This window comes from Coleofasciculus sp. FACHB-1120, assembly GCF_014698845.1.
Lineage (GTDB): Bacteria > Cyanobacteriota > Cyanobacteriia > Cyanobacteriales > FACHB-T130 > FACHB-T130.
This window is the reverse complement of the sequence record NZ_JACJTV010000011.1, coordinates 115,343-173,013: the sequence shown is the minus strand read 5'-3', so window position 1 is coordinate 173,013 and position 57,671 is coordinate 115,343. Positions and strand designations below refer to the sequence as shown.

The window sequence follows — 57,671 nt, the reverse complement described above, 5'->3', positions numbered from 1 at the left end:
TTTGAATCTTTGTAAGTATTAGCAACAGAAATTGCTTGACCGTTGGTATTCAACCGCGCCAGGATGTACATCGGCACTGGCTGCTTGTTCTTGGTTTGCCCCAAGGTCATAAAGTAAGGCATAGGGGATAGGATATGTGCCCCATCAATCCCACCAGCGTTACCGGCTGTCCCTAGCTCCAAGTTATCGCGGGTGACGGGCCAAGAAGCTTGCTTGACAACCTCAACATCTGTCATGCCGTATTTGGCAAACAACCCTTTTTCCTGGGCGACAATCAGGGGCGCGGAATCTGTCAGAGCAATAAATCCTAGCTTGGCGGTGGTTGTTTCTACTTTCGGCGCATTGGCTGCTGTGCTAGTGGCAACGGGGGAGGAATTTGAAGCGGATTTGGCGCTCTTAGTGGGGCCGGAACTACAGCCATGAGCCAGCAAGCTTCCTGCTGTGGCTGCTCCTGCTGTGATGATGAATTGCCGTCTAGAAAGTCTGCTCATATTTCTCATGCAAGTGGTAACTCAGTGGTAGGTAGTCGGTAAAAGCTTGTGCGCTAGCCGCTACCCTATAAGCGAGGTGTAGCCCCAAACTGTTCGATCAATAAATTCCGCAATACGGGTTTGAGGTCTTCGCAGGGAATGCTTTTCTGCACGCAGGTACCCAGATGGGCTTCTTTCCCGACTGTGCCGCCCATGTAAAGATCGACACCTTCTAAGGTTTTGCCGTTTTTGCGAACTTTTGTCCCCATCAAACCGATGTCGGCGACTTGAGGCTGACCGCAGGAGTTGGGGCAGCCCGTCCAGTGAATCCGCACAGGTTTGGTTAGAGATAATTCTGCTCCCAGTTCCTCAATCGTTGCCAGGGCGCGGTTTTTGGTTTCAATCAAGGCAAAGTTGCAGAACTGCGATCCGGTGCAGGAGACAAGCGATCGCGCTAAGGGATCGGGATTGATGGAGAATCGCTCTAGCAGGGGTTCGGCTAAGCAGGCATCTAAGCGCGAGTCGGGAATATTCGGGATGATGACATTTTGCTCAACGGTGAACCGCATTTCCCCGTTGCCGTAGACTTCAGCCATCCGAGCCAGGTCAAACATATCCTGGGCATAGAGACGCCCTACAGGAACGTGTAAGCCGACGTAGTTTAAGCCGGGTTGCTTCTGCGGGTAGACGCCGATGTGGTCGCGCTTTTCCCAGTCAATTTCGTCTTTTTCGGCAGATGGTTGGAGAGGCTTCTCCAGATATTCTTCGACCAAGGCTCGAAATTGTCCTAACCCCAATTCATCGATCAGCCACATCAGCCGTGCTTTGTGCCGATTCGAGCGGGGACCGCGATCGCGAAAAACTTCTAAAACCGCTCGGCATACCTCTACAACATCGTCGGGATGCACCCAAGCATTCAGGGGAATGGCAGCATCGCACCGTTTGGCAGAGAACAAGCCACCGACGAGGACATTAAACCCGAACACGCCATCTTTGTAGGCAGGGACGAAGGCGAGGTCGTTGATTTCAGCGTGAACCGAGTTGTCGCGACAACCCGCGATCGCAATATTGAATTTCCGGGGCAGATTGCTGAAAGCTTTGTTGCCTTCCCCATGATTCGTAATCATGTCTTGGACTTGCTGCACAAGACTTCGCGTATCAAATAATTCATCCGCATCAATCCCCGCGACTGGCGAACCCGTGATGTTGCGGACGTTGTCCATCCCCGACTGAACGCTGGTCATCTCCACTCGTTCTAACCGTCGGAAGATTTCTGGCACATCCTCGATCCGGACTCCCCGCAGTTGGATATTTTGCCGGGTGGTAATGTCGCCACAGCCATCTTCGCCGTAGCGCTGCACAATCTCGGCGAGCATTCGCATTTGATCGCTGGTGAGGATACCGCTGGGCATCCGCATCCGCATCATAAATTTTCCGGGCGTAACAGGTCTGAAGAAAATCCCTACCCACTTGAGCCGGTGGTCGCGGTCTGTTTCGTCCATCGCCTCCCAGCCAACCTGGGCAAAATGTTCGAGTTCTGCCTTTACCGCCAGACCATCTTTCTCTGCTTTGAATTTTTCAAATTTATTAAGACTTGCTGTAGGCGTGGCTGTGCTTGTCATGGGTGTGTCCTCATTACGTGGCGCTCGAATGCCCGCAAACGGATAATATGCGTGTTTGTCAATTGCTCGTTGATGATAAGTTATGCAAACTGAACTGTGAAATTCGTATAAGAAATTACAAAATGTTAATAGACATGAAGTTTTTGCATCGATCGGATGCCATTTAGGCATGGCATCCCCCTTAAGGAAGATTAATGATTAACATTAGAAATTCTTGTGGCGAGGGGTTTTGAGGAAGCGATCGCTTCCTCAAAACCCCTATCAATGCAATCATTGAGTTTCCCTTAACTTACAGCCATCCCATCGCCGAACTCACAGAAACGTGATTTGCCTCCCCTTAAACGTGGCATTCAGCAATTTTGTGAGAATTTACGTTCGGTAAAACCCGATCGCACGCAAATATTCAAAACATTCGGAGGGAGCGCTGTTTTGTACGATAGGCATAGAACGGGTAAGAAACTCGGCAAATTATTAAATGATCATCCCGACTTCTGTGCTGGCAGATTTGCTGCAAGTCCTGCCTCAGCTGCGACCTCAAATGTATTTCAAGTCTTCCTTAATCGCCTTATCTCATGCGATGGAAGACCAGGTTCTGGCATCTTTAGAGCCGCATCTGGTGATTGCCAGCTTCCAGCGAGAGCGCTTCTACCGTCAGGAGGCTCACCGTTACCGACGGATTGCAGAACGGACAGAGCAGTTATATGTGCTGGCAGCACCAGAAACCGACTTTACCAACAGTTCGGAAGCTTACGAAACGATTGCGTTTGAGCCGACAGATGGTTTAAGTCAAGAGTGGCACTTAGTGGTGATCGGGCAGAATTATGCCACCTGTTTAGTTTGTCGAGAACGAAACCTAACCGATGATGGGCGATCGCTTCAGGGTACAAAAGGAAAGATAGCTGGGAGAAAAGGCACATCCGCGATTTCCTCCAGCCGCCGCACTTCCGACTCCCCTCGAACGACTTCCCGATTGCGGATTTCATCGTTTGAAGGGATAGACCCCGCCCGCCGGTTTGAGGGGATCTGGACATTCGATCGCCAAGTCAGTTGCATTGTTGCGGAATTATTACTCAATCGGATTTCGCAGTACCGTCCAGAATTGGCTCCAAAGCTGGCTCAAGCACGAAATATTTACGGCATCCCTTCGACGAGTCAGTTTTTAGAAACTTCCTTTGGAACCAATCCGGAAGCAGCGAATCGGCAGAATTTTTCAGTTCAATCGATACAGTCGCAGGCGGCGAAAGAACCCTCCGTCCAAACTCCAGAGTCTCTTACCGACAATCCCGATCCCTTTGTTCAGTGCCTAGTCACTTACTTGCAAGCAGGGCAGTACAAGCTACTCAAAGCTTATCGCTCGATTTCTGCCCAAGAACGGAAAGAGCGCCTAGTGAACTCGATTACCGCTGCCATCCGGCGGGGCAGTCACACGGGACAACCCTTGCACCCGGATGAAATTCTATCCGTTGCCGTGCAGGAATTAGGACAAGCACTGTTTGCTTGCCGGTGTCTGATTTATCGTGCCGGGGCAGCCGATACCTCGACCACGATTCACCATGAATTCTTGAGGGTGACGGATAACGGCAATTCTCGGCTTGTCTCTGCACTCGGTCACAATTGGCCTTTACAAGAAAATCCTCTATTTCAGGAAGTTGTGCAGAAACGAGAGCGAGTTTATGTTGCCGATACTCATCTCGACCCTCGGATTCTTGACCCTCGTACTGTAGAAACATCGACAGGAGTGTCAGAACCTGCTTCCAATCACTCACTCCAGCCTCTAGTAAGCCGCTTTTCGATTCAGTCTTGGCTAATGATGCCAGTGCTGTATCAGGATCGGCTCCTGGGGATAGTAGAGCTGCATCATTGCGGTGCTACCCCCTATGAGTGGCAGGACGACGAATTGGAACTCGTAGAAGCCATTTCTATTCAAATCGGCGGGGCACTGATTCAAGCCGAAGCCTACGTCAACCTGGAAGACCTCAACCAACAGCTAGAAGCTCTCGACCGCACCCGCAGCAACTTAGTCGCGATCACAGGTCACGAACTCCGCACCCCCCTCTCCACGATTCAAGTCTGCCTGGAAAGTCTGGCAAGCGAACCTGATATGCCCCCGGAGATGCGGCAAGTGATGCTCAGCACCGCTCTCACCGACGCCGAGCGGATGCGTAAACTGGTGCAAGACTTCCTCACCCTTTCTCGCTTGGAAAGTGGTCGGGTGCAATGGCATCCAGAACCCCTAGCGCTGCCAGAGTGCATCGATCTTGCCCTCAGCAGTATCCGCGCCCGCAATTCGGATGGTCAGCTGCCAAAGATTGTCACCAAAGTGCCTGATTCGCTGCCTTTAGTACGAGCGGATGGGGAGTGGTTGGTCGAGGTGCTTGCGAAACTGCTGGACAACGCTTGCAAATTTACAACGTCTAAAGGAAAAATTAGTATCCTCGCTGAGTGTAACGACAGCTCAATGCTGGAAGTTACGGTTGCCGATACAGGTCGCGGGATTGAACCCAGCGGGCTTGAGGTTGTCTTCGATCGGTTCTATCAGGAAGAAGGCGCTCTGCGGCGAACTACTGGCGGTACTGGTCTAGGACTGGCGATTTGTCGCCAAGTTGTTACAGGCTGGGGCGGTGAAATTTGGGCGGAATCTGCTGGTAAAGATCAAGGCAGTCAGTTTCACTTTACAGTGCCTATCGTGGCAAGACAGTCAGCAGTCACGAGTCAGTAGTCCTTGATAAAATCAGTTCGCAATGATTCGTCAGCAATCCCTTGACTAATGACCCATGACTCATGACGAAATGACCAGCGACCCATGACTAATGACAAACTGTAACAGTTCTTGACAGACTCGCAAGACAGGCGTTGCCTCGGTGATAGGATGCCCTAAAACGTTGGGAGAAAAATCTATGCCAGAAACTCTTACTGGACAAACCCCCATATTTGGCGGCGGTACCGGCGGTTTGCTCACCAAAGCTGAACTAGAAGAAAAGTACGCCATCACTTGGACAAGCCCGAAACAGCAAGTATTTGAATTGCCTACTGGTGGCTCTGCCATCATGAACCAAGGTGATAACTTGCTATACCTAGCACGGAAAGAATACTGCATCATGTTAGGCGGTCAGGTACTCCGAGCCAAGTTCAAAATCAACAACTACAAGATTTACCGTGTCTTCCCGAACGGTGAAATGGAGTATCTGCATCCTAAGGATGGCGTCTTCCCAGAGAAAGTCAATCAAGGTCGTCCTTATGTGAATAAGAAAGACCGGAACATTGGCAGCAACCCGGAACCACCAACTGTTAAGTTTAGCGGTCGTCCGACTTACGAGGTTTAGCACCTTTTAAATTTTTTAGTAAAAGTAGGGTGGGCACTGTCCACCCTACTTTGTTTGTTAAATACTTTCTTCGTTAAAACTTTATTCGTTAAAGATAATGCGAGAAATGGGTGGATAAAAGGCAATCCTGTTGGGTTAACGGTTTGAATCCAGATATCGTAATTCTCGTTTGGGTGCGACATATCTGTAAGGGCATTGCATTGCTATGCCCCTACCAAACATTGGAACCGCCAGAGATTCCACCTCGCTGAGAACCGCTATATTTTCTCCCCAAGACTTCTCTCTCACGAATTCTCCCCACGACTTCCCGATAAATTGGGCGAACTACCTAAGACAAAAATACGATAATCCAAATGAGCTAAATGAGAAGGATGAAGGATGAACTGAAGCGTCTGGTTCTTCCCTTTTCCCTTTTGCGCCCGTTTCTGTTTTACCCTGGATGAATAATGGCGTCGCTAGGGCGAATCGCCTCGATCCAGAACGCAAGAAAATTATGATTTTTCCTGATTTTTCCCAATTTTCCGATCTGGCTAAACAGGGTAATTTTGTGCCGGTGTATCAGGAATGGGTGGCAGACCTAGATACACCCGTGTCTGCTTGGTACAAAGTCTGTGCTGGACAGCCTTATAGCTTTTTACTGGAATCCGTGGAAGGTGGGGAAAAAGTAGGACGCTACAGTTTTGTCGGCTGCGATCCTTTGTGGGTGTTGGAGGCGAGAGGAAATAAAACGACGCAAACCCACCGTGACGGGAGGGCGATCGCGTTTGAAGGCGATCCGTTTCAGGCATTAGCTTACTGTCTAAAGCCGTTTCACCCGGTAACGTTGCCCCAATTGCCGCCCGGAATCGGCGGATTATTTGGCTTCTGGGGTTATGAACTAATTAACTGGATAGAGCCGCGCGTGCCGATTTATCCCGCCTCAGAGGACGATTTGCCGGATGGATTGTGGATGCAGGTCGATAACCTGATTATTTTCGATCAGGTGAAGCGCAAGATTTGGGCGATCGCGTATGCGGATTTGCGCGACCCAGATGTGGATTTGGCTCAGGCATATCAACAAGCTTGCGATCGCGTTACTCAATTGGTGAGCAAACTCCAGCTACCTCTGTCGGGAAAAGATACTTTGTTGCAATGGACGCCCCCTGAAAATCGGGAGAAGCAACTCACCTACACCAGCAACACTGGACGCGAACAATTCTGCGCCAATGTGGAAAAGGCAAAAGATTATATTCGTGCGGGGGATATTTTCCAAGTCGTCCTGTCTCAACAACTCTGTGCCGAATATAGTGGCGATCCTTTTGCCTTATATCGCTCTTTGCGCCTGATTAATCCCTCGCCTTATATGGCTTATTTCAACTTCGGCGATTGGCAGATTATTGGTTCTAGCCCGGAAGTGATGGTGAAGGCGGTGCTGAGTTCCTACGGAGGCGATGCGGCGCTAACAGAGGAGGGGATGAGCGCGACCGTGCGCCCGATTGCCGGGACGCGCCCGCGAGGGAAGACGCCCAAAGAAGATGACGCCTTTGCCGAGGACTTACTTCAAGACCCGAAGGAAATTGCCGAACACGTGATGCTGGTTGACTTAGGGCGCAATGATTTGGGGCGCGTCTGCACCAGCGGTACGGTGAGAGTCGATGAATTGATGCTAATCGAGCGTTACTCTCATGTGATGCACATCGTCAGTAACGTACTGGGAGAACTTGCGCCCGATAAAACCGCCTGGGATTTACTCAAAGCCTGCTTCCCCGCCGGAACCGTCAGCGGTGCCCCCAAAATTCGAGCGATGGAGATTATTCACGAACTCGAACCCTGCCGTCGTGGCCCTTATTCGGGGGCATATGGCTGGTATGACTTTGAGGGGCAATTAAATACAGCGATCGCGATTCGCACGATGGTTGTTCGTTCTCAAGCCAATGGGAAACATCAGGTGTCAGTCCAAGCGGGTGCGGGTCTGGTTGCCGATTCTCGCCCCGAAACTGAGTACCAAGAAACCCTCAACAAAGCTAAAGGATTGCTAGAGGCTATTCGCTGTCTTGAATAGAGCCTAAGCCGTTAAGGGAGTGTAGAGACGCGATGATTAATCGCGTCTCTTTTTCAAGAACTTGATTGAGGTTAGAGCGGTTTCATTACGACGGCTTCATAGGGAATCACGCCCACCTCTTCGCTCTTAACGCAGCGAGCAGCTCCCCGCGACAAATCGAGCGTTCTCGGCGCAATGTAGGGGCCACGGTCAGTCACCCGCACGATGACAGCATCCCCATTTTTCAAGTTGGTCACTTTCAGAAAGGTATTAAAAGGCAGAGAAGGATGAGCCGCCGTGAGTGCATCCTGGTTGTAGATTTCGCCGTTTGCTGTTTGGCGTCCGTGAAAATAGCCCCCATACCAAGAGGCTAAACCATCGATTTTGGTATCTGTGTGGGTTAATCTGTGCATTTGGGCTTGAGCTTCGACCAAGCTTAAAGGCTTTTCCCCCAAAGCGATGCGGAGATTATTTACCCATTCGATGGCTAAGAGTTGGCGATCGCGTTTGAAGTTGGTAGCGATCGCTTTATCAATGACGAACAACTGGTCGTTGCCTAGCTTACCCCCTGGCTTCCCATCCACCAGCGTTGGTCTCAGTTGCGATGCGTCTAGATTGGAGTTTTGCAGGAGTTGCGCGACTCGCTTGGCAAATCGCTCTGCTTGGTTTTTTTCAGGGATTTGAGCAACTAAATGTCCCTTGACCCAGACTTGAAATTGCTCCTGTTCTCCGCTGGATGTGGCGACGCTCTTACTTTTACGCCCAGCCAAGGACATCCAAAAACCTTGCTGTTTCCCGATTTTTTCACCGATTACGCGATCGCCCGATTCGCTCTTGCCACCCGTCTTAACCACTGCAACCGGCGCAGGCGTTGTCTTGTCGCGAGAGTCACTCCAAGCAGGGAATTTCAACAAATTCTGCATCACCTGCATAATTCTGGTCGGAAAACTAGGTTTTGGCGCTCGATTGGCAGGAACTTCAACCCATGAAGCCGACTGAGATAGGATAGTTGGCGCTACTGGCGCTTCCTTCGGGGGTGCTGATCCGGGACGGCAAAGCACATTATTCACCGTCTCTAGCTTCCGACTAGCTTGTGCGGGTGCTTTAGCATTGCTTGATGAAGATTGGCTCTGATTTCCTCCTAGCTGGAAACCCCAGGAAGGCAAGAACGCGCTGAATTTCTGAGAATGTAAACCACTTAAATAAGAGTAAGGTTTCTCCTTTCCTACAGCGTGAACTAACAGAGATTTATCGCTTTCGAGAGGATTATTGACAGATGAAAAAACCTTGGCTGGAAGTGTTATCGAGAGGTAATCAGGTATACTCGACAACGCCTGGTTAGAGAAAAAACAGCTGACCCAAGAAGTTACCCAAACAAGTCCGAAAAATGGCATTGGCAAAAATATCTTTAATTACAATGCACTCTGGATTTGCAAACGTTCTCTAGTATACCAACCTCCTTCTTTGGTATATCTTCCCTCCGGCTGAGTTGTGCATTTTGACGCGATCCCAGCCTTTGTTAATAAACCACACAGTAGCGATTTTGACAAGTATGAAGCCCCTCAACTTTTACATTGTTGATGTTTTTGCCGTAGGAAAATACACGGGTAATCAGCTAGCCGTCTTTACGGATGTCGGTGATATTACTGATGCTCAGATGCAAAGAATTGCTAAAGAAACGAACTATTCAGAAACCACTTTTGTAACCTCTCTTGTGGTTCGAGATGGGGGTTATGATGTGCGAATTTTCACGCCGGAGCAAGAATTACCATTCGCGGGTCATCCTACTTTAGGAACTGCCTATATTTTGCAAAACGAAATTATTAAGCAGCCGGTTGAAAACTTAATTTTAAATCTGAAGGTTGGGCAAATCCCCGTATCGCTGCATTATGCAGAGCAAGCAGTAGAATGGTTGTGGATGCAGCAAAAACCACCTATTTTTACCCAAACCTTCGAGAGAGAGGCACTCGCCCAAGTTTTGAATTTAGAACCCAGCGAGATAGATTCTCGATTCCCAATTCAAGAAGTTTCTACGGGAGTTCCCTTTATTATCGTTCCCTTAAAAACGCACCAATCTTTAAAGCGAATCAAGATAAATAAGGATAAATATTTTGATTTGGTTCGTGATACTCAAGGTAAATGTATATTAGTTTTCTGCCCTGAAACTCATAAGTCAGAGAATGACTTAAGCGTGCGCGTGTTTGCCGAGTATGCCGGAATTTCCGAAGATCCTGCTACAGGAAGTGCGAATGGTTGTTTAGCGGGTTATTTGGTTCAGCATTCCTATTTTGGAGCAGAGACGATTGATCTCAAAGTTGAGCAAGGATATGAAATTGGCAGACCTTCTTTGTTATTGTTAAAAGCTCAAAAAAATGCTGAGTCTATTGAAGTAGCGGTGGGTGGTAAGGTGATTTTAGTTGCCAAAGGGGAATTCGTCTAACCGACGAGATTTGCTTTGGCTCAATCCGGTTTAGTTAAGCAGACTTGTAGATTGGGTTTGGCTTAGCAAAATCCATCAAATGTTTTAATCTATTGGGTTTCGGGTCTCAGCCCAATCTACACAGGCTAAAACTTTTAGCCTGAAGGAAACCGGACTTTGCATCTATTCTTAGACGTAAATAGGGGTCTATCTCTTACGAATTGGATTTTAAAATTAATAATTTTAGGAACAGTTTATGAGTATTATTTTGCACATCACGAAGCGCGAACAGTGGGAAGAAGCAAAATCAACTAAAAAATATTGCGGCGATACCTTGGAGTCGGAGGGTTTTATCCACTGCTCAACTCCAGCGCAAGTTATCAAAGTCGCGAATCGCTTTTTTCCTTCCCAAACGGGCTTAGTCCTCCTGTGCCTTGAATCGGAAGCAGTTGAGGCAGAAATCCGATATGAGGGATTCGACGAAGGAGAATGTTTTCCTCATATCTATGGGGCGTTAAATATCAATGCTGTGCTGCAAGTGCTAGACTTCCCGCCGGGGGAAGATGGCTGCTTTGAATTACCGCCAGAGATTGCTGATGGTGCTGACAAGGCTTGAAGAACGAGAGCGATCGCATTCTCTTCTAACCACATATGTTACCGATTAGAGGCAACCTGAGCCGCATTCTGGGTTGATTTTAGGCTGTCAAAGGATTGAATAGGAGCAAGTCCGTTTATCGATTGCTCAATAAACGGACTTGAAATCGGGAATGGCTAATCCCAAAAACATAGGGTTTACAGACGTGAGTTGATTTTCCTCTGGTTGTTGCTAGTGGTACAAGTCACCAGCGGCACAGTCGTCAGTGCCACAGAGTTATAGAACCTGCGCCCTCAACCAAGCCGCTGGTAAACTCAGCAGCTTCCGGGAAGTCGGAACGTAAGCTCTAGTGCTAAATACATCGTACTGATTGCGTTCAATCCGATCGAGAATTTGGCTATAGAGGATTAAAGCCGCCGCAACCGGCCAACGAGCGTCGGGGCTAAGGGCACCAATCCCCTGTTCGGCTTCAACGTAGAATTTACGTGCCCGTTGAATTTGGAAACGCATCAATTCGCGCCATCGCTCATCGACTACGCCATTCATTAGATCCTGTTCGGTGTAGTTAAATAACGCTAATTCTTCGAGAGGCAAGTAAATGCGACCCCGACGGGCGTCTTCTCCGACATCTCGCAGAATATTGGTGAGTTGGTTGGCAATGCCAAGCGCGATCGCTTCTTGGGTCGGAACATAAATCTCTTGATGGCGCTTCCAAGGTGCTGTATACGGTTCCGTATCGACGCCCATCACCGCAGTAGACATCAACCCCACCGTACCGGCAACCCGATAGCAGTAAAGATTGAGTTCCTCAAACGTTTCGTATCGGCTGCGGTAGAGATCCATTCGCTGACCCGCAATCATATCCCGAAATGGCTCAATCTCCATCGGGAAGCGTTCCAGCGTATCAACCAAAGCCACATCCGGATCGTCTAGAGGTTCGCCAGCAAAAACAGATTCTAGCTGTTTTTCCCAACGATCCAAAGTTTCAGGAGTCGTAATCGCGGCTGAGGCACCGTCCACCAGTTCATCGGTGCGACGACACCAAGCATAAATTGCCCAGATGGCACGACGCTTGGCTGCTGGCATCAGCAGCGTACCCAGATAAAACGTCTTTGCGTACTTAGCCGTAATCTGGCGACAGAGTTGGTAAGCGTCCTCTATTGAAGCCAGCGTTCTCATGCGCGGGAAATTAGACAGTTGCAGCATTCAATACAAGGCTGAGAGATGTGTCAGTTGTCCGTTGTCAATTGTCGTGAGTCTATGGTTCTTCGGTAGCAGGTAATAGATAGTCAGATATTCGGGAGTAGACTCTTTCCCCCTAACCATTACCCACTAACGACTAACGGCTGATCGATGACCGTTGACGATTGATCGGTGATTGCTGACGACTGACTGCTCAAAATTGCCTGCGCTGTCAGCTTACCAGAAAGTACGGCACCTTCCATACTCGCTAGGTAACGCTGCATGGTGTAATCACCCGTTAAATAGAAATTCGCAATCGGTGATGCCTGCGAAGGACGGTATTGCTGACGCCCTGGAGTTGCCTTGTAGACTGAACGAGGGGTTTTGACAACGTGATATTTCAGCAACTTGGCAGGATCTTCTCCGCCAAAATGATCGGGGAAAAGTTTTTCTAATTCGGCGACGGTGGCGTCTACAATTTCGGCATCCGATTTGCCAATCCAATCTTTTGCTGGTGCTAGCACCAGTTCCAACATTGAGCGATTCGGGTTCGCATATTCGCGACAGGTGTTGCTCATGTCCGCGTAGACACTAAGCAAGGGCGATCGCGAAAACAGCAGATGGTCAATCTGAGTTAATTTTCGGTCAAACCACAGATGCACGTTAATGACCGGGACACCCTCTAAGCCGTCTAGCTTTTGGAAATACTCCATCTGACGCCAAGGTTGGGGCAACATCACCTTCAGGGGGTCAACGGGCATCGCCGAAACATATGCATCCGCCGTGATTGTTTCATCCGCAGCACCATTCAACCCGCGAATCAGGAATCCCCGCACCGTTCCATCGGCGTTGAGCAAAAATTCCTTAATGGGTGTCTTCAACCGCACTTCCCCACCACGCTCGGTGATGTAATCTACCATTGGCTGACACAACCGCTCAGTCGGAGAACCATCCAAGAATGCCATTTTTGAGCCATTTTTTTCTTGAAGGAACCGATTGAGAGCAGTCAGCAATATCGTGGCAGAAATTTCATCCGGGTTAATGAAGTTCAGTGCCTTGGACATGGCAATGAAAACTTCTTTTTCTACCCGTGGGGGGATGTTTTGCTTTTTCATCCATTCCGACCACGAGTATTTATCCATCTCCTCAACGTATTTTTGCCCCTGAACCATCGCCGGAATTAAACCAATCCCGAAACGAATTTTTTCAGGCCAAGTCAACATATCGTTGTTGCCCAGAATCGCTGTGACGCCATTAAATGGTGCCGGAATGTCCGGAAAGTCAAAGCGAGAATAAGTACCGGGGGCATCGGGTTGGTTGAAGATCATCGTGTGTTCTTTCCACTGCAACCGATCTTCAATGCCGAGTTCCTTGAATAGCTGCAACATATTGGGATAAGCCCCAAAAAAGATGTGCAGTCCGGTTTCGTACCAGTCGCCGTCTTCGTCTTTCCATGCTGCCACCTTACCGCCTAGAACGTCCTGACGTTCTAGAACGATGGGAGTGTGACCGGCATCTGTCAAATATTTGGCGCAGGAAAGTCCTGCTAACCCCGCCCCAGCGATCGCAACTCGCATCTGATGGTCTACCCTTATAGCTGCTTGCGTGTTTGGTCGCTCTCATTATACGTTGCATTTCGTTACAGAAGATAGCGCTACACCACTGCAAATCTCTACAAAGCTGCCACCCTCTTCCGATTGGTGAATACTCGCTGCGATCGGATCGGGGCAATAATGAGAAATCATTATGCTCAAGCTGAACCCCCAGGAAAGACCGATGAGCCACGATAACCCCGATGCACCTCAACCACTCAGCGAACGAGATAGGGCGCTGGCAAGGGAGCTTACAGCAGTACGCGCTCAAAGGCACCGCCTGTATGAAAAGCTAAATGGTTCTCTAAAAGCGTTGTTTAGCCATTGTGAGTGGAGAATCACTCAACACGATACTGGAACGACTGAATTAGTTGTTATCTGCCCCAGCTTAGTCATCTATCAGCGGCTATTAAAAAAAGTAATTTACATCCAAACTCGACTGGAAGATACTGTCGAAATTAAACAGACTAGATTTGTTCTCTGTTATCCTCCAAATTCTCAAGCTTTTTATGAGCATGAAGTAACCATACAGCAGGGGGTTAATCCTAATCCTTATTTAGATTTGGATGAAGGTGAAGAGTTTTAGGGGATTAGAAGGAGAACAAATTTAATCGCCAAGAATATAATTTTATCAATTACACTAAACACAGAATAAATAGTAATCGTCCGCCGTCGGACTCCGTTGTCAAACTTTGCTTGTTTAGCTCCAGCAGTCGATAGAGCGGACGATATTTTGTCTAGCGAGGCCAGGGAATTCTAGTATCGGCAGCAATTTGGCGACCGATAACAGCCGCACCATAGCGATTTAGATGGCTGGGGTCTGCAAAATAGCCATTTTGGTTTGTCCATTGTCTGGATAAGTCGAGAAAAATGAAGCCTTTCGCACTAGATTGGCGAACCATATAAGATCTAAATCGTTGCTCAGCTCTGAGGCGAGTTCGGTCTAAATAATCTCTACTTAAAGGCAGGTTGATGAAAAATACGGGAATCCGACGCTGCTTGGTAAACAGCATCAAATTATTTAACGCTACCTCCTGTTTACCTCCGAGTTGGAAGGCACTGTAATCACTGTCATAAGCGCCTGCAACTCGTGGCTTTTGCCGATAGTAAATAGCAGGATTGAATCGAATATTTACGGGGAGAAATCCATCGGGGTTGATTGCCGCTGCCGAGTAGTCGGGAGTCAAACCTCCTAGAGTATTTTGAATCAGGATTGTCTCGCTGGTCTCGCTGGAGGATGGAGTATTCAAAAGGGTGGAATTGACTTGGTTTCCGTCCTGGGGAATTTCGCCTAAGTTGGTATCAGCAACCCAGCTAGGGTTGGGAGAGGCAGTTGCCGTTTCTGGTGCCTCCGGACGCCTAGAGGGCGGAATATTACTATAAGGGCGATCGCCTCTTAATAAGCGCTTGTAGCCCGGAGAAGCCAAAATCAGATTATAAGTCCGATCCACACGCCCGCTGTTAAAGGCTCGCACTCCATCCGCCCACACAATGAGTTTTGGCAACTGATCTTCGGTTAAGATTCTCCGGAGCAACAAATCAATCACTTGGGCAGTCGCGCCATTCACCCCGAAGTTGAAAATTTTCAATCCTCTAAAGCCTTTAGCAGCTAAAGCTTGCTGCATCTGTTTGGGATCGACTCCCTGCAAAGAGCGGGAACTGCCTACAATTAAAATATCTGGTGGGCCAACGGCAGCGATGTAGGACAGATAAAGAACTAGCTGATTATCAAGCAACTGGTTGTTAAAGGTGGGGTATTTTAACTGAAAGCTGGTTGCATCAGTTCTTTGTTGGGCTACCTGTAACGAACCCATATACTCGATAATTTTCTTCTGGGCATAGACTCGTTGGGGACTGTCGGGTGGTACGGCTTGCAGGGATGCGATCGCGCTTATCCATGTTTGGGCAACTTCATCCCAGTCCGCCGCCGATTCAGCCGCTTGAGCCTGGTTAGCAGCGCTGTTAGCTTGGTTAATTGCCTGCGACAAGGAATCACTCTTAGTCGCTGCTGTTGTGGCAGATGAGGGCTGAACCAGCAGGCTCGTAGGGGGGGTTTGGGGTGCTGGCGTTGCCGAACAGCCAATGGATAGTAAACATCCTGCCACGACGGCAGTAAAGCGGGACAAGAAGCGATGATTCGCAGAAAAAATAATAAAGAGTCGATATATCATTGAGTTTCTCTCTTGCCTGCTACTGTGCATTCCTGACAGCAAGATAGAATAAATCCAGCAAATTGTTCTCAATATATTAACTTAGGTAAGGAGAACACGAATCGCATGGGCAAGGTAGTCGGCATTGACCTCGGAACAACCAACTCAGTCGTAGCTGTCATGGAAGGCGGCAAGCCCGTTGTCATTGCCAATGCGGAAGGCATGAGGACTACTCCCTCCGTGGTAGGCTTCAGCAAAGACGGGGAACGCCTAGTTGGACAAATGGCGCGGCGGCAAGCCGTTCTAAACCCACAAAATACGTTTTATGCGGTAAAACGGTACATCGGACGCAAGTATGCTGAACTCAGCCCCACCTCGAAGCAAGTTCCCTACACGATTCGGCGGGATGACGAGGGCAATATTAAAGTCAAGTGCCCCAGACTAAAGCGGGAATTTACTCCAGAAGAAATCTCGTCGATGGTGCTGAAAAAGTTGGCAGATGAGGCGAGTCGTTATCTGGGACAGCCAGTGACGGGCGCAGTGATTACAGTTCCCGCTTATTTCAATGATTCCCAGCGGCAAGCGACGCGAGATGCTGGGCGGATTGCGGGGTTAGAGGTATTGCGGATTCTCAATGAGCCAACGGCTGCATCGTTGGCTTATGGTTTGGATCGCCAGGATACTCAGACAATTCTGGTATTTGACTTGGGCGGCGGTACATTTGATGTTTCCATCCTGGAAGTGGGGGATGGAGTGTTTGAGGTGAAAGCCACCAGTGGTGACACGCAATTAGGCGGTAACGATTTTGACCGGAAAATTGTGGATTGGCTGGCAGAAGAGTTTATGGAAAAAGAAGGGGTGGATCTCAGACGCGATCGCCAAGCCTTACAACGCCTCACGGAAGCCGCCGAAAAAGCCAAAATTGAGCTATCTGGCGTCACAGTCACGGATATTAACTTACCTTTTCTCACTGCCACGGAAGAAGGCCCCGTCCACTTAGAAACCAGGCTAACGAGGGCGCAATTTGAAGGATTGTGTGGGGATTTGGTGAGCCGATTGAAGGTACCCGTCAAACGCGCTTTAGTAGATTCTGGTCTTAACCCCTCCAAGATTGACGAAGTGGTGTTAGTGGGCGGTTCGACTCGCATTCCCTTGGTGAAACAGCTAGTTCGCAGCTTAATTGACAGGGAACCGAACGAGAACGTTAACCCAGATGAAGTGGTGGCAGTGGGTGCCGCAATTCAAGCGGGAATCCTCGCCGGTGAGGTCAAAGACGTGCTGTTGTTGGATGTCACGCCTTTGTCCCTAGGACTGGAAACAATAGGCGGCGTGATGAAAAAACTCATCCCTCGCAACACGACGATACCCGTGCGGCGATCGGATATCTTCTCGACCGCTGAAAATAACCAAACTTTAGTGGAAGTTCACGTACTCCAAGGGGAACGGGAAATGGCGGCTGATAACAAGTCGCTAGGGCGGTTTAAGCTCACTGGCATTCCCCCAGCACCGCGAGGAGTGCCCCAAGTTCAGGTATCTTTTGATATTGATGCCAACGGCATTTTACAGGTGACGGCGTTAGACCGAACGACAGGGCGAGAGCAGAGCATCACCGTTCAAGGGGCTTCCACTTTAAGCGAATCGGAAGTTAACCGGATGATTCAGGAAGCCGAGCAATACGCCTCAACAGATCGGGAACGGCGCGAACGGGTAGAGAAGCGCAACCGCGCCGAAGCACTGGCTTTCAGTGCGGAACGGCAACTGAAAGAGGTGGCGCTGACCTTTGGAATGCAGTTTGCTGCTGGTCAGCGACGTCGCATTGAGAACATGGTGCAGGAACTGCGTCAGAGTATTGCCCGCGATGACGATCGGGCTGTAGATCGGGCACAAAGCGATCTCCAGGATGCTCTCTATGAGCTGAACCGAGAGGTGCGGATGGAATCAATGGAGGACGAGGACGACTTTTTCGGATCGATCCGTCGCACGTTTTCTGGCGAAGGCGATTCCTTGTTTGGCAACTCGGCACAAGATCGCTATGAGAATAACCGCTATCAAGATCGCTCGGAGGGTAGCCGTTATCAAGATCGCTCGGAGGGTAGCCGTTATCAAGATCGCTATGAGAATAACCGCTATCAAGATCGCTCGGAGGGTAGCCGTTATCAAGATCGCTCAGAAGGTAGCCGTTATCAAGATCGCTCAGAAGGTAGCCGTTATCAAGATCGCTATGACGATGACCGTCGCAATAGCGGTACAGGCAGTCAGCGGTATAGTCGGGATAGCGACATCGCTCCCCGCCGGACTTCGAGAACCGTTCAACCTGAGGATGATTGGGATGATGATGATGATTGGCTGTAAATTAGCTATAGCTGTTAGCGATTAGCGGTTAGCCATTGAAGCGGTCTCGCACGAATAGGAGAGGATTTCTCTGCTAAAACTGTGAATATCCAGCACTCAATCAGCTAATCGCTAAAAGCTAATTGCTAAAAGCTAATCGTTAATTAACTATGCAAAATTTTCGGGACTACTACCAGATGCTGGGCGTTGCTCGTGATGCCTCCGGCGACGAAATTAAGAAAGTTTATCGGCGGCTAGCTCGGCAGTATCACCCCGACCTAAATCCTGGCGACAAAGCAGCAGAAGAAAAGTTCAAGGATATCGGTGAGGCCTACGAAGTTCTTTCTGATGCGAGTAAGCGATCGCAATACGATCAGTTCAGCCGGTTCTGGAACCGGAGTGGATTCAAGGGCGCAAAAGGGACGAAGGGGACTAAAGCCTGGGGGACTCGCACCAACGGTCGCAATGGCACACAGGAATTAAAATACGACGATTACCCGGACTTTAACAGCTTTGTCGATACTCTGTTAGGGCGTCGGGAAACCCGTGTAGCTACCCAGGCACCCAGCCCCAGCAACCGAGTTGCCGCATCCGATACCTTCCGCCCTGGTAACACAAAAACATCCTACACCGTGAATTCGCGCCCCAGCCGCCGCGATGTCGAAGCCAGACTGACAATGCCCCTCGAAAAAGCTTATCAGGGAGGGCGCGAACGGATTCGCCTGGAAGATGGGCGATCGCTCGAAGTGGATATGCCGCCCGGAATGGTCAACGAGCAACGCATCCGGTTGAAGGGTCAGGGCATTGAAGGCGGCGACTTATACCTGAAAATTACCGTATCGCCCCACCCTTTCTTTCAAGTAGAAGGCTCAGATATTTTCTGCCAATTGCCAGTCACTCCCAGCGAGGCAGTGTTGGGGGGAGCCGTGGAAGTGCCAACCTTGGATGGTTTGGTGAAAATGACGCTTCCCAGCGGTGTCGGACACGGGAAGCGTCTCCGCCTTGCCGGGAAAGGCTACCCAACAGGTAGAGGGGACGCACGCGGCGATCAGTTAGTCGAAATTCAGGTTCTAGTTCCCAAAACAGTCACTTCCGAAGAACGGGAACTCTACGAAAAGCTGCGGCAAATCGAAACCTTTAAGCCCCGTCTTGATTTGCCAGTTCAACGATAAAAAATTAGCCCTGCTGGCGCGGGCTAATTTTTTGTATAGCCGCAGACTGAAGTCTGGCGGTATCGGGCGTCAATTAAAATACTGGCGTTTAAGCGCGATCGCGATAGCACAAACCCAACAGTGTTCCGCTAGCAATCAACTTCAACGCTTCTAATGTCCAGTAGCCCCCGTGCATTTGATTCATCCCGGCAGGAATCTCAGCAACGGGTTCAAAAAGATTGAGCTGTAACCCCAGTGCGCTCATGTGTGGGGTTAAGAAATAGGTATCAATAATGGCAATTGTCAGCAGGAACAGGGATAAGAAAATTACTTTGCGCCCTCCCAGATTAGAGCCTGTATGAGTGCGGTGAAGAACCAACAGCCCCGTTAATACTAAGGCTGCACATAATAATTCAATCCGATTAAAAATCCAGAAAATTGAATAACCAGCTGTTGCAAATCCAGGTTGAGTCATCATCCCTGTTGCAAACAAACTGGGCATAATTACCCAGTCCAAAAGCAAGCTTCCACTAAGCCAGAAAGCCAACGTAAAAGTGACGGTTGTTTGCCATGCTGGTTGCTTTAATCCAGCGCTAGAAAAAGCGGTCATATAATTTCCTCAACTTTCTGTCTTCTTTCAGCTTATCGAATTGTTTTTAGAAACGATATGAAGTATCTTTTCGATTTTTGGCAGTTTTGCTGTTACGAATTTACATTTAGTTAAATTCTCAGAATTATTAAGAATTTCAGTAAATTCGTAGCGAGTTAATTAAGTCAGGAGGGCACCATCGGCTTGGTAAAGCGCGATCGCTCAGAAACCAGGTGCGAGTCGCTGCATCGCCACCGACAAAGAATGCGCTCAAAGAATGCGATCGCCCTCCAGACCCGTTTAAAATGTGTAAAACCCTGAAACGAAGATTTCTATCCAGATGTTTTTTAGTTAAAAGTGCGCCGCCACAGAGCTTGTATGACGCTGCTTTACAAATTTTTTGTACTCAAGTTCGCAAAAAAGCTTAACCTTTGCCTCGGTTTTTCACTATCGGTTAACTTCGGCATATTAATAAAAATAAGAAAAACATCTACCTAAAGGATGATTTAAGCAAGGAAATATACCTTGAACACCAGAATGGGATCAGATTTATAGAGCCTTTTCTGGATGCCCCTGCCCAAGTAAGAGGCTGATCGCGAGAACCCTACAGGCTTTTCATCACTGATGCAAGAAATGGATGCGAGAAAGGCAATCAAGCTTCACATTCTAAGTCTAGAAGCTGCTACTTGTTATCGTTCACCCTAAACCCCTGCCCACCGAAACCCACCATGATGAAAGCGATGCTGCCTAAAAATGAAGCTGATCTAGTGTACGCAGCCACTGAGAGCAGCTCAGGGAAGCACTTCCATCGGAGATTCTTCTACAAAGTTGCGGGAGGGCTAGGAGTAGCAACCATCCTACTGATTACTATTGGTTGGATTTCGTACCGGAGTATCGCCCAACTGGTGCAAGCGAATAACTCAGTGGACGACACCTTTACCATCATTAATCAGCTTGATGATGTGCTTTCCCAAATCAAGGACGGTGAAACAGGGCAGCGAGGCTATCTGATCACTGGAGACGAGACTTATCTACAACCCTACTACAAAGCAACCGTCACCGTTAATCAACAAGTTAAATTTCTTAAAAACCTAACTAAAAATAACCTCAACCAACAGCAGAAGATCGACACCCTAGAGTCTCTGATTGCTAGTAAATTTGCTGAATTGAAGCAGTCAATCGAATTACGAAAAAATAAGGGATTTGAAGCCGCGCAGCAGTTGGTCAAGACGAATGAAGGCAAGGCGGTGATGGATAAGATCCGCCTGGTCATCAATGAGTTGGAAGATGGGCAAAAGCAGCTGTTGAAAGAGCAGTATCAACAAGCGAAAAACCAGGCTCGTGACTCGCTGATTACATTTTTAAGCGGAGTATTCCTAAATTTTATTATTGTTTTGTGGGTTTACAGGCTGATTTATGGGGAGATGAGCGATCGCTATCGCACAGAGAATGAACTTCAGAAAGAACGCGACTATACATCTTTTATTATTCAGACTACACCAGCACTGGTCGTCGGGCTAAAGCTGGATGGGGTGATTACATTTGTCAATCCTGCTGTTGAACAGGTGACTGGCTACAGTGCCGAAGACTTAATTGGACGGAACTGGTGGGAAATCTTTTATGCTGACGACGAGTACAAAGGCGTCGAGCAGTTATTATCCACCCTGAAACAGGGTGGTGTGCGCGACTATGAAACAGTTTTGACCGTTCAGAATCGAGAAAAACGGATTATTAATTGGAATGTTTTGAAGCGGTTTGACCGGCAAGGCAGATTGGTTGATTTAATTCAATTTGGCAATGATATCACCGAGCGTAAAGCCGCTGAGGAAATTCGCAAGGGTGCAGAGCTACTGCAACTGATTTTGGATAATATTCCCCAATATATCTTCTGGAAGGATAGAAACTCTGTCTACTTAGGCTGTAATAAGGTTTCGTGTCAAATCACTGGAATTAGCAATCCAGAGAACATTATTGGCAAGACAGACTATGACTTGTGGTCGCAAGGATTGGCAGAAAAATACCGAAAAGACGACCGCCGCGTGATGGCAACGGATACGCCGGAACTGCATATTATCGAACGATTGATTCAACCAAACAATGAAGAACTCTGGGTAGACATTAACAAAGTTCCCATTCACGATGCAATGGGGAAAGTAATCGGTATCCTCAGCACGATTGAAGATGTCACAGAACGCAAGCAGGCGGAGAAAGCCTTGCGGCAAAATATGGAGATGCTTGACTTAGCCACTGATGCGATTATCATTCGAGATTTGAATGACAACATTAGCTATTGGAATCAGGGCGCTGAACGGCTATACGGTTGGACAAAAGCAGAAACGCTAGGTCAGTACATCCATAGCTTCTTGCAAACTGTCTTTCCCCTACCAAAAGAGGAAGTTCTAGAGATATGTTTGCGTGAAGGGAAGTGGGAGGGCGAATTGATCCACACCAAGCGTGATGGGACTCAAATCACCGTAGCCAGCCGATGGACGCTGCAATTAGATGAAATGGGTCAGGTGTCCGCCAGACTAGAAATTAACAATGATATTAGCGATCGCAAGCAAGCTCTTGATGCCTTGCGCCAGTCAGAAGCCAAAGAACGAGAAAAAGCCCAAGAGTTGCAGCAAACTTTGCACGAACTTAAGAGAACCCAATCCCAATTAATTCAAACTGAAAAAATGTCCGGTTTGGGTCAACTGGTGGCTGGGGTAGCTCATGAAATTAACAACCCCGTTAACTTTATCTACGGCAATCTCATCCACACCGAGCAATATACGCAAGACCTACTCAATCTCATGAAACTCTACCAGCAGTACTATCCCAATCCCGTGCCAGAGATTCAAGAGGAAGTTGAGGCTTTAGACATTGAGTTTGTCCTGGAAGACCTACCCAAAATGGTCACTTCAATGAAGTTAGGTGCTGACCGCATCCGCCAGATTGTCCTGTCTCTGCGAACCTTTTCCCGCCTGGATGAAGCAGAAATGAAGCCGGTTAATATCCACGAGGGTATTGATAGTACGTTGCTAATCTTGCAGAATCGGCTGAAAGCTAAACCAGATTCTCCAGGGATTACAGTCATTAAGAAATATGGCACGCTTCCAGAAGTAGAGTGTTATGCGGGACAACTGAATCAGGTATTTATGAATATCTTGAGCAATGCCATAGATGCTCTGGATGGGGTAATTGCTAATCGTCAAAAGCGAATGATTTCTGAGGAAAAAAGTTCTGATAATCAATTTCCTCTTCCTCATGAGCCATTACCGACAATCCAAATTTGCACTGAGGTTGTGAACGCAAACAAAATTGTTGTGCGAATTACAGATAACGGCCCTGGCATCGGTGAAAATATCAAGGCGCGATTGTTTGACCCATTTTTCACAACTAAGCCAATCGGTCAAGGCACTGGGCTAGGATTGGCAATCAGCTATCAGATTGTCACAGAAAAACATGGAGGGTCGATTAGTTGCGTATCGGCACCAGGACAGGGAAGCGAGTTCGTTGTGGAGATTCCAGTGAAACAAAGTCCAAGGCAAGGTAATTGACACATTTTCCCCGACTACAAATTACGGGAGAGATTTCTAAAGTAATCCTTGACAGCTTTGGCTGGATGAGCGAGCGATCGCGACCTTTTCAGATTATGTTACTCCGTAATCGGCTAATTGTGTTAAGGTCATGGGTTCTGAGATTGCAACTCACCGCGCTGATTTTATTTTAAGTTTAATGACTCGAAGACGATCTCCCTAAACCCTTTGAAAAGGGAGGCTTTAGCGTCAGCTTTTTTCCTCAAATTGGTGTCATGTTTTCGATAACGGCTTCGGCTTGGTGAACTAAGCTTCTCAACTTATCCACCATCTCTTGCTCAATGTTTTTCCACAATCCGCGCTGATTGGCTTCTAGCAACCTTTCTGCCATATCTCGCAATGCCCAAGGATTCTTTTGCTGGATGAAATCTTGCACAGATTGGTCGAATAAGTACGCCTCTGCTACTCCTTGATACATGAAATCTTCTACACAATTTGCTGTGGCATCGTAGGCAAAGAGATAATCTACGGTTGCTGCCATTTCAAATGCACCTTTATAGCCGTGGCGCATGACTCCAGCAATCCATTTTGGATTGACGACACGAGAACGATATACTCGCGCAATTTCTTCTCGAAGTTGCCGCACTTTCGGGTTTTCAGGAAAGGAATTATCCCCAAAATAAGTTTGAGGATTTTTGCCACTCATCGCCCGAACTGCTGCTGTTAAACCGCCTTGAAATTGATAGTAATCATCTGAATCTAATAAATCGTGTTCCCGGTTATCTTGATTGTGCAATACGATTTGCATTTGGCGTAGACGCTGCTCAAAGGCTTCTGGGGCGGAGATCCCCCCCAACCCCCCCTTATTAAGGGGGGGAGAAGAAATGTCTTTCTGCGCTCCCCTTTTCAAGGTAGGTGGGGAATCTGCGGTGCTAGTGTAAGCGTAACTACTCCAGTTAATGTAGGCGCGGGCTAAATCTTGGTCATCCGTCCAGTTTTGGGCTTCGATTAAGCCTTGCAATCCCGCACCGTAGGCACCGGGTTTAGAACCAAAGATGCGATAGCGCGATCGCATTTCTGCTTGTTCCTGATTTAAGCCTGCTGCTGCCCATAACTCGGTTTCTTGTTTAACTTGCGCGGCTAAGGGGTTTTGCTCTGGTGGTTCATCCAGCGCCGCTACCGCCGCCACCGCTTGATCGAATAGATCGATTAAGTTCGGAAAAGCATCGCGGAAAAAGCCAGAGATTCTTAGCGTGACATCGACACGGGGACGATTTAAAACGGAAATTGGCAAAATTTCAAAATCTACTACCCGCCGCGACGGACTATCCCACACGGGTTGGACTCCCAACAATGCCAGCGCTTCTGCCAAATCATCGCCGCCAGTTCGCATGGTTGAAGTTCCCCATACGGATAATCCAAGTGTTTTAGGATACTCGCCGTTTTCTTGGGTATATCGTTCAATTAAGACTTCGGCTGCTTTGCGTCCGACCAGCCAAGCGGTTTCTGTAGGAATTGCCCGAATATCAACTGAGTAAAAATTGCGACCCGTAGGCAGAACGTCTGGGCGTCCTCGTGTTGGTGCGCCAGAGGCACCACTAGGGACAAAGCGCCCATCTAAGCCGCGCAATAGGTTAGTGATTTCTTGGGTGGTTTGTTGCAGGGAAGGGAGGAGGGAGTTGTGTATCCACTCCAGAATAGCGCTGAGTGCTGGGTGCTGAGTGCTGAGTGGCTCCTCTTGCATTATCAGCTGTTCCACCAAGTTAGCCGCTTCTTGTTCTAATGCTTCGATGACATCGCCAACGATGCAAGAGGATTTATTTGGAGAGGTGATAAATCGCGCCTCTACAGGAGTTGAATTTGACAAAGGTTGAGCCGGATCTGCTGTCAAGGGGTCGAAATCCAAACCCCTATTTTGGGCGATCGCGCGAGTTAAGCCGAGACGATGAGTACCGGGATGACGAGCGATCGCTACTATCAAATCCCTAAGTTGTCGCCCTTGCGGACATTGCCCAAAAATGTGCAAACCATCTCGAATTTGAGCTTCTTTCAATTCACACAGATACCCATCAGCGCGAGTAAGGAAATTTTGGATCTCCTCACTTCTGTTGTTAAGAGTTTCTAACCCTAAATCCTGATGGAGATTTTCTTCAAGGACTAGCTGAGTGATGCGATCGCTTATCACTGGCAGGCGCGATGGATCTAAACTCTGCGCTTCATAATACTCGTCAATTAAACCTTCCAATTGTTGCAAAGAACCATAAAGTTCAGCGCGAGTCATCGGCGGCGTTAAATGGTCAATAATTACCGCTTGGGCGCGACGCTTAGCTTGCGAACCTTCACCAGGGTCATTGACAATAAAAGGATAAAGATGAGGCAACGCTCCTAACGCTACCTCTGGATAACAATTTTCACAGAGAGCAACACTTTTCCCCGGCAACCATTCCAAATTCCCATGTTTCCCCACATGGACAATTGCATCAGCCTCAAAATGTTGTCGCACCCAATAGTAGAAGGCCAGATAACGATGAGGCGGTTCTAAATCCGGGGCGTGATAATTCAAACTAGGGTCAATATCGTAACCCCGCGCTGGTTGAATCCCCACAAACACATTACCCAGATAAATACCGGGAATCGGGAATTGGAAAACAGAACCAGTTAGATCGATAAATCGCTCTTCCTTCTCTTCCCTCTCTTCCTTCTCTTGCCTTTCTTCCCTCTCTTCCTTCGCGCTCTTCGCGTCTTTGCGGTTCATCTCCAAAACCGAACTCCAGCGATCGCAAATTCCCTTCTGCACCCCCACAGGCAACGTCGCAAAATACTCCTGATACTCTTCCCCAGCGACAAATTGCCCGACAGGGCGCGATCGCCCCTCCGGATCGTTCGTCACCCCAGCCGTTAAACGCCCAATCAACTCATCTCCCGTTGCCGGGATATCTTCAACCTGATACCCAGCTAACTGCAACGCCTTGAGGATTTCCACACAACTTGCGGGCGTATCCAACCCAACACCATTGGCAAGACGCCCATCTCGGTTGGGATAATTAGCCAAAATTAGGGCAATTCGCCGCTCAGATGGTGGAGTTTGGCGTAGTTTTGCCCAATTAGAGGCTAAGTCAGCAACGAACTCAACGCGATCGCGTACCGGCTCATAAACCACCACATCCGTTTCCAACTGAGGATTTCGGGTTTGCACCGCCTTAAACGAAACCGCACGGCTAATAATCCGCCCATCCACTTCCGGCAACGCTACATTCATCGCCATATCCCGTGGCGATAGCCCTTGAAACCCAGATTCCCACTGTTCCACCGTGCCACCGCTGAGGATTACCTGTAACACTGGTACATCTAAGGTGCTGAGTGCTAATGGCTCATCGCTCATCGCTAATTTTTGACCATTCGGGTTTGGCAATGAGCTAATCGCAAAGCTGGTGGTACTCAGCAAAACTTGTATGGGTTCTGCATCTTTAGGTTGGAGTTGTTGCAACACTTCTTCCTGCACATCCGGATCTCGCAGGGAAGAGACAAAAACGGGGACGGGTTCTAATTTTCGGGCAGCTAAAGCTTGGCAAAGAGCATCAATGACTGCCGTATTTCCAGCTAAATAATGAGCGCGATAGAACAAAATTCCAACTTTTGGCTTTAACCCCTCTCCAGCAAGGAGAGAGGAGCAATTCTCCCCCTGCCCTGGTAGGGAAGGGGGCTGGGGGGTTAGGTTTTTCTTATTTTCTTCCTCATCCCCCATTTCCCATTGATAAAGCCCCACGCGAGGAACTTCTTGGGGTGGGAGTGGATTGTAGCTACCTTCTAGACAAATATCAGCAATAAATTTTAGGGCGTTGGCGAAATTTTCCCCGCCGCCTTCGATGAGGTAACGCCACAACTGGTTAACAACTGATAGAGAAACAGTAGAATGACTGATTAAATCAGGATCTGGGCGATCGTCTCCTGGCATGACAATCAATGCTGCACCCGTTCGCTGCACTGTCTCGCGTACTACTTCTAATCCGTAAGACCAGTAGGAACGTCCTCCCAGGAGCCGTAGAATAATTACCTGTGCCTGCTCTAGCACTTCCTCCGCGTAAGTATCAATACTGAGCTGTTGCTGCAACTGCAAGAGATTGACGACTCGTAGCGCTGGAAATCCCTCTGGCAATTTGGATACTGCTGCGGCGAGAGTTTGAATGTCGGTGTCAGCTGCGGTGAGAAGGACGATGGGAGCAGGGGTTTGCTCGATGAAAATGACGCCTTCAGCGTCAGGATTCCATCCTCCAGGAGTAGCGGCTAAACGATGCATAATTGGGATTTTAGATTTTAGATTGGCTCTTGAGATTCACTCTTGCCAAGGTATGACTTTCTCACACTTAGCTGAAAGTGGATTGCTCAAAGCTCATGGTTCGTTGTTCAATGTTCATGGCATTTGACGATAAACCATGAACCAATCACAAGGATTAAACGCGCTGAGTCAAGGTCTGATTGTATCTTGTCAGGCTCCGGCTGACTCGCCTCTACATGAGCCGTCGGTGATTGCCGCGATCGCGCAAGCGGCGATTCTCAACGGAGCTGTCGCTGTCAGAATTGATACACCCGCTCATGTGAAGGCAGTCCGAGAACGGGTAAAATCACCGATTATTGGGCTGTGGAAACAACAGATACCGGGGTACGAAGTCTATATTACGCCGCAGTTTGAACACGCGGAAGCGATCGCTCAAGCCGGTGCGGATATTATTGCCATTGACGCTACTTTACGCGATCGCCCAGGCACAGAAACAGTAGAAACACTCATTGCCCGGATTCACGATGAATTAGGCAAGCCGGTGATGGCTGACGTGGATACGATAGAGAGCGCGATCGCGGCGGCGGCGGCTGGTGCAGACATTGTCGGTACCACGCTCTATGGCTACACTGCCCTAACGAAAAATCTGGCTCCTCCCGGTTTCGATCTTCTCGCCCAAATAGTTAAACAGCTAAGCATTCCAGCGATTTGTGAAGGTGGCATTGCCTCACCTCAGCAAGCTAAACACGCCTTGGAACTAGGAGCTTATGCTGTTGTCGTCGGCACCGCAATTACAGGTATAGATTACAACGTAAAAATGTACCGTACTGCTTTCCCAAGCCTCGAAAATTGAGAATTTTTAGCTAAAAACAATTGTAATAATTAAAACTTTGGCTACTTAATTATCAGTATTTCTCGTGAAATAGCAGTTTTTTTCTAGATTTAGTCTCAGCACGTAGGTAATTATTGGGATATACTTCTTTAGGTAGAGGCACTCAAAGATTTCTCTAGTTACCTTTATGGTCTAAAAATTTTTAAATGTGCCAAGGCGCTACCTAGGAGAATTATTATGCACGCTTTACCACGAGTCATCAGGAAAACAGGATTTTTGTGGGCGTTGGTTACAGTGGGTGCATTGCAGGGATTGCTGATTACCTGGATGCTGCCAACCCAAAGTTTGACCTTTAGAAATCCGCCCCAATCGGTGCGTGCGGGAAATCGGTAGTTAAGCGCAAAAAACATCAGCGCAAAAAAAGTTAAGCGTAAAAAACAAAATACCCTCGATGCCTCGAAGGTATAACCAGAAAAAGTATTTTAGGTAGATTTGGCGGCACCGACGCAACAACTAACTCGTCGCCAGTTGACGCCGCTTCACAATTACTATCGTGTTTCCCACAACTGGGCTACGTGCTAGTACGTCGCCTTGAGAATCGGCGAGTTGTAGCTTGCTGAAGTCAAGTTCTTTAGCACGTTGCAGCATTTCAGAAGCTAATTTGTCCTGCTTAGAGACAGAGAGATTGTACCAAGCATCTCCTACCTTCACGATTAGCAAGCTGCCTGGAAAGTTAGCTTCAATCGACTGAATCAGCCCATTTTCATATTGGCTGGTAATTTCAGTGACTCGATTTTGGATAGATGCAATCAGGTTTTGCTCTGGAGTCAGCACTGGGGGAGGCGGCGTCACCGTTTCCACGGGTTCTGGTGCTTCAGGCGCTTTTAATTCCGGTGGAGCGGTGATTTGTGAAGGCGGAAGATTCGCCACGTCAGTCGGAGGCTTCCCAGGTACCAGGGCGGCTGTTGTCCAGAGTACTACGAGAAGAACGCCTGCGATCGCTCCCGACAAAGCCGTATTCGACAGCTTTTGACTGATTGATTCCGGCAGAATTGAGCGGATTTTCGCCAGCGTCGCATTCCACAACATCACAAAGCGCATCCAACTCGGACGGAACCTCCCTAGAAGACTCGGCGTCGGTGGCAAAGGCACCACCTGAGCAGGGGGCGTCTCGGGTGCTGGCGTGTCCGCATCTGTCTCTAGGGCTGGCGTCTCTGTAGTCAGTGCTGGCGCTTCTGGCGTCACTTCTGGCGTCTGCGCTGTCACCCCATCAGCAGGTTGAAATATCACCTTTTCCGGAGGAGAAGGAGTCGTTGAGGGTAACTGTACGGTAGCTTCTGCCTCCAGTTTTTCGACAACCCCTTCTAGCACCTGAATTGTGCCACGCAGAGTTTTAAGGCTTTGCACTTTCAGAACGGGTTGGAATTTAGCCCAAATTTGCTGGAGGGCTTTTCCCGATTGGCTTTTCGCCCGCGTGGGCGTCGGCGTTTGGGGTGCCGGTTTGGCTGAGGAAGTTGGCTGTTTCGGTTGTTCTTCTGGCATCGAATTTCCCCTGAGGGCAGTGCAAATAGGTGCTATTACGGTAATTTTTACCGAATGCTGCCTTCACAGCCCTAATCTACCACTTTGCTATTCTGCTTTAATCGACTTACGCCCAACTTACGTAACTCTTAATCAAGTAATCCATGTCCCTTAAACGCCGTGACTTTCTAATTTTAAGTAGCCTCAGTGGCTTCGGCTTAGCTTTTTTGGTCAGGAAATTCCGCAGCCAAATTGCTCAGAGTCAGGATATCAACCCAGGAAAGACTTCAAAAACCTCCCCTTCCTCCAACTTAGGCTCCAAATCGACAACCGTTAGTTCATCACAATCCCCTCTCCTGCGCTTTGTCTCCGTCGCTGACACCGGCACTGGTTCGGCAAGCCAGTATGCTGTGGCGGCGGCAATGGCTCGTTACCACGCGCTAAAGCCCTTCGATTTGGCAATTCTTGCAGGTGACAATATTTACAACAACGGTGAAATCGAGAAAATTGTCGATGTCTTTGAGCGCCCCTATCAAGCTTTATTGCAGCGCGGAGTAAAATTTCAGGCGGTTCTGGGCAATCACGACATCCGCACCGATAACGGAGAACCCCAAGTTCGCTATCCAGGCTTTAATATGCAGGGACGACGCTACTACACATTCCGCCGTAATCCCGTACAATTTTTTGCTTTAGATACTAATGAGAATGCTGACTGGGAAACTCAACTAAAATGGTTAGAAAAAGAACTCAGTCGCAGTAATGCGTCTTGGAAAGTGGTTGTTGGTCATCACCAAATTTATTCATCGGGTGCATATGGGGTCAATCAACCCTTTATACAAACCTTGACGCCGCTCTTTAAAAAGTATGGAGTGCAACTTTACATCAACGGTCACGACCACCATTATGAGCGCACTCAGCCCATCAATGGTACTACCTATCTCATCTGTGGAGCAGGGGCAGGACTCCGCCCGGTGGAACGTTCAGAATGGACGGCGCATTCTGCTAGTCAATTGAGTTTTGCAGCATTTAATGTTTATCCAGACAGAATAATCATTAGCGGTATCGGCACCGATAACCGCATTTTCGACCAAGGCATTATTCCTCTGCAATCAGCCTAATTCAAACTATGAAAGTCAAGCGCCTGAAAGTAAAATACCTGCTGTGTACTACTTGCTCAATTTTTCCATATATGAGCAGCTAGATGTCAATAGCAACAGATGCTTTATTGCAATGCGATCGCTTATATCTTCAAGACGTAATATCCTTAATATTGAGCTAGATTAATGTATAGGAAGAAATACGCGATCGCATCTGGAGCATGAGCTATCTCACTACAAAACATGAATATTTTAATTTCTCAATAAAGTGAAATATTTTATTTTATTAAAAATTCAAAAATAACAATAATTATGAACTTAAAAAAGCCAATAATTAGTTTATTCCTGTTTGTCCTAGCTTGTGCAATTGGTTTAAGTATTCAATCGCTATCTTTACCACAAAAAGACGCTCAACTACCCAGCAAAGCTCCTCAATCTGTCCAAATTATCTCACCGAATTCCCAGCCACTTTCTCAACAAAACAGTAAGTTAATTGTTGCTCAAATAAATCGTGAGTTTAAGATAAATCTAAACGAGACAGCTATTTTACCCAATGAGAATATTTTGGTAAAATTTAATCAAGTTACAGAAGATTCACGTTGTCCTATTAATGTCCAGTGTATTTGGGCGGGACGAGCAAAAATTGTTGTAAATATTTGGAAAGACAGTCAAAATATAGGAGATTTTGTTTTAACTACTGGTAGTGGAAGCCCAGCATTAGCAGTTGAAAACTTTGCGACAAACTATAATATTAAGTGTGTAGACCTTCAGCCAGCTCCCATGAGTGATTCAAAAACTCAAAAATTAGCCTATAGTGCTGCTCTCGTGATTTCTAAAATAACAGATAAGATTTAAATTATAGCATTCCTAGATAAGTTGTGAAATATTCTAATGATTCCCAAAGACGAGATGCCCGATTTCTTGAAGAATTCGGGCATCTCAACCGCTGGTATATTACAATTTAAATAAGATTGCCATAGCATTTTTTAAAAACAAATAAACCATATTTTAAACTAGTTTTATTAAACAGAAGTAAGCAACTAAAAAATGAAGCGCATAAACATTATTATTTCGGGTTTTCTTCTAACTACTAGCCTGACTGCGACAGCAGCCTACAGTCAAAGCATTTCCCCAAGTCCAACTCTACTTCCTACAGCCAGCCCTATTCCAAATTCTAATCAAACCAAGCCCAATAATTGGGAGATAAATGTAAAAGAGATTTTAGAAACTCCTAATTTAGCTGACTGCAAATTTTGGATGATGCTTGCGGTGATTCTCGCTGCTGGAAGCCTGGGTGGGTTAGTCTACGAACTGCTCAATCTCCAGGGAAATATTGAGTTACCTCATAAGCCGACCGATGATGATTTGGCGATAAAGTTTGCCTACGCTCATGCCGGAAATGTAATTGATTTAGGCGTGGTGGCGCGATTGTTGATTGGTGCCCTTGCGGCACCCCCAGCTATCGCGATTGTCCGACCAGAAACGGCTTTTATCTTGTTAGCAACCTCCGCAGTTGCTGGTTCCGCAGGTACTTTGATATTTCGCGCCCTACAGGATCGGTTATTGGTCGCGGTACTTCAAACTGGGATAAACGAGGTCAGTGCAAGAAGTCTTAAACCGCAACAACCAATCGATGAAGCAATTAAAGATTTTGACAAGCTAGTCCAGGAAGTGCGAAAGCATTCAGAAAGTCCCAGAGGATTGACTGAGCTGAAGTTTACCAGAGATGCGACTTTAGACCCCAGCGACTTCGAGGAAGTCAGTAAACATTTGAATCAAATTCAAGGAGTAAATCCTAAAGTAGACGAGGCAATTGAGATTTTCAAAGAGCTGGTGGAGGAAGTACGGAAACACTCCGAAAGCCCTACCGGGACTACTAAACTAAAGATTACTAAAGGTACCGTTTTACCATTTGAACATTTACAGAAGATAAAAACACTTTTGTGGCAAGCTAAAAAAGATACTGAAACAGAGACTGAAATAACTACATCTGCAAACGATAGCGCTGTTGAATTAGAATCTGAACCGACTCCACACGCAGACGTCAGTATTCCTTCTCATAAGTGAAATAAATTCAAGCATACGGATAAGCTAATCCTGATGGATGCAGTTGCCTTGAAAAAACAGAATCAAAACTATTTGTAATAAAAATTCACATTAAAATTTTGTAGTTCTATATCTTGAGTTTTGTCAGTTAACCAGTAGGGGTACTGTAGCCTAAATAAAAATAGAATTATTAGTTTGCTACTATATTCAGTTTAAACGTATGCAGGCTGGATGATATTTGTTCAATCTATCGGAAGAGTGAATTCTTCTGATAATTTGTGATAAGGGAACATCTGTCTAGAGAGCGGTTTAGCTGATAAGCCTGATGAAGTAAATATAGGATTGTTAAACCTAATGAGATTGTGTTTTATGCAACTAAATTATTTTACGAAAGGGCTTTCGACTGTAGGACGTTGGCTGGCTACGACGCTATTTTGCGTGTCAGCGATCGCTTTTGTTTGGCAGGGTGCATTTTTCTCAAACCCCTCTGCAATGGCTGCTCCTAGTGCAAACCTAATCGCATCTGTAGATACGAGCGACCAGGTTAAAGGAAAAGCCAACGAAGATTTGAACCGAAGCAAGAATTTCATCGAAGATACCAAAGACAAGCTCAAAGAGACTGCCAATAAGAATGCAGACCGAGTCGAGGATGCAACGGATGGCCATGGTAATTTCATTGAGCGCAAAGCCAACAGAGATGCGGCGCGAATTGAGAAAAGAGCAGATGAAGATGCGGCTCGGACTCAGGAAGCAGTAGACAACACAAAAGGTCTTGTTGAACAGGCTGTTGATACCATCAAGGATGCCTTTAATAACTAGAGATTAGTAGTTAGGAAAGAAAGGTCAATGTACATTATTCCGTTCATGAGAACATAAAGGATCGATGTACATTGATTGGCTGGTTGCAATTCTACTTCGGCAAGAGAAATCAAACCAGAGAAACGAAACACAAGCTTAACTCTTTCCAGAGAAACGAAACACAAGCTTAACTCTTTCGTTTCTCTGTGGCGGTGTCGAGGGGAAGACGAATGCTGAAAGTTGCGCCATCGCCTGGAGTGCTAGTAGCACTAATTGTGCCGCCGTGTGCTTCCACAATACGCCGTGCGATCGCTAACCCCAAACCAGTTCCGCTACCTTTGCGCGAGGGATCTGCTGTATAAAATTGTTCAAAAATGCGGGGCAAATCGCTCTCACTAATTCCAGTTCCCCGATCTCGAATTTTTACTGAAACCTGGGCACCCTCTATATTGCTTGAGACAGAAACTTTAGACTCTGGTACAGAGAACTTAATCGCGTTGTCCAATATATTTAGAAAAGCTTGCAATAGTCGTTCTGGATCGCCTTGGATTTGAACATCAGCAACCTCCACACTGATACCAACTTCCTTGGCTATCATGCGGGACTCCATTGCTCGCACCGCCCGTTCGATCAAGTCTCGTAACTTGAGCGGTTGCTGTTCTAGTGGCGTTACACCTGCTTCGAGTCGTCCCAAATCCAGGAGATCCTTAATTAGCCTGGACAGGCGCATGGTTTCATCCTGTGCAGTCTGGATGAAGCGATCGCGTAACTCCGGCTCCTCAGCAGCTCCGTTGGCGAGTGCTTCTAGGGTGACATAGACGTTGCTCACAGGAGTCCGCAGTTCGTGGGACACATTCGCGAGAAATGCCCGCCGCTCCTTATCTAGGGAAGCCAGCCGTTCGCTCATGCGATTCAACTCATTGGCTAATTGACCCACTTCATCATCTTGATGGATGTTCAGCTTCTCACCTAAATGACCTCCACCCACCTCAATCGCAAAGTGGCACATTGCCTGAATTGGTCTGGCAATATTACGGGCAAGGCTTTCACTAATCAGCGCACAAAGCAACAGTGTCAGGAAGAGTGTTCCGAGAACGGTGAAAATGACGCGGCGAAACTGACGCTGAAACTGTTCTAAAGTAATCGACATCCGCAGCGCACCGAGCACACGACCATTCCGAAATATCGGTCGGACTGCATACACTCGATCATCGTTAGAGAGAATCCCCTTCGTTACCCCTTGCGTCGGCTGATTTTGCAGTGCTTCACTCACGCCAGCAACAGCCAACCAGTTGGGGACTTGGCTATCTAGCTGAGGGGCAGAGGTGAATAGCAGGCGACCATCAGGTGCAAAGACGCGCAAGGTGACAGCTTCCGGTGAACCGTAGCGTTGTACTAGCACTTTCACCCGATTAAGATTATTTTCTTCCAAGGCGTCAGCTACACTCTCACTGAGAGCTGTCGTCCAGGCATCTAAATCAGCCTGTCTCGTTCTCATGAAATAGGCATGGAAAGAGAACAGAATATAGCTTCCCAGAATGGAAGTTCCTAGTGCGGTAAGTGCTAGGTAGGTAACTAACAGTTTCCGGTAAATCGAATTCCAGCGGATGTGAATTGCTAACCAGCTCCTTAAATTGTTCAAAGGTGCAACTTCACTTTGTTCTAATCTCCCTGTAGAGACTGTTGACCAACTGCGCGACCCCGGAGAACCGCTTTTATCCGTGCAAGGAGTTCGCGAGTGTTGAAGGGTTTGGTGATATAGTCATCTGCACCCGCTTCTAATCCCCAAACTTTGTCAATATCTTGGTCTTTAGCTGTCAGCATCAAAATCGGGATATTAGAAAAGGCTCGGATGCGCCAGCAGAGTTCCATCCCATCAATGCCCGGTAGCATCAAGTCTAAAATAATCACGTCCGGCACTTGCTTATGGAACAGTTTGAGTGCAGTCTGTCCATCCCCTGCGGTTGTCACCTGATAGCCTTCTTTAATTAAGGCGTAGCTAAGACTGGCACGTAATGCCTCTTCATCATCGATCAGTAAGACGTGTGTCATGCTGAGTTGACCTTTTCATTCAAGTGTATCAGGTTAAGTTATTCCCTTTTAAATTTTAGGTTTTAAATTTGAGCTTTTTAAATCTACCTATAGATAGTTCCTAAGATTAAATTCTTGAGGAGCTAAAGCTAAATGGGATAATCGAAAGGAAAATTGGGATAGCGATCGCTTCGAGTCAGAGTCACCCCCGTATCCCTAAACTGCTATAGCAATCCTATTCAATAACTTGTGGAGGTGGGATACCCGGCTCTAAGAAGTCCGGGATCTGAAGGGCTGGCTCACAACTTAAATCGGGTTGCTATCGTTTAAACTTATGCTCAACTGTCATCTATTTCAATTAGCTTATTTCTTGACGATAGACCTAATTTAATAATGATTCTCGATTTTGATACATTAAATTTTTTAGAGAGTATTTGAATTAATTCTTCATTTGCCTTACCATCCACAGGTGGCGATTTCAAATGTACCGTGAGGCTACCGTCTTCAGCTTCCTTAATGCTTTGGTTTTTTGAATTGGGTTTAACCTTTACTTGCTTCTTCATAGAGATGGGGCGACAATAAGGCGGTGAAAATGAGATTATGACTTTTCAGAGATTTTCTTATAATCACTGCGATCGCGCAATGCAGGTTGCTGGTAGTCAAATATACAGACACAGTTTATATTAGCTTCCTTCTGTAGATGGAAGTTTAGCTTGATTCGTGTCTAATATCTTTTATTTTAAAGGGTAATGCTAAATCCACAGATTTAGCCGATTGTTAGTTGGTTTGGACGAGAGCAATTTAGCCCATAGATTAAGTAGTCCACAGATGTAAATAGATAGTACAACTTGTTCTATTGTTCTAACTTTTGAGCGCTCGTGTAGCAACCGCTACGCGGTTGCTACACGAGCGCTCGATTTTTTAAACTTACTGGTACGTCTAAATTCACTCTTTTACAACACCACACCAGTATCTTCATCGAAGAAGTCATATCGTGAAAAAACACAAACCCCGCGAAAGGAAGTGGCAAAAACCCTGTCTGTTTAAAATTCCTCTAGATTCTTCAGATTTGCCGGAATTTGAACAGCAAGATTCTGAGATATACCGACAACAAATAATAAACAGAACCAATTACCTACTCAGCAGATCATCTAAGCTGATTCACGAAAATCACGAGCTAGTAGCCACGAGTCGAGAGCTAATCGCTACGAGTAAGAAGCTGCTCGTAAAATCCAGACAGCTAATCATTTAGATAAGTAGATACCAAAACCCGTTCAAAAATTCGAGAGAGGGCGTAGCACCTGCATAGCAGGTGCTACGCCCTCTCTCGAATTTTAAAAATCCACTGATACGTTCAAATTTGCTCTTTTACAATCCCCTACCAACATCTCCATCAACTGGATTCACATCATGAAAAGGCACAAATCCAGCAACAGAAATTGGCAAAAATCTACTCATTCTGAAGGTCGCCAGAATTCTTTAGATTCAGCGGAATCTGGACAGCAACAGTCTGAGACATACCAGAAAAATATAACAACCAGAACAGATAATTTGCTCAGTAAATCATCTGAGCTTATCAGCGAAAGTGAGGAACTAATTGCCACCAGTGAAGAGCTGATATTACTATCCGAGCAGCTAATCACCCTAAGCTTGATGCTGAAAGAAAACAGCTTGATGCTGAAAAGCTGGCGAGAAAGGAGGAAAATTAAATAAAGGTTAGGGCATCCCGTTCGGGTTAATTCACTTATATCTGATTAGCCATCAACCACAGGGTAAAAACTACTTAAAAGTCTCCCTCATCTAATCACCCTATCTATTTATCAGAGCGAATCGGGGTTTTATCTTTGTAACCCCGGACAATTTGCCGTAACCATAACCACCCGATGATGCAACCGAGCAGATAATGAGGGAAATCCCACCCAGAAAAGGTGGTTCCGAGCAACAGTTTGCCCAGAAAAGTCGAGCGAATCGAGTCCAAAACGGGTGGGTGCCACAGTTGCAAAAATTCGATCGCGCAAGTGATGCCAAATACCCAAATAGGAATTTGATTTATCGCACTGCGACTCGGAAGCAGTAAAAATACGAACAAACACCAGAATATTTCGTATAAGATATCACCTGAGAAATCGTTGACCCAGCTGCGACCGAACCCAGTGTATCTCTTGGAGAGCAATCCCAGGGGCACAATAATCAGCAGAGAGAGGATAATCCGCTTAATATATTTGGTGTCTCGAAGCATTGGCTATACTTCCAACCAGTTTTCGGTTCTGTATTCTATACATTTAGACTAAGCCGCGCCAACGAGCAGGCTGACGTCTGCACTCAACTGCGTTTAGCAGCCCATAGAAGAATTCAATTTCTCCTTCCTCAGTAGGAGATTAACTTATATCCTAGTTGTAATTTATTACGCAATCTTATATGAATTTTTTATACCTTGGCAATCTAATACTCAAGGTAGAGTATAAAGGTATACAAAAAATTATATTCTTACTTTCTAAAGCTGAATATTGTTGGGAGAATAATACTCATGAATAATCAAACAGATAGCACGGATAGCAGTCAACGAGTTGGTGAAGATAACTACGATCGGGGGATTGTACCTGCTGAAACCGCAGCACGTAGAGAAAGAGAGGGGAATGCATTTAAAACAACTCCCGGAAAAGATGATGAGAAAAAATCCCCGACCAACGATCAAACCAATGATGGAAGTATCGAGACTACAGATGGTTACACCGTAGACAAAGAGGGTCTTTTAAATAACTATGCGATAGAACCCGAAATGTATGTAAATGAACCTGGAGACTTGAAAGCAAAAGAAGAAGCCGAGGCTGCCGAACGGGCTGAAACTGTCTCAGAATTACAGGATGATGAAGAAGGGAAGCTGACGATGGAAGGCGATAAGCGTCATCAGGGGCCAGGATTGATATAACATCAAAAATTTAGCTTTTGCCGCTTCTACCTTTTAGCGATGCTAAGGACGTGTAGGAGAGATTTTTAAATTCATTGGCAGGCGATGTGGATGTCGCCTGCTTATTTTTTCTATCTATTTGAATCGCCGTAGCCAATCACAGCAACTTTATGCCGATAGACTAGCTCGGCTCCGTACCAACCCGAAAAACCGAGAAGGGTTGCCACAATAATTGAGATTGTAAGTCCCGTAGGCAATATGGCTCCTGAGGTGTTGCCCCAACGCAGTGCCAAGTTGGCAATTGTCAGCCCTAGGGCGGCGACATTCAGTACCATGTGTGCCCAGCCAGCGCTGCGCTTGCGGACTCGGTCAATTTTCAAGAAGTCCATCATGCCAGTCAGGGCTGCAATCACGCCACTTGCCAAGCCAATGCCAATTAGCCAGATAGAGACTTGTGCCCAGAAGAGATCCTTTGTCCACCAGTAGGCGAGATCGGCTGCTGCTGGCGTGGTCAAAAAAGCAATGGGAAAGGTGACGATCAGTGGATGCAGAGGATGTCCTGCGATCGCAACTGTACTTGTCACCCCACTATCTTGATAGTCGGTCTCATCACTTTCAATCAGCGGCGGGATATTGGGAGTTTGTGTCATGTTCTTCTCTATGGATTCTAGGAGTTAGACGAGTGGAAGCAGGCGATCGCTGTTGGCTATTAACTTTGGGTTGCCGATCGTAACCCCTCAATTAACTGCGAACAGCGAACCGCAAACAGTTCATCACTAGCCTGAAGGAATTTGCTCCACATGCGCTTCCGCCAAAAGCGTCATTTTTCCCGATTCTAAATTTAATTGTTTGATGCGAAGCGACATTCCTTGCAAATCGAAGTTGCTCAGGTTCAACAGTTCGCTCGATTTTTCCAATAGCGCCGCCGTCAGTTCTGGGGAGAGTTCCTTGCCTTCGGTATACTCAACGTCTTCCAAATTGACCTTCTGCCCGTTTGCACCAACGCGGGGCACTGCTGTAAAGGCAATTTGCTTGGTTTCTCCGGTCTCGCGCAGCAGCACATCGGCACTCAATGCAACTTTGTTTTCACCAGGTAGGCGAAAATCTACCTTTTGAGTATCAATAGTCGTCGGTTGTCCATTAACTGATACCTGCATACTTTGCATCTTACTACCGACAAATTCCGAGTTGAATGCCCGGTTGATGTCTGCTTCCGTCAAGACAACGTGAGTAGTTGCGTCAGTGGGTTTGGTTAATTCAATTTTGCCAAAAGCAGCGCTGAGGGGATTGATGGAGATGCCACGCATTTCCATTTTCATTTCCTCCATGCGGAGGTCTTTGTTCATCACCAAACCTTCGCCTTCAACGGTGACTGAATCCACCTGTCCCTGAACCATTTTCAGTGGATCGCTCTGGACATCTACCTCTAATTGTTCTACTTCATCGAGTTGGCTAGATAATCCTATTTCTGCTGCTTTATTAAGTGCCTGCTGTCCCAGGGAAGCATCCTTATTAGTCGTCACTCCGTGTCTCCTGCGATTGTCTTAATTGAGTCTGTTATTGAGTCAATCTAGCGACCTGTATTAAGAAGTGTATCTGCCTGATGGTGGAATGGTGACAAAGTGATCGGATATACACAAACTAAATAAAAACATTTCATTCTTAAGATAGTCGCAAAAACCTATTTTTTATCACCTAAACAGGGTGATTCCTCAGGATGTAGATTCAAGCTATTTAAAGTTTCTAAATCTGATTTATGGTAGATGACATCTAATCGGAAGAATAATAAATTTCACAAACCTAAAAACAAAATTTTGAAATATTGCAACCTTTCTATCTTTGGATAGAGCCAATAATAATTTGGCGTTCTTTACCAGGGTCAATCAGGGGGATCAGTCAAAAGAGAGATGAATCTATTTAACCAAGATGACTATCTTCTAAGTAGATTCCGATCCTGTGATTATTGACTATTCAGTGGAGAACAAGAGAATGGTAACGACACTAGATGACACCAAGCGCATGGCGATTGGCATGAAGTTGGCAGACATGAAAGCGCTGCAAAACTTGCTAATTGCTAACGAGCAAAAGTTCATCTCTGCACTCGCCGATGATGATCTTCGCAAGCGCATACAAGATATGCTCGATGACGATCAGAAAAATCTTGGCGTTCTCGACACTGTAATTATTCAGTACGGTGTTAAATCCGAACCGAAGGAAACAACAACCAAGATGATTGATGAAGTTCAGAAACTTATGCAAGGTTCTGAACTCACTTTGTTTGAAAAAGTATCTCAGCATGAATTGCTTAAGCACAAGCAAACAATGACTGGTCTACTGATTCACAAAGCAGCTCAAGTAGTTGGCGCTGACGTTGAAGCTGCCATTACTCCTTTAAATACTGTTAACTTTGAGAACCGCGCTCACCAGGAGCAACTGAAAGGTATTTTGGAAATTCTGGGTGTTCGCGAACTAACCGGACAAGAAGCCGATCAAGGACTGTGGGGACGGGTTCAAGACGCCGTTGCCGCATTATCAGGGGTATTTGGTAGTGCTGTCACCCAAACCTCCGATCGCTCCGATATGACTATCGGTGAAATTCTCCGCATGGATCATAGCAAGGCGAAAACCTTGTTTATGGAAATTGAGAATTCTAACGATGCTCAAAAGATCCAAGAATACTTCGGTCAGCTTTACAAGGATTTGATGGCTCACGCTAAAGCCGAAGAGCAAGTTGTTTATCCAGCAGTACGTTCTTATTATCAGGACACGCAGGATCTATATAACGAGCAAGCTGAGCAAGCTCGGATGCTGGACGAAATTAAGGCGATGAGTCCTTCTTCTTCTGAGTTTAAAGCGAAGGTTCGTCAGCTAAGAGACGCTACCAACCATCACATTAATCAGGAAGAGAACGAGATGTTGGCTAAGCTGCGCGATAACTTCAGCAGCGAACAGCAACAACAAATGGCAACCGAGTTCAAATCCGTTAAGAGCCAGCTACAAGACCAGTTAGCAGCTTCTAGCAAGTAGTAGTGTGAGCGAACAGGATTAAATGTGTGGGGAGGATTGGAAGGTACCCTCTCTATAGTTAATCAACGCGATCGCTAATTCCCATCGGGATAATAAAGAAATTAAATCTAGGAGAGTGTCGTAAGTGAGTCTCCTAGATTTAATCTTTTAAGTGGCTAATCTTTTGAGAGTCCGTAATTTCGCGGTTTCTATGGAATAAATAAAGGATGGTCTAATGGCACTGGCTTAAGCTCTGAACTAAACTACCCTACCCTTCGGGAACGCTAACGCGAACGGGCTAGGAGCTAAATTTAGTTAAAACTGACTGAAATACTGCCAGTGCAAAGGCTTTCAATCTGCCAGTCAACTATGGTCATCCTATTTTAGGCGTAAGATACTAGCGTTTTAGATTATCTACTTCTTAAAGAAGTTGGGAATCTTGCTTTTACGGCTCATTTACAGCTATTTTTTTCTTGAAACTTGCTTTGATAAACTCAGGAGAAGATATCTAAAATTAGTAACTTTTGCACCTGCCAAAAGTAGAAGTTAAAATAACTTTATTTTTAAACAAAAAAATATAAGTTAAAAGTATTTAGTCGATCAATAAACCATACTTTTGGATTCAGTCGAGGGAAAGATGAATTGCCTTAAGACCTTATGAGATTCTTAAGAAAGATTCAACCCCCATAATATTTCAAAGAAGAGACAAAAATGGTATCAACACTTGACGATACAAAGCGTATAGCGATCGCTCAAAAATTGGCAGACATGAAAGCGACGCAAAATTTAATCATCTCTAACGAGCAAACCCTGATTGGTAGCTCTCCCGATCAAGATGTACGCGATCGCTTGCAGAATATGCTCCAGGACGACCAGAAAAACTTGGGCGTTCTAGAAACGGTAATTGTTCAGTACGGCGTTCCCTCTGAACCTCACGAGACAGTTCAGGAATTTGTTAAGAAGACCCAAGAATTAATGTCTGGTGATAAGCTGTCTCTCTACCAGAAATTAGTTCAACACGAACTCCTGAAGCACGCTCAGGCGATGAGCGGTATCGTAGTTCACAAAGCTGCTCAAGTCGTGGGTGCTGATATTGAACTGGCGATTGGACCTTTAAATGCTGTTAACTTTGAGAACCGCGCTCACCAGGAACAACTCAAAGGACTGCTAGAACTCGTGGGTGTCCGCGAACTGACTGGAAAAGACGCAGATCAAGGACTGTGGGCACGAGTTCAAGACGCTGTTGCAGCCTTGTCTGGTGTGTTTGGTAGCGCCGTCACCCAAAACACCGATAAGCAAGACATGAACATCCAGACGCTCATCCGCCTGGATCACAATAAGACCAACACCATCTTTACAGAAATTGGGGCTACTGACGATCCTCAAAAACTCCAAGAGTATTTTGGGCAGCTCTACAAAGATTTATTGGCACACGCTCAAGCCGAAGAAGAAATCGTTTATCCCAGAGTTCGCTCTTTCTACGGGGACGACAATACTCAAGAGCTGTACGATGAGCAAGCCGAAATGAAGCGGATGTTGGATGAAATTAAAGCGATCAACCCTGCTTCTTCCAAAGATCAATTCAAATCAAAAATTAAGCAGTTGATGGATGCGGTTGGCGATCATATCCGTCAGGAAGAAAGCACGATGTTTGCAGCCATCGATAATAATTGCAGCACCGAGCAAAAAGAGCAAATGTCTAGCGAATTCAAAGCTGCTAAGAGCAAAATTCAGCAACAAATGGCAGCTTCGACGAAGTAATCGGAAGCACGTTCAATCTCTACACCATACCTCCTAACACTTAACTGACGTTTGCACTTCCGCCACTTACGTGGTGGGAGTTTTTTTATTTCCCTGAGTTAATCAAAAAAATCGGGCAATATGCAATACCCCGATGCGATCACTAACTCCCAGAATCTATATCAGTCGTAAATGATTCATGAATACGAAAAATCCAGAAACCCGTTTTCTTATTGGAAAACGGGTTTCTGTTACTTTCAAGAAAAATGGGGATTCATCTCATACCACCACTTCACTTTATGTCTACCACAAATACGTCTCTCGCCTTCCTTTTTAAGAGTGATCGCAAATGTGATATCAGAATAGTGAATTGGTCTCCACACTAAGCGTTGACAACATCGCCACCATTGGGATGCAAAATCTGACCGGACATATAAGAAGAGTCGTCTGACGCCAAAAAGACGTAACTAGGCGCAACTTCTTCTGGCTGTCCAGCTCGTTGCATCGGCACTTGTTTACCAAAAGAGGCAACTTTATCCTCTGGGAAAGTGGCGGGAATGAGTGGAGTCCAGATGGGGCCTGGTGCCACGCCATTGACGCGAATTCCCTTTTCAACCAAAGACTTCGAGAGCGATCGCGTAAAGGCAACAATTGCCCCTTTAGTAGACGAATAATCGAGCAGCTGCTGATTCCCTTTATAAGCTGTCACCGAAGTGGTGTTAATAATCGCGCTGCCTTCTTTTAGGTGCTTGAGTGCAGCTTTCGTCAAGAAAAACATCGAGAAAATGTTAGTCCGGAACGTGCGCTCAAGCTGTTCGGCAGTGATGTCTTCGATACTTTCTTGAGGATGCTGTTCGGCAGCGTTGTTAACGAGAACATCGAGTTTCCCCAACTCTTTAACCGTATTTTCGACGGCTTGCTGACAAAATTTTTCGTCACCAATGTCACCAGGAATCGTCAGACACTTACGCCCTTGTTCTTCCACTAGCCGTTTAGTTTCTTGAGCGTCATCGTGTTCGTTCAGATACACGATTGCCACATCAGCACCTTCTTTGGCAAAGAAGATGGAAACTGCGCGACCAATGCCGCTATCACCGCCGGTAATCAGTGCTACTTTATCGCGTAATTTGTTACTACCTTGATATTTACTATCATCCGCCTTGGGTCTAGGCGTCATTTCTGATTCAATACCAGGTTGCTGGTCTTGATGTTGTGGTGGTTGTAGCTGTTGCTCTGCTTGCATAAGTTTGTCCTTAAACCGTGTCTAAAAAAATGGAAATCCTGAGAAGGATTTCTTGTTTCTATTCACCCACACGCTAACAGTCCCCCAGATTGACTTAATCAATCTGGAGGGGGATAAGGACAGCTATGAAATTAACTTTTAGTTGTAACTTGACTGGGCAATTCTTTTTGATCTAAATCGGTAATCGGCGGGCCATTTAGTACCTCACCCGTAGGGCTGAAACGTCCACCGTGGCAAGGGCAATCCCAAGTTTTTTCGGCGTTGTTCCAATCAACAATGCATCCAGCGTGAGTACACACTGGAGAAAGCGAGCAGAGATAATCTGTTTCGTCGCGGTAGACGGCATATTTCTTCCCGTCGATTTCCAGAATCTTGCCTTCACCTGGTAACACATCAGAGGGTTCATTGCCTTCCGACTTGAAAAGTCGATCAACTACAAAGTGCTTGGCAACGTCTAGATTCTCGGTCACAAATCGCTGGGCGCTGGCTACAATATTCGCCCGATTCGGATTGTAAAGTTCAGTCCAGGGATTCGTCCGTCCCAGAATCAAGTCGCTTGTCAGTATCCCGCCAACCGTGCCGAAGGTCATGCCGTTGCCAGAATAGCCGGTAGCAACGTAGATATTAGAATGAGCTGCGGTTTTGCCAATATAGGGTAGACCATCGACTGGCTCGTACAATTGAGCTGACCAGCGATAATCGATTGATTGCACATCAAAGCGATCGCGCACATACGCTTCCAATCGCTCGAAACACGCCTGATTATCCACATCATCGCCCGTCTTGTGGTCTTCACCACCCACAATCAGCAGGTCTTTGTAGCTACGGGTATAGTGATACGGTTCCTCGGTGTCCCAAAACAGTCCTTGCGGTAATGGCGATCGCAATCTCACTCCGATGACATAAGAGCGATACGGAGCAATTTTCGTGGTCATTACATACAAGTCGGGGAGGCTGTTCAGATTATGAATTGGCGTATGAGTAGCAATAATCACATCTAGAGCCGTTACCGTCCCCTGTTCGGTAGAAACTCGACTCGGCTTGTCTCCGGTGATATCAACAACAGATGACTGCTCAAAAATAAAACTGCCACCGCCATCAATCGCCTTTGCAAGTCCTTGGAGATAGGGAATCGGGTTGAACTGCGCTTGATTGGGGAACATCACCGCCGCTTCTACCGGAAATGGCAAGGGCACGTCCTTTGTCAAAGCAGCTGGAATCACCAACTTGCTAGCAGCTTCCGCCTCTGACTCAATTTCGGACGCATCCTGGGATTTTTCAGTGTAAAGATATCCCGGCACTCGCTGAAAATCACAATCAATCTTCTCTTCTGCCACAAACTTCGCAATGCGTTCAATCGCCGCACGGCTCGATTCTGCTACCAGCTTCGCCTCCGTGTCACCCAAGGAGGAAATCAGGTCTTGGTAGCGTTCGTCCGCAGCTTCGGTGAGGTGGGCAGTGGTATAGCCGGTGACACCGTTGCCAATCTGCGATGCCTCAATCACAGCAACCCTTAATCCAGCCCGTTTCAATAGCAACGCGGCGGTTAAGCCAGTAATGCCGCCGCCTACAATGGCAACATCGACGGTAATATCACTGGTCAATTGCGGGTATTTTGTCCCTTCTATAGCGTCGAGCCAAACCGAGACAGAGGTTCCTGGTAAATTCATTCAGCGTTCTCCTGAAATAGTATAAATTTTTATACCTAGTGCTTTGCCTGTTACTGGGATAACGTCTAAAGTCGGAACCTGTTATCTGTAATTAGAAGTAAGTCAATCCTGGCACTTCCGCAGCAGCCATCTACACATAGTTAGTTGTTTTTTATTAAGATAAGATATATGTAAAAAGTCTGAATTTCAGCAGGCTTAAAGTTACATTCTTGCAAGCTAAGTGGAAGGGATTAAAAATGCCGAAATTTTCTAAAAATATACTTTTAGATAGCCCAGTTGTTTTGGGAATGGCTTTGCTGATAGCAAACAGTGCAGTTGCACAGGAAGCGATTCCCAATAATCAAAATTCTCAAATACCATCTCCAACAGAGCGTTATGGATGTCTAATTGGAAATAGCGATCGCACTTTTCAAGGCAATCAACCTGTAACTCGGTATGAATTTGCCGCTGGTTTAAATACCTGCTTAAATCAAGTCGAACAACTCATTAATAATCCTGCGGCAAATCGAGTTACTCAAGAAGGATTAGCAGTTCCGACGAGTCAATTAGAAACCTATAGATTAGAGCTGGAACGTTTGCGTAATCGAATAGATAAGCTGAATACCCAGACAACAGAACAATCGAATCAGTAGTTTTTAAAAAAGTAAAAAAGAAGGTTTTTGACTGAGAAACTAGGTTTCTAATCCAATACTTCTCGATAGTGATGTTCCATCCAAAGAGATGCCCCCAACCCCCCTTAAAAAGGAGGAAATCCAATCAAAGTCCCCCTTGAAAAGGGGAATTTAGGGGGATCGGAGAGCGTTTCGCATCCTGTACGAGATGTGTGTACACGGTAGCTTCAAAAGGAAGGAAAGACCGAATTGCAAGCTTAGGTAGCGCTAAGACAAGTAAATTATCTAACTTCGATAGGATTGAGATTGTCAAACCGCAACCATTTCTTGATGCTCAATCTTCGTTCCTAACAATTTCAAAAATTCTGCCAACCAGTTAGGATGAGCAGGCCATGCAGGTGCTGTTACTAAGTTACCGTCAACCATTGCCTCGTCTGGCGGAATATGCACGTAAAGTCCACCTGCCCGGTTAACATCTGGGCCACAAGCGGGGTAAGCCGTGCAACTTCTGCCTTCTAGCACTCCCGCTGCTACCAAAACTTGCAACCCGTGACAAATTGCGGCAATCGGCTTATTTGCTTCGGCAAAGTGGCGCGTGATTTCTAATACTTTCTGGTTCAAACGGATATATTCTGGCGCACGTCCACCAGGAACCACTAAGGCGTCGTATTCTGTCGCTTCCACTTCATCAAAGGTGGCGTTTAAGGTAAAGTTGTGACCGGGTTTTTCACTATAAGTTTGGTCGCCTTCAAAGTCATGGACTGCGGTTCGCACCTTATCTCCAGCTTTCTTATCAGGGCAAATTGCATGGACAGTATGCCCAACCATTTGTAATGCCTGGAAAGGCACCATTACTTCGTAGTCTTCAACAAAGTCACCGATAAGCATCAAAATTTTCTTTCCAGTCATTTTCCTAACTCCTAGTGAATTAATTAGATGTTGGAGATAGCTCCATAATCGAACCCATAAATAGTATGGAGCCAGTTTGATTATCTCGAATGCAACAGAAGAAGGGGCGATCAACAATTATTGTAAAGGTAGGTTCACTGGAAAAGCTTCTTACTAGCTCCACAACTGTGGCGGCGGCGGCTTCGCTTCCCTCTTCGTTAACTTCGAGAAAGGTTTTATGGATGACTTTGGAAATGGCTAGGTTGCCAGCGCACATCTGCTGGAAACCTCCCATAAAAGCAGCTTCCATACCCAAAGCGATGAGAGCCTCTTTAAGATCCACTTTATACTCCATCTGAAAGCGGGGTAGAACGACTCTTCCTTTCATCTGGTGGAACTGCTTCATCCATCTATCCCAGTTCACAACATTCAGGTTTTTGTGGAATGCTTCCAGGCTGGAGCCTGCATCTGGGAGGAAGATGTACATACTCACCCGTCCAGTACCGTAGGGTAAACTAACCGCTTGAAAGTTATCACCCTGATAATAGCGGTATGTTTCGTACTGAGACATCATCGGGTGCTGTTTCTGCGTTCCATCGAGTTGGGTAAAAACTCGATCGTGCGTATCTTCTTTGTCGAAAGGACTAGTCCAAATACCTTTAAAATAGATAGCGTTAATTAGGATTAGAATTGCCAGGGGGCTGAGCTGGCTGAGAATTGTCTTAATTTTGCCGTGGGTATTTTCATTCACCCAGTTGTTAATGGTTGTCAAAGCATCGGAGTTGCTAAAGTCCAGGTTGGTTACTTTTGCATCGTAAAATTCCTGGATTCGCTGTAAAAAATCCTGATTAAACTGAATATCTTGCTGCGCCCAAAGCGAGTTAGCGATCGCTAACTCCACCTCGTTATCCAGATTTTCCAGAGCTTGTCTCAACTGTGAGTTAGCTTCGTTGACTTGTGGCAAGCTCATTTCTTGCAATCCCAACGCGATCGCCATTCCCGCTTGCGTCTGTCCCACACTTCCGTTGTAGGTCATCGAGAGAGCGATCGCTATGCTTGCTGGAGAAACAAAAATGTTTTTGTCAGGCTCCTGTTTTGTAAGTTGCCTAAATAGTTTAAAGGCAAATTGAGTATTCGCTGCGACAAGTTTGTTATTAACCATTGCATCGTTTCCAATAATTACCGCGAGTCAGGAAATGAGCAGTTATAAAAAAGTTAAGGTAACTTGTAGCTAGAGACTCGCACGACTAACTCGCCATCGCGGGGATTGCGGCTAAAGATAAATGCGCCTTCCTCCTTTTCGCCACCAGAGAGAAAGTCAATTTGTTGTTCGCCAGTTTCCTCAACTTCCCCATTAACGCGCAACTCGGCAATAATCTGGACTGATTCAGCAGTTTCTCCACCGATATTAGTTACTTCAAAAGGGATGTAGAATTGCGCTTGGCTTTGACGCATCTCTCCTTCTTTAGCGTTGACTGATAGAATCGGGGGTTGATTTTTCTGGGTTGCCCAGTCATACAGCACCAATCCCACCAGTAGCGCCACAATGCACGTAGCGATCGCAAAAGAAACCCATTCCGCAAGCGATCGCGGCGGTCGTTGCTGTTGGGATGAATTGCTATCTTGATTTGTTTGGCTCATGCTAGCAACCTTCCTGCTGCGCCACCGACAGTGGCTGGGAGTCCTAGTATCAATGTATAGCTCAACCACATTTGCCACGGATCGTCAAAGCTCAGCTGATGGAAAAACCACAACATAAATGTGGCTGCTAAAAGCGACACTAAATAGGAGCAAACGGTTTCGCTTAAGGGACGCTGGAAAATCCCTTGCTGTTGTATCCGTTGTTGTTGATTAGTAAAGCCAGCCTGAAAGACAATCCCGTAGGAAATTAACAGTGAGGCGACAATAATCGCAATCAGCCACGGGGGGGAAGAAGCAGCAACTAGCATGGGGACTTCGTCAGTCGGTGCGATGTTAAAGGCGATAATCGTTGCACCAATCAAAGTACCCCCAATATCTGCCAAGGTTCCATTGAGACGGGTTTTGTCTGGTTGTGGAGAATTTTCATCGCTGTTGGGAGATTGATAGCGATCGCCACTTAAAAAAGAACGTGCTAGCGCCACCCCCAAAGAAAACGGCATACTCTCGAAGATTACTTTTCCTAACGCTTCACCCAAAGATGTATCTAAGGTGATTTCGCGCAATAAAATTAGGAGACAAGTCGCGCAGACGATGCCGATAGCCATCGCTTCAAGGGTATCCATTACGGCTTCACCCGGTCGAATGCCCTTATATTTGCGAAAGCCTTCCGTGCGATTGAGCAAAAAAACAACAACAAACGTGGCAGCGATCGCAGCTAGTATCACCGGCGGTTCCGTGAACGACCCAATCCACCAGACTTCCATCGTGTACAGTAGCGGAATTCCAAATAAAAACCCACCGGCGGCACCCCGAAGTAGGTCATCCCACTCTTTCGACCAAATTTTTTCGGGGTTATGTTTTCGAGCGCGTTTAATCTTCATGAGGGGGCATCGACTTTTCATGCGCTTATGCCAAGCCAAAAGTCATTCTCAGGCAACCAAGCCGGAGGCAACAACAGATGAAGCTAGCGGTAAGCCGTTTGTCAACTTATTCCTTAAATGTTATCAAACCCTGACTCTCGAATCATCTAAATCATCCGATAGCCGTCCTATTTGATTCGGGAAGCAATGAACTGCTCCAATTTGCACAGGGCGATCCAAGAAAAAAACAGAGAATTTGATAACTACCGCAAAAATGACTATCGAAGCAGATAAAAGCCAGGAGGAAGAGAAAATTCTGAATTGTTTGTTTTCCTAACCCCTGACTTGTCTTCCCAATTTTTAGGTTGTCTTACGCCATCTTTTCCCAAACTCATCTAAGGTTGCTTTCGGAATCTGCGTCTGAAGCCACTCCATCGCATCATCTTGATGAGGCAACCCTTGGTAGTATTTGCACATATTTACCAGATTTATTGGAGGCACTTGTGTGGGGTTAGTCAGCGCATTCCAAGTCGTTGTTCCCGCAATTCCGTCCGCCTTTAACCCTTGGGATTTCTGAAAAGCAATCACAGCCGCTTCTGTGCCCGTACCAAAACTGCCATCAATGGGGCCAGGGTTAAAGCCTTTGTCTTTCAACAACTGCTGCAATTGTTTGACTTTTTCTCCTTGCGACCCAACTCTTAAGGAACCATCATCTGTCGGCACACCGATTGTACTCAACTTTTGACGAACGGCTTGACGCAAACGCGGTAGTTGAGCGTATAGCCAATCACCAGGACAAGCAGTGGCAGAAAAGTCTCGATGCCCTTTGATATTGTCAGGAGAAATCTTGCAAGAGCTGCAAATCGAAACGCATAAATCGACTAAACTATTCCATTGTTTTTCACCCATCTGATGGGTCATGAATCTGCCTTCATTCTCAATTCCTGGCGATTCATTCCCTAAAGCACTGCCAGCATGAGACGAGCGAATACACAAACCTCGTTTAATTTTTGCTAATGTGCCATTTCTTCCTTCTAGGAGAACGCCGTCCGTTGTATTCAAAAAATTGTGACCAGAATCCCACCAGCCGAAAACATCCATGTGGGTATTCTGGACACTTTTGGCAAATCTTTTCGCTCCATCCACAGTTCCTTTCGAGATATGGCTGGGGGGATTGGGCGTATCGGTGTGGTGAATGACGACATATTTGGGCGTGGTTTCATCTGACCACTTTTTAGGGGGTCTAGCACCCCACTCCTGGCATGAAATAACGCTAGCGGTGAAAGGCATCCTGGATATGTCCTCTTAAGTTGACCGGCAGATGGATGATGAGCGCGATGGGACACGGGCACAAACGCTTTCTCTAGCACTGCCAGCATCGTTTGTAACCTAATAAGTATGCCGCAGCAAGGTAAGTAGCTATTTTTTTCACATTTCTTGATAGCTCAGATTAAGTTAAATTCTTGGAGTGCGGGTAAAAAGTTCTGGTTTTCGTGACTGGGGCGGCTGAGTTTGATGAGGGCAAAGCGCTGGGCGGGAGTGAGTGCTGCCCATTGTTGGGGTGTCAGGATTGCGCCAAATTCTGCTGCCTTTTCCTGAATATTCGCGGGTACTTTTGTGGCATCTATCCAGTCTGGGTGAGGTTCTATCGGCAGCTCACTGGGAGGGACGCCTGTGTGTTCTACAACTAATTGGTGCAGGAATTGCCGGTAGGCTTGGGCTTCATCTGTTGTGGTACAGGGCATCTCTACCAGAGTCTGCCGTTCTGCTTGGCTAAATTGGTGCCAGTGAGGCAATTTTAGTTTGACGCCGCAAGTGTCTAATTTCATCCGCACCTGCATCGGAATGCAACGCAAGGACTCTACAAAATCGGCTTCAAATTGAAAGAAATTATCTGTAGATTTGTCAGACTTCATTAATTTTCTGGGTAATTAATCCATTAAAAACAATAAAAATTTTGATAAATAACTTCTCCAAATAAAAAGCTCCTAAAGGCATAAACTGCGACTACTAGGAGCACTACCACAATCGTGAAAAGTTTTCAATATCGGCAGAATTTAAGGACTGGTCTGTGGAAAGTCACTAGCAGCAGCATATAGAGGCATCGGGCTGGTGTTTTGCAACCCGGTCGGTGTGCGCGATCGCTGTGTTTGAATCAACGAGACTTGGGTGGTCAACAGGAAACTGACAAAACTGGCAATCACCAGAACCGGCACCATCGCCGTGTCTGAAAGCACGCTGAGAATTACAGTGGAACTAATCGGTGTTTTTGTCACCGCCACGTTGACTGCCGCCATCATGCAAATCATACCGATTGTCGGGTGGATTTGTGGAAAAGCCAGAGAAATCGCCAAGCCAACTGCTGCACCAATGTAAAACAGCGGAAAGATGAAGCCTCCCCGGAAACCGGAGTGGAGAGTGAAACTAACTGCTAGCATCTTCGCGAACGCGATCGCTAGCAACATTGTCACCCCAAACGTCGAACCTGTTTCGACAATCGTATGAATTTCCTTTTCGCCAAAAAATAGGGTTTGAGGAAACACTAAAGCAATCAACCCAATCGCGAACCCTCCCAAAGTAGCCAGCGCAATCGTGTGGTGTTCGATGTATTGAGTCAAGTACCCAATACTCCGGAACAGAACGATAAAGATTATCGCAATCAGCGCCCCTAGCGCCCCCAGCAGTGCGCCTTGACCCAAATTCATCAAGGAAAGCTTAGGAGGTGTGACAAAGTGATACATCCCCCCAATCGTCAACCCCGTGTTAAATCGAAACACAAAAAAGCTTAAGATTGCCGAAAGCACCGCAGGAATGAGCGCTTCGTAGTATTCCAATCCCCGACGATGGGGAATTTCTAGAGCGAAGAGTGCGCCACCCAGAGGCGCACCAAAGAAGGCACCCAGTGCCGCACTCATGCCGCAGAAAGTCAGCACGCGGGTTGTCGTCAGGCTCAGATTGAGCTTTTGACCCAGCCAGCCGCCAAAACTGCCATTAATTTGTACCAGCGGGGCTTCAGGTCCAGCACTGCCACCGGCTGTAATCGAGAATAGGGAGGCGACAATCATTGCCGGAGTTTGGCGTAGAGAAATTCGCCCTGGATCGTGTACCTTATCAACAACTAGAGAAACTTCACCGGGAAGACCCATGAAGTGCAGTGTGAGACCAACAAAAAATCCCCCAATTGTGGTAGCGATCCACACATAATTCCAGGAGGGAAATCCGCTGGGAAAGTAAGGATTCAAAACATCAGGAAGCGTGTGCCAAACAAAATGCAGGCTTCCTTCCAGCAGATAATAATAAACCGTTGCAACTAATCCTCCAGCAATTCCAATGACTGCTGAACAGAGAATAATTTGCTGATAGGTCAGTTCGTCTGCACTGTTGGAATCGTTTGGTAATGTATCAGCATATACGTTATGCTCGTTGCTGGCGGTTGTTTGGTCGGGAGACGACATAAAATCCCTTCAAAATCACTAGCAGTGTGAGTAGGAAAGCAAGGTTAACTTAATCTCAAATCACCCGTCTATATGTATTCAAAACAACTTTCTCGAGCGAGGATATTAAAAATCTATCTAAATTGGTAAGGAAGTATAAGTAGCCAAGCATATCGCTAAATCCGCTCGACACGCCATAAAAATATAGGGGTGAGTTTCAATCTCACCCCTACTCGGTTGGCTTTAGGAAAAGGCAGTTTTTAAACCTAAGTTGGTATAACTTTTAACACCTTATCTATTGCCATTAGCACTTATGCCAAGATTAATTTTGTTCGCGTTCGTGCGAGAAAACGGGAGTTTTTGATGATGTTATTCCGACTTCTTCACCTTCATGAGAGCCTTCCGGTTCTTTGAGAAGAAAGGCACAAAGACTAGCTGAAATTAAACCAACAATTCCCAGCATCTGGAAAAAGATGCGATCGCCCGCAGCATCCTGAGGTAAAAAGCTATAGACGGTGAGGAAAATGACCGCTCCTACGTTGCCATAAGCACCCACGTTCCCAGCAACCTGACCCGTTACGCGCCGCTTAATCAGGGGAACGATGGCAAAGGTCGCACCTTCTGCTGCCATGACAAAGAAGGAAGCAATCATAGTCATAATCACTACCCCAAACAGGGGGACATTTCCACCCAGAGAGCTAAACACGAGATAGCCGACTCCCATACCAGCAAGTGTTGCCGCCAGCGTCCATTTCCGGCTGCCAATCTTGTCAGAAATTAAGCCGCCTCCGGGACGAGCCGCTAAGTTCATAAAGGCATAAGTTCCGGCAACTCCTGCGGCTAGCGCCTCTGTCAATCCAAAGCCTCTTTGAAAAAATGTTGGAAGCATGGAAACAACGGCTAGCTCTGAGCCAAAACAGGCAAGATAAGCGATTTCTAAATTGGCAACTTGACCAAATTGATAGCGATCTTCTGAGGCGTATCGCTTTTTACCAGTCATCAAGCCTTTATTTGCTTTCCAACAGTTATAAGCTTGGAATGCATACAAACACAGCAGCAGAAACCAGGTTACGTACAATTGAGTGACATTAAGGAATTTGACTTGATTTAAGCGCCAAGCAATTAGACCCAAAACGCCGACTAAGGGAATGTTTGATAGCAGCAGAAACCAGAAGTCTTTCTGGGTCGTCACTTCCATTCCGGCACTGCTTTGGGGACGCTCGTAAACCTTGCCAGGAGGGGTATCTTGGACGTTGAAGTAATAAACGACCCCGTAGATAGCGGCAACAATTCCGGTGAGCGCGATCGCAAACCGCCAGTTAACTTGACCTGCCCCGAAAAAGGCAGCGGCTGTGGCAATTGTCGGGAGGGTAAACGCTGCACCCGCTGAGCCAAAGTTGCCCCACCCGCCATAAATACCTTCTGCTAAACCAATTTCTTTCGGAGGAAACCATTCCGCCACCATCCGAATGCCAATAACAAATCCACACCCGACGATGCTCAGCGCTAAGCGGCTTAAAACTAATTGGGAAAAATTCTGTGCAAAGGCAAACAGCAGACAAGGAATCGCCGCATAAATCAAAAGGCATGAATAGGTGATGCGAGGACCAAAGCGATCCAAAATCATGCCGACAATAATCCGAGCCGGGACGGTGAGCGCAACGTTACAGATGGCAAGAGTTCTGAGTTGGGCTTCATTTAAACCTAAATCTGCTTTCACCGCTGTGGCAAAAGGGGCGAAGTTGAACCAAACGACAAAGGTTAAAAAGAAAGCAAACCAGGTCAGGTGTAAAATGCGGTATCGTCCGCTAAATGACCATAATCCGGACATTTCAGAACCTCTTTTTGTTAAGTAAAGTATGCATCAAAGCGCGGAGCTAGTCTTAGGATTGGCGTAAATTTTATAGATTCAATCGTGAATATAAATCTAAGGAGAAAAAATTTACGTAATTAGGCAATTGCCACGGGCTTAGGTCTATTTTTTTGCTTTTCTTTTTGCTTTTTTTTTGCTTGAAAGTGTTCAAACATAAAATCTCACTTTATCGAGCCGAGCTGCTGACCGTTAGTTTTTTTTAGCGATAAGCGCTTCTGTTAGATTAATGAACTGAATAGTCTGAGTTCGTAGAATTTGCTACAAAAGGCAGATTTCTTTTGAAATCTCTATCTTGTTAGGTATTGTATCTGTATTGTGAAGTATTCCTTCTTGCCTATTGCAAATTTTGCATGAGTTGAATGCAAAATGTGTAATACAGTGATGATTCTTGATTATTTGCTGATTTATAACTGTGCAATTTTTTTAAAGCAAATAACTCCCCTTTGATGAAGGGGGAGCTATCGAAAATTTTTATTAAAGCTGCCGCGCTCAGCCTAGATTTCTCGACTTATTTTTCTTCCGGTATTTTTTGGTTACACGCTCTATAAGCTGCCGGTTAACATCTGCACATTTTACTAAGTCAGAATCTATTAATAGATTTCGCGGATAGTCTTTGAGCGATTAGATTGTCACGGTTTAAAAAAATAAATGAGCTGAATTGATAACGCTCTCTATTCTCAGAATGCGATCGCGTTATTTGGTCGGAGGCTCAGAATCTCTCGCAAAATTAGTGAAGACTCTGTGAGCATTTCCTGACATTGCACCATCTCTAGACACGGTTGGTGGTTGCATTCCTCAGCGGGTTTTGCAAACTTGCTAAATCAGATTTCCTCCTTCCGATAGGTGCAGTATTCGCTGAAATTCATTACCACTCGGAAAATTGAATTTACGCTATTTTAAACTTTTGTAAAAGAAGGTTTTTGTATATTCAGCTACAGAATTTTTGTTAGATTTAAATAAATGGAAAATTTTCAGAAGTTAATCAAAAGGTTTTAGTAATGAAAACGCAAGAACGCCCCGAAGTATTGATAGCCCAAGAAGAACCCTCTAACCCATTGAAGCTGGTGCTTCTGGTTACGGTGGTATCGATGATTTTCGGGTTGATTCCGGTTGTTTATAGTTCAACTTTTGCAAAGCTGCAATCCCAGACACCAACGGCGCTAGGAGAGGCAGGCTTGTGGAGCGTTCTTGGAGAAAAAGCGGATAGCGTTCGGGTTAGTTCCGAACAGTAAGCTTTTGGTAGAAATTTGGGCGTGAAAGCGGAGAGAAAACCAAAGCTTTTGCGATCGCTTCAAACACGCAGCGGTGAGGACAAAGCTTTCGGTTGAGTCTCCGTTTCGGGAGTCTCTGGAAGCACATACTCCTCAGAGATTAGATGGGCATTAATCGGCACCAGTTGCACGGCGCAAGCTTTCAGTTCGGGTTGCAGAGAGTCGGGACAGGATGCGGATTGTGTCACGCTATTCGCTTCAGCATCATCCGCCCAAAGATCGCCCCAGTGAATGGGGACAAAAACCGTACCGGGAGAAATGGTCTGAGTGACTTTGGCTGGGAATCGAGAAGTTCCGCGACGACTTCGCACTTCCACCCAGTCATTCTCCTGAATCGCCAACTTCGCAGCATCGCGGGGATGAATCTCAATGAACGGTTGCGGATGCATTTGGGAGATTTTTGCAATCCGTCCGGTACGAGTTTGCGTGTGCCAGTGCCCGTAAAGTCTGCCCGTCGTCAGCACAAAGGGGAAGTTTGGATCGGGGGGTTCTGCGAGTCCCCGCGAATGCTTGGCAACAAAACGCGCCCGTCCATCCGGTGTCGAGAAGCGCAAGTCGGTGTAAAGCCTTTTAGAGGTGCTAAGGGAAGATCCCCGTTCCTTTTTAGTATTTAATTTTGCATTTTTAATCGGTTCGGGCCATTGAATCGGGCCTTCTTTCTTCAGACGTTCGTGACAGATGCCGGTTTGGTCGCAGAGGCGATCGCTTGTTAGCTGCACAAATTCATCATAAATTTCTGATGAGTGAGTATAAGCAAACTGTTCGGGATATCCCAAGCGACGACCCACTTCTGCAAAGATTTCCCAATCTGCCCTTGCCTCCCCTAGGGGTTTGCGGAAAGCTGGACACAAGGTGACGACTCTTTCCGAATTAGTCATCGTCCCAGTTTTTTCCCCCCACTGCGCCGCCGGGAGTAGAACGTGAGCAAAGGCAGCAGTTTCCGTGGGATAGTAGGCGTCT

General features: G+C 46.5%; 48 protein-coding genes (2 of these 48 running past the window's edge). 22 read left to right on the top strand and 26 right to left on the bottom strand.

Annotated features, from left to right (window positions below; translation table 11 throughout):
- Positions 1 to 491, bottom strand: the beginning of a protein-coding gene (locus H6H02_RS13240; protein WP_190818306.1) for a CmpA/NrtA family ABC transporter substrate-binding protein. The gene continues 844 nt to the left of window position 1, outside the view; 491 of the gene's 1,335 nt are visible here — the first part of the coding sequence; its start codon is at positions 489 to 491; its stop codon lies off the left edge, out of view.
- A 65-nt stretch (positions 492 to 556) separates the two neighbouring features.
- Positions 557 to 2,092, bottom strand: coding sequence for a ferredoxin--nitrite reductase (locus tag H6H02_RS13235; protein ID WP_190818303.1), 1,536 nt, complete (start codon positions 2,090 to 2,092; stop codon positions 557 to 559).
- A 475-nt stretch (positions 2,093 to 2,567) separates the two neighbouring features.
- Between H6H02_RS13235 and H6H02_RS13230 the strand changes: the two genes are divergently transcribed.
- The 3 genes from H6H02_RS13230 to H6H02_RS13220 all read left to right on the top strand — a co-directional run bounded on the left by H6H02_RS13230 (position 2,568) and on the right by H6H02_RS13220 (position 7,456).
- A complete protein-coding gene (locus H6H02_RS13230) occupies positions 2,568 to 4,811 on the top strand; it encodes a DICT sensory domain-containing protein (RefSeq protein WP_190818301.1) in 2,244 nt (747 codons plus the stop codon).
- A 178-nt stretch (positions 4,812 to 4,989) separates the two neighbouring features.
- Positions 4,990 to 5,415, top strand: coding sequence for a photosystem I reaction center subunit II PsaD (locus tag H6H02_RS13225; protein ID WP_190818299.1), 426 nt, complete (start codon positions 4,990 to 4,992; stop codon positions 5,413 to 5,415).
- Between the two features lie 493 nt (positions 5,416 to 5,908).
- Positions 5,909 to 7,456, top strand: a complete 1,548-nt coding sequence (locus H6H02_RS13220; RefSeq protein ID WP_190818351.1) for an anthranilate synthase component I family protein — start codon at positions 5,909 to 5,911, stop codon at positions 7,454 to 7,456.
- A 71-nt stretch (positions 7,457 to 7,527) separates the two neighbouring features.
- Here the strand turns inward: H6H02_RS13220 and H6H02_RS13215 are convergent, their stop codons facing one another.
- Complete coding sequence (locus H6H02_RS13215; protein ID WP_242040693.1) at positions 7,528 to 8,601, bottom strand: septal ring lytic transglycosylase RlpA family protein; 1,074 nt, start codon at positions 8,599 to 8,601, stop codon at positions 7,528 to 7,530.
- 386 nt (positions 8,602 to 8,987) lie between these two features.
- On the opposite strand from H6H02_RS13215, the gene H6H02_RS13210 reads away from it, so the two are divergent.
- Together H6H02_RS13210 and H6H02_RS13205 are read left to right on the top strand one after the other, a co-directional pair.
- Positions 8,988 to 9,875, top strand: coding sequence for a PhzF family phenazine biosynthesis protein (locus H6H02_RS13210; protein ID WP_190818297.1), 888 nt, complete (start codon positions 8,988 to 8,990; stop codon positions 9,873 to 9,875).
- A gap of 235 nt (positions 9,876 to 10,110) precedes the next feature.
- Positions 10,111 to 10,470, top strand: a complete 360-nt coding sequence (locus H6H02_RS13205; RefSeq protein ID WP_190818295.1) for a DUF952 domain-containing protein — start codon at positions 10,111 to 10,113, stop codon at positions 10,468 to 10,470.
- A 255-nt stretch (positions 10,471 to 10,725) separates the two neighbouring features.
- On the opposite strand, the gene crtB is transcribed toward H6H02_RS13205, so the two are convergent.
- Positions 10,726 to 11,655, bottom strand: a complete 930-nt coding sequence (gene crtB, locus H6H02_RS13200) for a 15-cis-phytoene synthase CrtB (protein WP_190818293.1) — start codon at positions 11,653 to 11,655, stop codon at positions 10,726 to 10,728.
- A gap of 119 nt (positions 11,656 to 11,774) precedes the next feature.
- Complete coding sequence (gene pds, locus H6H02_RS13195; RefSeq protein ID WP_190818291.1) at positions 11,775 to 13,208, bottom strand: 15-cis-phytoene desaturase; 1,434 nt, start codon at positions 13,206 to 13,208, stop codon at positions 11,775 to 11,777.
- A gap of 169 nt (positions 13,209 to 13,377) precedes the next feature.
- Here pds and H6H02_RS13190 point away from each other — a divergent pair, with 169 nt between their 5' ends.
- A complete protein-coding gene (locus tag H6H02_RS13190; RefSeq protein ID WP_190818289.1) occupies positions 13,378 to 13,809 on the top strand; it encodes a hypothetical protein in 432 nt (143 codons plus the stop codon).
- Positions 13,810 to 13,960: 151 nt separating this feature from the next.
- Here H6H02_RS13190 and H6H02_RS13185 read toward each other — a convergent pair whose 3' ends face one another.
- Complete coding sequence (locus H6H02_RS13185) at positions 13,961 to 15,394, bottom strand: hypothetical protein (protein ID WP_190818287.1); 1,434 nt, start codon at positions 15,392 to 15,394, stop codon at positions 13,961 to 13,963.
- 105 nt (positions 15,395 to 15,499) lie between these two features.
- Between H6H02_RS13185 and dnaK the strand changes: the two genes are divergently transcribed.
- Together dnaK and H6H02_RS13175 are read left to right on the top strand one after the other, a co-directional pair.
- Positions 15,500 to 17,725: a molecular chaperone DnaK gene (dnaK, locus tag H6H02_RS13180; RefSeq protein ID WP_190818285.1), complete on the top strand. Its 2,226-nt coding sequence runs from the start codon at positions 15,500 to 15,502 to the stop codon at positions 17,723 to 17,725.
- A gap of 149 nt (positions 17,726 to 17,874) precedes the next feature.
- Positions 17,875 to 18,876 (top strand): J domain-containing protein, encoded by a 1,002-nt coding sequence (locus tag H6H02_RS13175; protein WP_190818278.1) that lies wholly within the window; start codon positions 17,875 to 17,877, stop codon positions 18,874 to 18,876.
- Between the two features lie 88 nt (positions 18,877 to 18,964).
- Here the strand turns inward: H6H02_RS13175 and H6H02_RS13170 are convergent, their stop codons facing one another.
- The gene (locus H6H02_RS13170; RefSeq protein ID WP_190818275.1) at positions 18,965 to 19,465 is read right to left on the bottom strand and encodes a DUF4149 domain-containing protein; all 501 of its coding nucleotides are present in this window, start codon (positions 19,463 to 19,465) and stop codon (positions 18,965 to 18,967) included.
- Between the two features lie 719 nt (positions 19,466 to 20,184).
- Between H6H02_RS13170 and H6H02_RS13165 the strand changes: the two genes are divergently transcribed.
- Entirely contained in the window at positions 20,185 to 22,986 is a 2,802-nt protein-coding gene (locus H6H02_RS13165) for a PAS domain S-box protein (protein ID WP_206757277.1), read from the top strand.
- 241 nt (positions 22,987 to 23,227) lie between these two features.
- Here H6H02_RS13165 and cobN read toward each other — a convergent pair whose 3' ends face one another.
- Positions 23,228 to 27,262 (bottom strand): cobaltochelatase subunit CobN, encoded by a 4,035-nt coding sequence (cobN, locus tag H6H02_RS13160; RefSeq protein WP_190818270.1) that lies wholly within the window; start codon positions 27,260 to 27,262, stop codon positions 23,228 to 23,230.
- 136 nt (positions 27,263 to 27,398) lie between these two features.
- Between cobN and H6H02_RS13155 the strand changes: the two genes are divergently transcribed.
- Together H6H02_RS13155 and H6H02_RS13150 are read left to right on the top strand one after the other, a co-directional pair.
- Positions 27,399 to 28,094 (top strand): N-acetylmannosamine-6-phosphate 2-epimerase, encoded by a 696-nt coding sequence (locus H6H02_RS13155; protein WP_190818268.1) that lies wholly within the window; start codon positions 27,399 to 27,401, stop codon positions 28,092 to 28,094.
- A 216-nt stretch (positions 28,095 to 28,310) separates the two neighbouring features.
- A complete protein-coding gene (locus H6H02_RS13150; RefSeq protein WP_190818266.1) occupies positions 28,311 to 28,466 on the top strand; it encodes a hypothetical protein in 156 nt (51 codons plus the stop codon).
- Positions 28,467 to 28,586: 120 nt separating this feature from the next.
- Here H6H02_RS13150 and H6H02_RS13145 read toward each other — a convergent pair whose 3' ends face one another.
- On the bottom strand, positions 28,587 to 29,615 hold the full coding sequence (locus tag H6H02_RS13145; RefSeq protein WP_190818264.1) for a hypothetical protein: 1,029 nt from the start codon (positions 29,613 to 29,615) through the stop codon (positions 28,587 to 28,589).
- Between the two features lie 143 nt (positions 29,616 to 29,758).
- On the opposite strand from H6H02_RS13145, the gene H6H02_RS13140 reads away from it, so the two are divergent.
- From H6H02_RS13140 to H6H02_RS13125, 4 genes are all read left to right on the top strand, one after another.
- A complete protein-coding gene (locus H6H02_RS13140) occupies positions 29,759 to 30,712 on the top strand; it encodes a metallophosphoesterase (RefSeq protein WP_190818262.1) in 954 nt (317 codons plus the stop codon).
- Positions 30,713 to 31,003: 291 nt separating this feature from the next.
- A complete protein-coding gene (locus tag H6H02_RS13135; RefSeq protein WP_190818261.1) occupies positions 31,004 to 31,546 on the top strand; it encodes a hypothetical protein in 543 nt (180 codons plus the stop codon).
- Positions 31,547 to 31,738: 192 nt separating this feature from the next.
- Positions 31,739 to 32,758 (top strand): hypothetical protein, encoded by a 1,020-nt coding sequence (locus tag H6H02_RS13130; RefSeq protein WP_190818258.1) that lies wholly within the window; start codon positions 31,739 to 31,741, stop codon positions 32,756 to 32,758.
- 348 nt (positions 32,759 to 33,106) lie between these two features.
- The gene (locus H6H02_RS13125; RefSeq protein ID WP_190818256.1) at positions 33,107 to 33,556 is read left to right on the top strand and encodes a hypothetical protein; all 450 of its coding nucleotides are present in this window, start codon (positions 33,107 to 33,109) and stop codon (positions 33,554 to 33,556) included.
- A 166-nt stretch (positions 33,557 to 33,722) separates the two neighbouring features.
- Here H6H02_RS13125 and H6H02_RS13120 read toward each other — a convergent pair whose 3' ends face one another.
- The 3 genes from H6H02_RS13120 to H6H02_RS13110 all read right to left on the bottom strand — a co-directional run bounded on the left by H6H02_RS13120 (position 33,723) and on the right by H6H02_RS13110 (position 36,129).
- Positions 33,723 to 35,177 (bottom strand): ATP-binding protein, encoded by a 1,455-nt coding sequence (locus tag H6H02_RS13120; protein ID WP_199329148.1) that lies wholly within the window; start codon positions 35,175 to 35,177, stop codon positions 33,723 to 33,725.
- Between the two features lie 20 nt (positions 35,178 to 35,197).
- Positions 35,198 to 35,587, bottom strand: coding sequence for a response regulator (locus H6H02_RS13115; RefSeq protein ID WP_190818254.1), 390 nt, complete (start codon positions 35,585 to 35,587; stop codon positions 35,198 to 35,200).
- A gap of 317 nt (positions 35,588 to 35,904) precedes the next feature.
- Positions 35,905 to 36,129, bottom strand: a complete 225-nt coding sequence (locus H6H02_RS13110) for a DUF167 domain-containing protein (protein WP_190818252.1) — start codon at positions 36,127 to 36,129, stop codon at positions 35,905 to 35,907.
- Positions 36,130 to 36,976: 847 nt separating this feature from the next.
- On the opposite strand from H6H02_RS13110, the gene H6H02_RS13105 reads away from it, so the two are divergent.
- Entirely contained in the window at positions 36,977 to 37,279 is a 303-nt protein-coding gene (locus H6H02_RS13105) for a hypothetical protein (protein WP_190818250.1), read from the top strand.
- A 100-nt stretch (positions 37,280 to 37,379) separates the two neighbouring features.
- Here the strand turns inward: H6H02_RS13105 and H6H02_RS13100 are convergent, their stop codons facing one another.
- The gene (locus H6H02_RS13100; RefSeq protein WP_190818248.1) at positions 37,380 to 37,805 is read right to left on the bottom strand and encodes a DUF2809 domain-containing protein; all 426 of its coding nucleotides are present in this window, start codon (positions 37,803 to 37,805) and stop codon (positions 37,380 to 37,382) included.
- A gap of 288 nt (positions 37,806 to 38,093) precedes the next feature.
- Here H6H02_RS13100 and H6H02_RS13095 point away from each other — a divergent pair, with 288 nt between their 5' ends.
- Positions 38,094 to 38,495: a hypothetical protein gene (locus H6H02_RS13095; RefSeq protein ID WP_190818246.1), complete on the top strand. Its 402-nt coding sequence runs from the start codon at positions 38,094 to 38,096 to the stop codon at positions 38,493 to 38,495.
- A gap of 110 nt (positions 38,496 to 38,605) precedes the next feature.
- On the opposite strand, the gene H6H02_RS13090 is transcribed toward H6H02_RS13095, so the two are convergent.
- Both H6H02_RS13090 and H6H02_RS13085 read right to left on the bottom strand, forming a co-directional pair.
- Positions 38,606 to 39,124: a DUF2231 domain-containing protein gene (locus H6H02_RS13090; protein WP_190818244.1), complete on the bottom strand. Its 519-nt coding sequence runs from the start codon at positions 39,122 to 39,124 to the stop codon at positions 38,606 to 38,608.
- A gap of 126 nt (positions 39,125 to 39,250) precedes the next feature.
- Positions 39,251 to 39,997, bottom strand: coding sequence for an LmeA family phospholipid-binding protein (locus tag H6H02_RS13085; protein WP_190818242.1), 747 nt, complete (start codon positions 39,995 to 39,997; stop codon positions 39,251 to 39,253).
- Between the two features lie 466 nt (positions 39,998 to 40,463).
- Here H6H02_RS13085 and H6H02_RS13080 point away from each other — a divergent pair, with 466 nt between their 5' ends.
- Entirely contained in the window at positions 40,464 to 41,501 is a 1,038-nt protein-coding gene (locus H6H02_RS13080) for a hemerythrin domain-containing protein (protein WP_190818240.1), read from the top strand.
- A 690-nt stretch (positions 41,502 to 42,191) separates the two neighbouring features.
- Positions 42,192 to 43,241, top strand: coding sequence for a hemerythrin domain-containing protein (locus H6H02_RS13075; protein WP_190818232.1), 1,050 nt, complete (start codon positions 42,192 to 42,194; stop codon positions 43,239 to 43,241).
- A 361-nt stretch (positions 43,242 to 43,602) separates the two neighbouring features.
- Here the strand turns inward: H6H02_RS13075 and H6H02_RS13070 are convergent, their stop codons facing one another.
- The gene (locus H6H02_RS13070; protein WP_190818230.1) at positions 43,603 to 44,463 is read right to left on the bottom strand and encodes an SDR family oxidoreductase; all 861 of its coding nucleotides are present in this window, start codon (positions 44,461 to 44,463) and stop codon (positions 43,603 to 43,605) included.
- Positions 44,464 to 44,594: 131 nt separating this feature from the next.
- Positions 44,595 to 46,133 (bottom strand): FAD-dependent oxidoreductase, encoded by a 1,539-nt coding sequence (locus H6H02_RS13065; RefSeq protein ID WP_190818228.1) that lies wholly within the window; start codon positions 46,131 to 46,133, stop codon positions 44,595 to 44,597.
- Positions 46,134 to 46,369: 236 nt separating this feature from the next.
- On the opposite strand from H6H02_RS13065, the gene H6H02_RS13060 reads away from it, so the two are divergent.
- Entirely contained in the window at positions 46,370 to 46,765 is a 396-nt protein-coding gene (locus tag H6H02_RS13060; protein ID WP_190818226.1) for a hypothetical protein, read from the top strand.
- Between the two features lie 288 nt (positions 46,766 to 47,053).
- On the opposite strand, the gene H6H02_RS13055 is transcribed toward H6H02_RS13060, so the two are convergent.
- From H6H02_RS13055 to H6H02_RS13040, 4 genes are read right to left on the bottom strand one after another with little or no spacing between them, the layout of a single operon-like run.
- A complete protein-coding gene (locus H6H02_RS13055; protein ID WP_190818224.1) occupies positions 47,054 to 47,653 on the bottom strand; it encodes a DJ-1/PfpI family protein in 600 nt (199 codons plus the stop codon).
- Positions 47,654 to 47,672: 19 nt separating this feature from the next.
- A complete protein-coding gene (locus tag H6H02_RS13050; protein WP_190818222.1) occupies positions 47,673 to 48,794 on the bottom strand; it encodes a serpin family protein in 1,122 nt (373 codons plus the stop codon).
- A 53-nt stretch (positions 48,795 to 48,847) separates the two neighbouring features.
- On the bottom strand, positions 48,848 to 49,273 hold the full coding sequence (locus H6H02_RS13045) for a TIGR02588 family protein (protein ID WP_190818220.1): 426 nt from the start codon (positions 49,271 to 49,273) through the stop codon (positions 48,848 to 48,850).
- Complete coding sequence (locus H6H02_RS13040) at positions 49,270 to 50,154, bottom strand: TIGR02587 family membrane protein (protein ID WP_190818218.1); 885 nt, start codon at positions 50,152 to 50,154, stop codon at positions 49,270 to 49,272. Before H6H02_RS13040 ends, H6H02_RS13045 begins: the two co-directional genes overlap by 4 nt.
- 19 nt (positions 50,155 to 50,173) lie before the next feature.
- Here H6H02_RS13040 and H6H02_RS13035 point away from each other — a divergent pair, with 19 nt between their 5' ends.
- A complete protein-coding gene (locus H6H02_RS13035) occupies positions 50,174 to 50,329 on the top strand; it encodes a hypothetical protein (RefSeq protein WP_190818216.1) in 156 nt (51 codons plus the stop codon).
- 164 nt (positions 50,330 to 50,493) lie between these two features.
- Here the strand turns inward: H6H02_RS13035 and H6H02_RS13030 are convergent, their stop codons facing one another.
- The 4 genes from H6H02_RS13030 to H6H02_RS13015 all read right to left on the bottom strand — a co-directional run bounded on the left by H6H02_RS13030 (position 50,494) and on the right by H6H02_RS13015 (position 55,398).
- Positions 50,494 to 51,423, bottom strand: coding sequence for a peptidoglycan-binding protein (locus H6H02_RS13030; RefSeq protein ID WP_190818214.1), 930 nt, complete (start codon positions 51,421 to 51,423; stop codon positions 50,494 to 50,496).
- 155 nt (positions 51,424 to 51,578) lie between these two features.
- Complete coding sequence (locus H6H02_RS13025) at positions 51,579 to 52,049, bottom strand: nitrate reductase associated protein (RefSeq protein ID WP_190818212.1); 471 nt, start codon at positions 52,047 to 52,049, stop codon at positions 51,579 to 51,581.
- A gap of 141 nt (positions 52,050 to 52,190) precedes the next feature.
- Positions 52,191 to 53,588 carry a chloride channel protein gene (locus H6H02_RS13020; protein ID WP_190818210.1) on the bottom strand — a complete coding sequence of 466 codons (1,398 nt, stop codon included), beginning with the start codon at positions 53,586 to 53,588 and terminating at the stop codon, positions 52,191 to 52,193.
- A 301-nt stretch (positions 53,589 to 53,889) separates the two neighbouring features.
- Entirely contained in the window at positions 53,890 to 55,398 is a 1,509-nt protein-coding gene (locus H6H02_RS13015) for a NarK family nitrate/nitrite MFS transporter (protein ID WP_190818208.1), read from the bottom strand.
- A 1,040-nt stretch (positions 55,399 to 56,438) separates the two neighbouring features.
- Here H6H02_RS13015 and H6H02_RS13010 point away from each other — a divergent pair.
- The gene (locus H6H02_RS13010) at positions 56,439 to 56,672 is read left to right on the top strand and encodes a hypothetical protein (RefSeq protein ID WP_190818206.1); all 234 of its coding nucleotides are present in this window, start codon (positions 56,439 to 56,441) and stop codon (positions 56,670 to 56,672) included.
- Between the two features lie 59 nt (positions 56,673 to 56,731).
- Here the strand turns inward: H6H02_RS13010 and H6H02_RS13005 are convergent, their stop codons facing one another.
- Positions 56,732 to 57,671 carry the final stretch of a nitrate reductase gene (locus H6H02_RS13005; protein WP_190818204.1) on the bottom strand. It continues 1,319 nt past the right edge of the window, so the window shows 940 of its 2,259 coding nt (coding positions 1,320-2,259); its start codon lies beyond the right edge, outside the window — the gene reads right to left on this strand; its stop codon occupies positions 56,732 to 56,734.

Bases quoted from the DNA above. Each gene is read 5' to 3' on its own strand.
- H6H02_RS13235 (WP_190818303.1), bottom strand. From the start codon at position 2,092: ATGACAAGCACAGCCACGCCTACAGCAAGTCTTAATAAATTTGAAAAA.
- H6H02_RS13230 (WP_190818301.1), top strand. From the start codon at position 2,568: ATGATCATCCCGACTTCTGTGCTGGCAGATTTGCTGCAAGTCCTGCCT.
- H6H02_RS13225 (WP_190818299.1), top strand. From the start codon at position 4,990: ATGCCAGAAACTCTTACTGGACAAACCCCCATATTTGGCGGCGGTACC.
- H6H02_RS13220 (WP_190818351.1), top strand. From the start codon at position 5,909: ATGATTTTTCCTGATTTTTCCCAATTTTCCGATCTGGCTAAACAGGGT.
- H6H02_RS13210 (WP_190818297.1), top strand. From the start codon at position 8,988: ATGAAGCCCCTCAACTTTTACATTGTTGATGTTTTTGCCGTAGGAAAA.
- H6H02_RS13205 (WP_190818295.1), top strand. From the start codon at position 10,111: ATGAGTATTATTTTGCACATCACGAAGCGCGAACAGTGGGAAGAAGCA.
- crtB (WP_190818293.1), bottom strand. From the start codon at position 11,655: ATGCTGCAACTGTCTAATTTCCCGCGCATGAGAACGCTGGCTTCAATA.
- pds (WP_190818291.1), bottom strand. From the start codon at position 13,208: ATGCGAGTTGCGATCGCTGGGGCGGGGTTAGCAGGACTTTCCTGCGCC.
- H6H02_RS13190 (WP_190818289.1), top strand. From the start codon at position 13,378: ATGCTCAAGCTGAACCCCCAGGAAAGACCGATGAGCCACGATAACCCC.
- H6H02_RS13185 (WP_190818287.1), bottom strand. From the start codon at position 15,394: ATGATATATCGACTCTTTATTATTTTTTCTGCGAATCATCGCTTCTTG.
- dnaK (WP_190818285.1), top strand. From the start codon at position 15,500: ATGGGCAAGGTAGTCGGCATTGACCTCGGAACAACCAACTCAGTCGTA.
- H6H02_RS13175 (WP_190818278.1), top strand. From the start codon at position 17,875: ATGCAAAATTTTCGGGACTACTACCAGATGCTGGGCGTTGCTCGTGAT.
- H6H02_RS13170 (WP_190818275.1), bottom strand. From the start codon at position 19,465: ATGACCGCTTTTTCTAGCGCTGGATTAAAGCAACCAGCATGGCAAACA.
- H6H02_RS13165 (WP_206757277.1), top strand. From the start codon at position 20,185: ATGCTGCCTAAAAATGAAGCTGATCTAGTGTACGCAGCCACTGAGAGC.
- cobN (WP_190818270.1), bottom strand. From the start codon at position 27,262: ATGCATCGTTTAGCCGCTACTCCTGGAGGATGGAATCCTGACGCTGAA.
- H6H02_RS13155 (WP_190818268.1), top strand. From the start codon at position 27,399: ATGAACCAATCACAAGGATTAAACGCGCTGAGTCAAGGTCTGATTGTA.
- H6H02_RS13150 (WP_190818266.1), top strand. From the start codon at position 28,311: ATGCACGCTTTACCACGAGTCATCAGGAAAACAGGATTTTTGTGGGCG.
- H6H02_RS13145 (WP_190818264.1), bottom strand. From the start codon at position 29,615: ATGCCAGAAGAACAACCGAAACAGCCAACTTCCTCAGCCAAACCGGCA.
- H6H02_RS13140 (WP_190818262.1), top strand. From the start codon at position 29,759: ATGTCCCTTAAACGCCGTGACTTTCTAATTTTAAGTAGCCTCAGTGGC.
- H6H02_RS13135 (WP_190818261.1), top strand. From the start codon at position 31,004: ATGAACTTAAAAAAGCCAATAATTAGTTTATTCCTGTTTGTCCTAGCT.
- H6H02_RS13130 (WP_190818258.1), top strand. From the start codon at position 31,739: ATGAAGCGCATAAACATTATTATTTCGGGTTTTCTTCTAACTACTAGC.
- H6H02_RS13125 (WP_190818256.1), top strand. From the start codon at position 33,107: ATGCAACTAAATTATTTTACGAAAGGGCTTTCGACTGTAGGACGTTGG.
- H6H02_RS13115 (WP_190818254.1), bottom strand. From the start codon at position 35,587: ATGACACACGTCTTACTGATCGATGATGAAGAGGCATTACGTGCCAGT.
- H6H02_RS13110 (WP_190818252.1), bottom strand. From the start codon at position 36,129: ATGAAGAAGCAAGTAAAGGTTAAACCCAATTCAAAAAACCAAAGCATT.
- H6H02_RS13105 (WP_190818250.1), top strand. From the start codon at position 36,977: ATGAAAAGGCACAAATCCAGCAACAGAAATTGGCAAAAATCTACTCAT.
- H6H02_RS13100 (WP_190818248.1), bottom strand. From the start codon at position 37,805: ATGCTTCGAGACACCAAATATATTAAGCGGATTATCCTCTCTCTGCTG.
- H6H02_RS13095 (WP_190818246.1), top strand. From the start codon at position 38,094: ATGAATAATCAAACAGATAGCACGGATAGCAGTCAACGAGTTGGTGAA.
- H6H02_RS13090 (WP_190818244.1), bottom strand. From the start codon at position 39,124: ATGACACAAACTCCCAATATCCCGCCGCTGATTGAAAGTGATGAGACC.
- H6H02_RS13080 (WP_190818240.1), top strand. From the start codon at position 40,464: ATGGTAACGACACTAGATGACACCAAGCGCATGGCGATTGGCATGAAG.
- H6H02_RS13075 (WP_190818232.1), top strand. From the start codon at position 42,192: ATGGTATCAACACTTGACGATACAAAGCGTATAGCGATCGCTCAAAAA.
- H6H02_RS13070 (WP_190818230.1), bottom strand. From the start codon at position 44,463: ATGCAAGCAGAGCAACAGCTACAACCACCACAACATCAAGACCAGCAA.
- H6H02_RS13065 (WP_190818228.1), bottom strand. From the start codon at position 46,133: ATGAATTTACCAGGAACCTCTGTCTCGGTTTGGCTCGACGCTATAGAA.
- H6H02_RS13060 (WP_190818226.1), top strand. From the start codon at position 46,370: ATGCCGAAATTTTCTAAAAATATACTTTTAGATAGCCCAGTTGTTTTG.
- H6H02_RS13055 (WP_190818224.1), bottom strand. From the start codon at position 47,653: ATGACTGGAAAGAAAATTTTGATGCTTATCGGTGACTTTGTTGAAGAC.
- H6H02_RS13050 (WP_190818222.1), bottom strand. From the start codon at position 48,794: ATGGTTAATAACAAACTTGTCGCAGCGAATACTCAATTTGCCTTTAAA.
- H6H02_RS13045 (WP_190818220.1), bottom strand. From the start codon at position 49,273: ATGAGCCAAACAAATCAAGATAGCAATTCATCCCAACAGCAACGACCG.
- H6H02_RS13040 (WP_190818218.1), bottom strand. From the start codon at position 50,154: ATGAAGATTAAACGCGCTCGAAAACATAACCCCGAAAAAATTTGGTCG.
- H6H02_RS13035 (WP_190818216.1), top strand. From the start codon at position 50,174: ATGCGCTTATGCCAAGCCAAAAGTCATTCTCAGGCAACCAAGCCGGAG.
- H6H02_RS13030 (WP_190818214.1), bottom strand. From the start codon at position 51,423: ATGCCTTTCACCGCTAGCGTTATTTCATGCCAGGAGTGGGGTGCTAGA.
- H6H02_RS13025 (WP_190818212.1), bottom strand. From the start codon at position 52,049: ATGAAGTCTGACAAATCTACAGATAATTTCTTTCAATTTGAAGCCGAT.
- H6H02_RS13020 (WP_190818210.1), bottom strand. From the start codon at position 53,588: ATGTCGTCTCCCGACCAAACAACCGCCAGCAACGAGCATAACGTATAT.
- H6H02_RS13015 (WP_190818208.1), bottom strand. From the start codon at position 55,398: ATGTCCGGATTATGGTCATTTAGCGGACGATACCGCATTTTACACCTG.
- H6H02_RS13010 (WP_190818206.1), top strand. From the start codon at position 56,439: ATGAAAACGCAAGAACGCCCCGAAGTATTGATAGCCCAAGAAGAACCC.